This window comes from Achromobacter sp. GW823-FHT04E03 (assembly GCF_058796095.1).
On the sequence record NZ_JBXAIJ010000001.1, the window covers coordinates 673,752 to 728,851 of the forward strand.

General features: G+C 67.7%; 54 protein-coding genes (1 of these 54 only partly in view). 23 read left to right on the forward strand and 31 right to left on the reverse strand.

Annotated features, from left to right (window positions below; genetic code table 11):
* Positions 1–104: 104 nt before the first annotated feature.
* The 4 genes from AC1RHV_RS03120 to AC1RHV_RS03135 form a co-directional block, all read right to left on the reverse strand.
* On the reverse strand, positions 105–392 hold the full coding sequence (locus AC1RHV_RS03120; protein ID WP_492299705.1) for a hypothetical protein: 288 nt from the start codon (positions 390–392) through the stop codon (positions 105–107).
* Complete coding sequence (locus tag AC1RHV_RS03125) at positions 389–1,465, reverse strand: BamA/TamA family outer membrane protein (RefSeq protein ID WP_492300783.1); 1,077 nt, start codon at positions 1,463–1,465, stop codon at positions 389–391. Before AC1RHV_RS03125 ends, AC1RHV_RS03120 begins: the two co-directional genes overlap by 4 nt.
* A gap of 286 nt (positions 1,466–1,751) precedes the next feature.
* Positions 1,752–3,074, reverse strand: a complete 1,323-nt coding sequence (locus tag AC1RHV_RS03130) for an MFS transporter (RefSeq protein ID WP_054454400.1) — start codon at positions 3,072–3,074, stop codon at positions 1,752–1,754.
* 175 nt (positions 3,075–3,249) lie between these two features.
* Complete coding sequence (locus AC1RHV_RS03135; protein WP_054454398.1) at positions 3,250–3,909, reverse strand: GntR family transcriptional regulator; 660 nt, start codon at positions 3,907–3,909, stop codon at positions 3,250–3,252.
* A 119-nt stretch (positions 3,910–4,028) separates the two neighbouring features.
* Here AC1RHV_RS03135 and AC1RHV_RS03140 point away from each other — a divergent pair, with 119 nt between their 5' ends.
* The 6 genes from AC1RHV_RS03140 to AC1RHV_RS03165 are packed head-to-tail and all read left to right on the forward strand — an operon-like array spanning position 4,029 to position 9,835.
* Entirely contained in the window at positions 4,029–4,199 is a 171-nt protein-coding gene (locus tag AC1RHV_RS03140; protein ID WP_156337376.1) for a hypothetical protein, read from the forward strand.
* Entirely contained in the window at positions 4,192–5,547 is a 1,356-nt protein-coding gene (locus tag AC1RHV_RS03145; RefSeq protein ID WP_492299706.1) for an amidase, read from the forward strand. The genes AC1RHV_RS03140 and AC1RHV_RS03145 overlap by 8 nt, the downstream gene beginning before the upstream one ends.
* Before the next feature lie 14 nt (positions 5,548–5,561).
* Positions 5,562–6,758, forward strand: a complete 1,197-nt coding sequence (locus AC1RHV_RS03150; protein ID WP_492299707.1) for a CaiB/BaiF CoA transferase family protein — start codon at positions 5,562–5,564, stop codon at positions 6,756–6,758.
* Positions 6,755–7,540: an enoyl-CoA hydratase gene (locus AC1RHV_RS03155; RefSeq protein ID WP_313389224.1), complete on the forward strand. Its 786-nt coding sequence runs from the start codon at positions 6,755–6,757 to the stop codon at positions 7,538–7,540. Before AC1RHV_RS03150 ends, AC1RHV_RS03155 begins: the two co-directional genes overlap by 4 nt.
* 28 nt (positions 7,541–7,568) lie before the next feature.
* Entirely contained in the window at positions 7,569–8,471 is a 903-nt protein-coding gene (locus AC1RHV_RS03160) for a polysaccharide deacetylase family protein (RefSeq protein WP_119452027.1), read from the forward strand.
* Positions 8,468–9,835, forward strand: a complete 1,368-nt coding sequence (locus tag AC1RHV_RS03165) for an MmgE/PrpD family protein (RefSeq protein ID WP_192352127.1) — start codon at positions 8,468–8,470, stop codon at positions 9,833–9,835. The genes AC1RHV_RS03160 and AC1RHV_RS03165 overlap by 4 nt, the downstream gene beginning before the upstream one ends.
* Positions 9,836–9,864: 29 nt before the next feature.
* On the opposite strand, the gene AC1RHV_RS03170 is transcribed toward AC1RHV_RS03165, so the two are convergent.
* Together AC1RHV_RS03170 and AC1RHV_RS03175 are read right to left on the reverse strand one after the other, a co-directional pair.
* Complete coding sequence (locus AC1RHV_RS03170; protein ID WP_119452029.1) at positions 9,865–11,928, reverse strand: TonB-dependent copper receptor; 2,064 nt, start codon at positions 11,926–11,928, stop codon at positions 9,865–9,867.
* Positions 11,929–12,171: 243 nt separating this feature from the next.
* Positions 12,172–12,576, reverse strand: a complete 405-nt coding sequence (locus AC1RHV_RS03175; protein WP_054454382.1) for a DUF2946 family protein — start codon at positions 12,574–12,576, stop codon at positions 12,172–12,174.
* Between the two features lie 228 nt (positions 12,577–12,804).
* On the opposite strand from AC1RHV_RS03175, the gene AC1RHV_RS03180 reads away from it, so the two are divergent.
* A complete protein-coding gene (locus AC1RHV_RS03180) occupies positions 12,805–13,431 on the forward strand; it encodes a glutathione S-transferase family protein (RefSeq protein WP_054454865.1) in 627 nt (208 codons plus the stop codon).
* A 226-nt stretch (positions 13,432–13,657) separates the two neighbouring features.
* Positions 13,658–14,248: a YceI family protein gene (locus AC1RHV_RS03185; RefSeq protein WP_175213395.1), complete on the forward strand. Its 591-nt coding sequence runs from the start codon at positions 13,658–13,660 to the stop codon at positions 14,246–14,248.
* Positions 14,249–14,291: 43 nt separating this feature from the next.
* Here AC1RHV_RS03185 and AC1RHV_RS03190 read toward each other — a convergent pair whose 3' ends face one another.
* Together AC1RHV_RS03190 and AC1RHV_RS03195 are read right to left on the reverse strand one after the other, a co-directional pair.
* Entirely contained in the window at positions 14,292–14,780 is a 489-nt protein-coding gene (locus AC1RHV_RS03190; protein ID WP_492299708.1) for a DUF6644 family protein, read from the reverse strand.
* A gap of 11 nt (positions 14,781–14,791) precedes the next feature.
* On the reverse strand, positions 14,792–15,178 hold the full coding sequence (locus AC1RHV_RS03195; RefSeq protein WP_492299709.1) for a DUF6152 family protein: 387 nt from the start codon (positions 15,176–15,178) through the stop codon (positions 14,792–14,794).
* A 450-nt stretch (positions 15,179–15,628) separates the two neighbouring features.
* Between AC1RHV_RS03195 and AC1RHV_RS03200 the strand changes: the two genes are divergently transcribed.
* Positions 15,629–16,927: an APC family permease gene (locus AC1RHV_RS03200; protein WP_054454863.1), complete on the forward strand. Its 1,299-nt coding sequence runs from the start codon at positions 15,629–15,631 to the stop codon at positions 16,925–16,927.
* 60 nt (positions 16,928–16,987) lie between these two features.
* Positions 16,988–17,851: an SAM-dependent methyltransferase gene (locus AC1RHV_RS03205; protein ID WP_225588732.1), complete on the forward strand. Its 864-nt coding sequence runs from the start codon at positions 16,988–16,990 to the stop codon at positions 17,849–17,851.
* An 18-nt stretch (positions 17,852–17,869) separates the two neighbouring features.
* On the opposite strand, the gene AC1RHV_RS03210 is transcribed toward AC1RHV_RS03205, so the two are convergent.
* From AC1RHV_RS03210 to AC1RHV_RS03240, 7 genes are all read right to left on the reverse strand, one after another.
* Positions 17,870–19,174, reverse strand: coding sequence for a type II toxin-antitoxin system HipA family toxin (locus tag AC1RHV_RS03210; protein ID WP_492299710.1), 1,305 nt, complete (start codon positions 19,172–19,174; stop codon positions 17,870–17,872).
* A 13-nt stretch (positions 19,175–19,187) separates the two neighbouring features.
* The gene (locus AC1RHV_RS03215) at positions 19,188–19,532 is read right to left on the reverse strand and encodes a helix-turn-helix transcriptional regulator (RefSeq protein WP_175180953.1); all 345 of its coding nucleotides are present in this window, start codon (positions 19,530–19,532) and stop codon (positions 19,188–19,190) included.
* Between the two features lie 120 nt (positions 19,533–19,652).
* Entirely contained in the window at positions 19,653–20,594 is a 942-nt protein-coding gene (locus tag AC1RHV_RS03220) for a S66 peptidase family protein (RefSeq protein ID WP_175181075.1), read from the reverse strand.
* A gap of 212 nt (positions 20,595–20,806) precedes the next feature.
* Positions 20,807–21,532 carry an RNA pseudouridine synthase gene (locus AC1RHV_RS03225; RefSeq protein WP_054454369.1) on the reverse strand — a complete coding sequence of 242 codons (726 nt, stop codon included), beginning with the start codon at positions 21,530–21,532 and terminating at the stop codon, positions 20,807–20,809.
* Positions 21,533–21,799: 267 nt separating this feature from the next.
* Positions 21,800–22,930: an AI-2E family transporter YdiK gene (gene ydiK / locus AC1RHV_RS03230; RefSeq protein ID WP_054454367.1), complete on the reverse strand. Its 1,131-nt coding sequence runs from the start codon at positions 22,928–22,930 to the stop codon at positions 21,800–21,802.
* A 156-nt stretch (positions 22,931–23,086) separates the two neighbouring features.
* A complete protein-coding gene (locus AC1RHV_RS03235; protein ID WP_119452036.1) occupies positions 23,087–24,535 on the reverse strand; it encodes an MltF family protein in 1,449 nt (482 codons plus the stop codon).
* Positions 24,536–24,695: 160 nt separating this feature from the next.
* The gene (locus AC1RHV_RS03240; protein ID WP_125470972.1) at positions 24,696–25,730 is read right to left on the reverse strand and encodes a DNA-binding protein; all 1,035 of its coding nucleotides are present in this window, start codon (positions 25,728–25,730) and stop codon (positions 24,696–24,698) included.
* A gap of 147 nt (positions 25,731–25,877) precedes the next feature.
* On the opposite strand from AC1RHV_RS03240, the gene AC1RHV_RS03245 reads away from it, so the two are divergent.
* Together AC1RHV_RS03245 and AC1RHV_RS03250 are read left to right on the forward strand one after the other, a co-directional pair.
* Entirely contained in the window at positions 25,878–26,960 is a 1,083-nt protein-coding gene (locus tag AC1RHV_RS03245) for a site-specific integrase (RefSeq protein WP_054454358.1), read from the forward strand.
* Positions 26,961–27,007: 47 nt separating this feature from the next.
* Positions 27,008–28,558 (forward strand): sensor domain-containing diguanylate cyclase, encoded by a 1,551-nt coding sequence (locus AC1RHV_RS03250; RefSeq protein WP_054454355.1) that lies wholly within the window; start codon positions 27,008–27,010, stop codon positions 28,556–28,558.
* Between the two features lie 47 nt (positions 28,559–28,605).
* Here the strand turns inward: AC1RHV_RS03250 and AC1RHV_RS03255 are convergent, their stop codons facing one another.
* Positions 28,606–28,743 (reverse strand): hypothetical protein, encoded by a 138-nt coding sequence (locus AC1RHV_RS03255; RefSeq protein ID WP_166738303.1) that lies wholly within the window; start codon positions 28,741–28,743, stop codon positions 28,606–28,608.
* On the opposite strand from AC1RHV_RS03255, the gene AC1RHV_RS03260 reads away from it, so the two are divergent.
* The 4 genes from AC1RHV_RS03260 to AC1RHV_RS03275 all read left to right on the forward strand — a co-directional run bounded on the left by AC1RHV_RS03260 (position 28,742) and on the right by AC1RHV_RS03275 (position 31,911).
* Positions 28,742–28,963, forward strand: coding sequence for a hypothetical protein (locus AC1RHV_RS03260; RefSeq protein WP_192491876.1), 222 nt, complete (start codon positions 28,742–28,744; stop codon positions 28,961–28,963). The two genes, AC1RHV_RS03255 and AC1RHV_RS03260, sit on opposite strands and share 2 nt — an antisense overlap.
* 184 nt (positions 28,964–29,147) lie before the next feature.
* Positions 29,148–29,660 carry a GFA family protein gene (locus tag AC1RHV_RS03265; protein ID WP_054454352.1) on the forward strand — a complete coding sequence of 171 codons (513 nt, stop codon included), beginning with the start codon at positions 29,148–29,150 and terminating at the stop codon, positions 29,658–29,660.
* A gap of 250 nt (positions 29,661–29,910) precedes the next feature.
* Positions 29,911–30,381: a tripartite tricarboxylate transporter TctB family protein gene (locus tag AC1RHV_RS03270; RefSeq protein ID WP_054454349.1), complete on the forward strand. Its 471-nt coding sequence runs from the start codon at positions 29,911–29,913 to the stop codon at positions 30,379–30,381.
* A gap of 3 nt (positions 30,382–30,384) precedes the next feature.
* The gene (locus AC1RHV_RS03275; RefSeq protein WP_054454346.1) at positions 30,385–31,911 is read left to right on the forward strand and encodes a tripartite tricarboxylate transporter permease; all 1,527 of its coding nucleotides are present in this window, start codon (positions 30,385–30,387) and stop codon (positions 31,909–31,911) included.
* Positions 31,912–31,966: 55 nt separating this feature from the next.
* Here AC1RHV_RS03275 and AC1RHV_RS03280 read toward each other — a convergent pair whose 3' ends face one another.
* Entirely contained in the window at positions 31,967–32,287 is a 321-nt protein-coding gene (locus AC1RHV_RS03280; protein ID WP_054454343.1) for an Rdx family protein, read from the reverse strand.
* Positions 32,288–32,360: 73 nt separating this feature from the next.
* Between AC1RHV_RS03280 and AC1RHV_RS03285 the strand changes: the two genes are divergently transcribed.
* Together AC1RHV_RS03285 and AC1RHV_RS03290 are read left to right on the forward strand one after the other, a co-directional pair.
* Positions 32,361–33,560 carry a multidrug effflux MFS transporter gene (locus AC1RHV_RS03285; protein ID WP_054454857.1) on the forward strand — a complete coding sequence of 400 codons (1,200 nt, stop codon included), beginning with the start codon at positions 32,361–32,363 and terminating at the stop codon, positions 33,558–33,560.
* A 53-nt stretch (positions 33,561–33,613) separates the two neighbouring features.
* Entirely contained in the window at positions 33,614–34,408 is a 795-nt protein-coding gene (locus AC1RHV_RS03290) for an enoyl-CoA hydratase (protein ID WP_492299711.1), read from the forward strand.
* 35 nt (positions 34,409–34,443) lie between these two features.
* Here AC1RHV_RS03290 and chrA read toward each other — a convergent pair whose 3' ends face one another.
* Complete coding sequence (chrA, locus tag AC1RHV_RS03295; protein ID WP_054454855.1) at positions 34,444–35,694, reverse strand: chromate efflux transporter; 1,251 nt, start codon at positions 35,692–35,694, stop codon at positions 34,444–34,446.
* A gap of 226 nt (positions 35,695–35,920) precedes the next feature.
* On the opposite strand from chrA, the gene AC1RHV_RS03300 reads away from it, so the two are divergent.
* Positions 35,921–37,216: an ATP-binding protein gene (locus AC1RHV_RS03300; protein WP_119449221.1), complete on the forward strand. Its 1,296-nt coding sequence runs from the start codon at positions 35,921–35,923 to the stop codon at positions 37,214–37,216.
* A gap of 109 nt (positions 37,217–37,325) precedes the next feature.
* Complete coding sequence (locus tag AC1RHV_RS03305; RefSeq protein WP_492299712.1) at positions 37,326–37,805, forward strand: carboxymuconolactone decarboxylase family protein; 480 nt, start codon at positions 37,326–37,328, stop codon at positions 37,803–37,805.
* Here the strand turns inward: AC1RHV_RS03305 and pdxR are convergent.
* Positions 37,802–39,232 carry a MocR-like pyridoxine biosynthesis transcription factor PdxR gene (pdxR, locus tag AC1RHV_RS03310; protein WP_492299713.1) on the reverse strand — a complete coding sequence of 477 codons (1,431 nt, stop codon included), beginning with the start codon at positions 39,230–39,232 and terminating at the stop codon, positions 37,802–37,804. The two genes, AC1RHV_RS03305 and pdxR, sit on opposite strands and share 4 nt — an antisense overlap.
* A 93-nt stretch (positions 39,233–39,325) precedes the next feature.
* On the opposite strand from pdxR, the gene AC1RHV_RS03315 reads away from it, so the two are divergent.
* The 3 genes from AC1RHV_RS03315 (at position 39,326) to AC1RHV_RS03325 (ending at position 41,061) form a co-directional block, all read left to right on the forward strand.
* The gene (locus tag AC1RHV_RS03315; protein ID WP_192354311.1) at positions 39,326–39,772 is read left to right on the forward strand and encodes a GNAT family N-acetyltransferase; all 447 of its coding nucleotides are present in this window, start codon (positions 39,326–39,328) and stop codon (positions 39,770–39,772) included.
* Complete coding sequence (locus AC1RHV_RS03320) at positions 39,769–40,407, forward strand: FMN-dependent NADH-azoreductase (RefSeq protein WP_492299714.1); 639 nt, start codon at positions 39,769–39,771, stop codon at positions 40,405–40,407. Before AC1RHV_RS03315 ends, AC1RHV_RS03320 begins: the two co-directional genes overlap by 4 nt.
* 219 nt (positions 40,408–40,626) lie before the next feature.
* A complete protein-coding gene (locus AC1RHV_RS03325) occupies positions 40,627–41,061 on the forward strand; it encodes a hypothetical protein (RefSeq protein ID WP_119449217.1) in 435 nt (144 codons plus the stop codon).
* A 2-nt stretch (positions 41,062–41,063) separates the two neighbouring features.
* On the opposite strand, the gene AC1RHV_RS03330 is transcribed toward AC1RHV_RS03325, so the two are convergent.
* From AC1RHV_RS03330 to AC1RHV_RS03385, 12 genes are all read right to left on the reverse strand, one after another.
* Complete coding sequence (locus AC1RHV_RS03330) at positions 41,064–43,619, reverse strand: fused MFS/spermidine synthase (protein WP_492300785.1); 2,556 nt, start codon at positions 43,617–43,619, stop codon at positions 41,064–41,066.
* A 75-nt stretch (positions 43,620–43,694) separates the two neighbouring features.
* On the reverse strand, positions 43,695–45,332 hold the full coding sequence (locus AC1RHV_RS03335; protein ID WP_492299715.1) for an arylsulfatase: 1,638 nt from the start codon (positions 45,330–45,332) through the stop codon (positions 43,695–43,697).
* Positions 45,333–45,378: 46 nt separating this feature from the next.
* Entirely contained in the window at positions 45,379–46,377 is a 999-nt protein-coding gene (locus AC1RHV_RS03340; protein ID WP_492299716.1) for an HAD family hydrolase, read from the reverse strand.
* Entirely contained in the window at positions 46,374–47,795 is a 1,422-nt protein-coding gene (locus tag AC1RHV_RS03345; protein ID WP_492299717.1) for a BatD family protein, read from the reverse strand. The genes AC1RHV_RS03340 and AC1RHV_RS03345 overlap by 4 nt, the downstream gene beginning before the upstream one ends.
* Positions 47,792–49,387, reverse strand: a complete 1,596-nt coding sequence (locus AC1RHV_RS03350; protein ID WP_492299718.1) for a vWA domain-containing protein — start codon at positions 49,385–49,387, stop codon at positions 47,792–47,794. The genes AC1RHV_RS03345 and AC1RHV_RS03350 overlap by 4 nt, the downstream gene beginning before the upstream one ends.
* Positions 49,372–50,394, reverse strand: a complete 1,023-nt coding sequence (locus AC1RHV_RS03355; RefSeq protein WP_054454314.1) for a VWA domain-containing protein — start codon at positions 50,392–50,394, stop codon at positions 49,372–49,374. The genes AC1RHV_RS03350 and AC1RHV_RS03355 overlap by 16 nt, the downstream gene beginning before the upstream one ends.
* A complete protein-coding gene (locus AC1RHV_RS03360) occupies positions 50,381–50,881 on the reverse strand; it encodes a DUF4381 domain-containing protein (RefSeq protein ID WP_054454312.1) in 501 nt (166 codons plus the stop codon). The genes AC1RHV_RS03355 and AC1RHV_RS03360 overlap by 14 nt, the downstream gene beginning before the upstream one ends.
* Positions 50,878–51,837, reverse strand: coding sequence for a DUF58 domain-containing protein (locus AC1RHV_RS03365; protein ID WP_054454310.1), 960 nt, complete (start codon positions 51,835–51,837; stop codon positions 50,878–50,880). Before AC1RHV_RS03365 ends, AC1RHV_RS03360 begins: the two co-directional genes overlap by 4 nt.
* A 7-nt stretch (positions 51,838–51,844) precedes the next feature.
* A complete protein-coding gene (locus tag AC1RHV_RS03370) occupies positions 51,845–52,816 on the reverse strand; it encodes an AAA family ATPase (RefSeq protein WP_054454308.1) in 972 nt (323 codons plus the stop codon).
* A gap of 28 nt (positions 52,817–52,844) precedes the next feature.
* Complete coding sequence (locus AC1RHV_RS03375) at positions 52,845–54,008, reverse strand: formylglycine-generating enzyme family protein (protein ID WP_054454307.1); 1,164 nt, start codon at positions 54,006–54,008, stop codon at positions 52,845–52,847.
* Between the two features lie 80 nt (positions 54,009–54,088).
* Positions 54,089–55,054 (reverse strand): SphA family protein, encoded by a 966-nt coding sequence (locus tag AC1RHV_RS03380; RefSeq protein WP_492299719.1) that lies wholly within the window; start codon positions 55,052–55,054, stop codon positions 54,089–54,091.
* A gap of 37 nt (positions 55,055–55,091) precedes the next feature.
* Positions 55,092–55,100, reverse strand: the 3' end of a protein-coding gene (locus AC1RHV_RS03385) for a hypothetical protein (RefSeq protein ID WP_225591366.1). Its footprint extends 819 nt past the window's final position; only the last 9 of its 828 coding nucleotides appear in the window; its start codon lies off the right edge, out of view; it ends in the stop codon at positions 55,092–55,094.

Consider the following 55,100-nt stretch of genomic DNA (forward strand, 5'->3'; position numbering starts at 1 on the left):
CTTTTTTTCGACGAAATCCGCAAAGAAAACCACACTGTTACCGCTTGCGCGGCCACAAATGTAAGTAAAGATTGAATGCGGCGTAGAGCCGCCGGCCGGCCGTGTCAGGGGCGCGCTCGCGTCCGCCTGGCGCCGTCCGAAGATGCCAGCAGCATCTGCCCTTTGGGTGTCAGGACAACCACCGGTTCGACATCCGCGCGGCGGGGAACGTCCACCAGCCCGTTGGCGGTCGCGTCTTCCCAGGCGGACAGGCGCGGACACGAACTGCGCCAGGCGTCCATGGTCTGCGCATAGGTGCGCGGCCGTTCGGCGATCCAGGCCAGGAATTGCAGCAGGTTGCCGAGCTGGGACGTGCCGGCCTGCAACATGGAACTATCGTCATCTGTCTTCATCGCCATGCACTCCCAACCTGGATGTAAAAGGCGTTCTGGTCCTTGCTGTGGGCGATGTCTATCCCCACCGCCAATCCCAGCTTGGCGGCTATCAGATACCGGAAGCCTGTGCCGATGCTGACGACATTGGTGGAATCGGCAAAGGATTTCCAGTTTCCGTAGGCCTTGCCCACGCCGCTGAACCCCAGTATGGACCAGCGCGGGGTGGCGTCCCAGCGCAATTCTGTTTCGAAGGTCAGCGCGTCGCGGTCCTGGTAGCGGCCCCGCGCCACGCCGCGCAGGTCGACGTAAGGCTGGGCGTAGAACGGCACCGTGCCGCGCGTGAACTGGCCGTCGCCCCGCAGGCCCAGGGTCCAGCGCGGGGCCAGCGGCAGCCAGGTGTAGCCGCGCGTGCGGTAGCTTTCGAAGGCCTGGTCGCTGCCCAGCCAGCTGCGCGAAAACTGGGCCTCCAACTCGGCATAGCTGCCCCTGTTGGGATAGAACATATTGTCGCGCGTGTCATAGTCCACCACCACGCCGGCCTTGCCGATGCGGCCCGCCAATTCGGCCTTGGACAGTTCGCCAGCCTGGCTGCCGGTGAACCGGGTGTTCGAGCGGAAATAGGTATAGCGCGGACCGACGTACCAGGGCGTGTCGCCCACCCGGGCCAGGACCTGCTGCATCAGGAAGGTGCCCTTCACCTTGTAGCTGCGTCCGTGGCTGGAGGCGCCGTAGTACTCCAGGTTTGCGCGTCCCTGGGCCAGCGCGCCCAGGTAGCGGTAGCGGTCGGCGTCCCAGCTGCGGAAATGGAACAGCGCGCCGCCGCGCGTGCCGTTTTCGGTGGCCATGGCGCCAATGCCGGTGACATTGGGCGGCGCCTTGCTTTTGCCTTCCGGCTGGCCCTGGGAGGCGGCCTCACCCGCCGGTTCGGAGAAGTACAGCAGCATCACGCCGCCGCCATAGCCCACTGCGGGCTCGGTGATGATCACGGGTACCGGCAGCGCGCCGTTCTGGCGCAACAGGAAGTCGCCCATGTCCAGGCCGCCGCCGTCCGCGTCCACGTCGGCGTCCGCTTGCGCCAACGCCGCGCCCATGAAAGCCGGGCCCGTGCACAGCAGGATCAGGATCTGCCTGGCCAGTCGCGGCCAGGTGACCGGATGGCCCCGGGGTGCCGCGCCGCCCTTGGCGGGCAAGGCCCCGCTGGAGGCGCTGTCTCGGGCGTGTCTGCATTCCTGGCGCACGGAGTCCTTCCCCGTTGTAGTGCCGCAGTCCGGCGATGTCGGGCGGCTCGCAAGAATGAGACTGGAGCCGCGCGTTCAGTCGTGCACCGCCGATGATGACACGGCGCCGGATCTTGCGCACTACTTCCGCCACCGCTGCCTAGACCGCGAGCCTGCGCATCGTCAGCGCGACGACCGCCGTGGCGACTAGCTGCATGCCGGCCACGACGTACAGGCCGGCGGCCACGCCGCCCGTCCATTCCTTGAGCCAGCCCATCATGAACGGCGTGGCGAAGCCGGCCAGGTTGCCGACCGAATTGATGAAGGCGATGCCGCCCGCCGCGGCGGTGCCGGTCAGGAATGCCGCCGGGATGGCCCAGAAGACGGGGAACGCCCCCAGCACGCCGATGGCGGCGATGCTCAAGGCGCCCATCGCCAGCACGGGGCTGCCGATGTAGGCGCCGGTCAAGGACAGGCCGACCGCGCCGACCAGGGTGGCGCCGGCGCAATGCAAGCGGCGTTCGCGGGTGGAGTCGGAATGGGCGCCGTTGATCACCATCGCGGCCGTGCCCAGGATGAACGGGATGGCCGACAACAGGCCTATGTTCAGCGCGCCTTGCACGCCCAGCTCGCGCACGATGGAAGGCATCCAGAACGCCAGCGTCGCATTGCCGCCGACGATGCAGAAGTACGCCGCGGTGCACAGCCACAAGGCAGGCAGGCGCAGGGCCTGGGCGAAGCTGGCGTGTTTGCCGGGGTCCAGGCGTTCACTGTCCAGCTCGGCCGTCAGCGCGGCCTTTTCCGCCGCGCTGAGCCAGCGCGCCTGCTGGGGGCGGTCCGGCAGATAGGCCAGCACCACCAGTCCGGCGATCACCGAAGGAATGCCTTCCAGCACGAACAGCCATTGCCAGTTGCGCAGCGGCGCCACCCCGTCCATGCCGCTCATGATGAGTCCGGCTATCGGCCCGCCGACGATGCCGGCGATGCCGAACGATGTCATGAACCAGCCATTGATGCGCCCTCGCCTGCCTGCCGGTATCCAGTACGTCAAATAAAGCATGACGCCGGGGAAGAAGCCCGCTTCGAAGGCGCCCAGCAGAAAGCGCAGGACATAGAAGGAGGTGGGCGTGGTCACGAACGCCATCGCCATCGAGGTCAGGCCCCACAGGATCGTGATGCGGGCCAGCGTCTTGCGCGCGCCGATGCGTTGCAGCAGCAGGTTGCTGGGCACTTCGAAGATGAAGTAGCCGATGAAGAAGATGCCCGCCCCCAGGCCGTACACCGCTTCGCTGAAGCGCAGGTCCTGCAGCATCTGCAGCTTGGCGAAGCCCACGTTGACGCGGTCGATCCACGCCAGCAGGAACAGGAAGATCAGGAAGGGAATGAGGCGCCAGGCGACCTTGCGGTGCATCTGGCCAGGATCGGCGGCCGGCGCGGCGCCGTGTGCGGGCGCGGACAGGGGTTGCGGTGAAACAGCATCCATAGCGGGTTCCTCGGTGGAGCGGATCAGGGGAGCGCCCTAGCCCGCCGATACCGGGGCAAGGTTACGCGAGCAGATGTTTTTGTCTGCTATAAATATATTTTGCCATTATGAAAAAATACAATAATCAGGATTAACCCGCGGTGGCCGCCGCGGGGCGAGGTCCGCCGCCGCGTCTTCAGGCCAACAGGTTCTTGGGCAGCGCGGCGATGAAGGACGCGAAGCTGGTGGCGCCCTGCCCGGGGCTCATGTGCTGCGTCATGACCGCGGCCGCGCGCGCCGGGTCCTGCGCCTGGATGGCTTCGAGCAGTTGGCCATGCTGTTCCCATGACGAGGCCAGGCGGCCGAAAGCGGAAAAGGCGTGCAGCCGGTAGGCGCCGGTGCGCGACCGCATGCGCAGGATCTCCTGGCGCAGATAGGGATTGCGGGCGCCCAGGTACAGGGCATCGTGGAAGCGCCGGTTGTGTTCCTGCCAGGCGTCGGTGTCCTCGCGCCGCACCACGGCCGCGGCGCGTTCATGGATGGCTGCCAGCTCGTCGCGTTCGGCGGGCGTCATGCGTTCGCAGGCCAGGCGCGCGCCTATGCCTTCCAGCTCCGCCAACAGCTCCCACATCGCCAGCAACTGGGCCACGTCCATCTTCGCCACCACCATGCCGCCACGCGGCAGGCTGGCCACCAGCCCTTGCGCCTGCAACTGCAGCAGCGCCTCGCGCACCGGCGTGCGGGAGACGTCGTAGGTCTGCATCAGCATCTGTTCATCGACCGGATCTCCCGGCAGCAGGCTGCCATCGCGGATGGACTCTTCGACTGACAGGCGGATGCGCTCAGCGGCTTTCATGGCGGACTCCGGTGTAGGGGGTAAGAAAATTCACGCTAGGCATAGTATTTTCTTGACTTCTATAAATATATTTATGAGACTAGACTTTTATTTTAACGAGCAAAACGCGGCAGGAGGTAATGAGCATGGAAGACTCGCCCAAGCAGGAATGGCAGGCCTGGGTCGCCCTGGCCTGCAAGACGCATGGCCTGGCGGTACCAGTGGAGACGCAAGCGGCGGTCGCACGCACGCTTTTGCGCCTTGCCGCCGTGCAGGCCGAGATCGACGGCTGCGGGGACGACGATGCCTGATTCTCTGCTGCATCTTTCCGTGGCCGACATGCGTCGAAACTACGCCCAGGCCGCGCCCGGCGCACGCGTGGCATTGGTCTCGACCCAGGCTGCGGCGTTCCAGCGCCGGGCGGCCGACCTGCACTGCGTCACGCGCACCTATCAACCCTCTGCGCTGACCGTGCGTCCGGGCGGCCTGCTTGAAGGCGTGGCCTTGGCGCACAAGGATGCCTTCCAGACCGGCATGCACGCCCCGGGGCGCGGGCGGCCGTTGCGCGACGAAGCCCCAGGGCCGATGGCCACGGCGCTGCGCCGCTTGCAGGAACACGGCGCGCTGAACCTGGGCGCGCTGGCGATGGCCGAGCATGCCTGCGGCGCGACGGCCGAGAACCCCCACGGCGCGCCGCTGGCCAATCCGCTGGACGCCGCCGCCGCGGTGGGCGGATCGTCCAGCGGTTGTGCGGTCGCGGTGGCGGCAGGCCTGGTCCCCGCGACGCTGGGCACAGATACGGCCGGCTCTGTGCGCATGCCGGCCGCGACCTGCGGCCTGGTGGGACTCAAGCCGACTCCGGGGGCGATCCCGGCCGACGGCGTGGCGGCCTTGGCGCCTACCTTGGACACGGTGGGCGTGATGGGCCGCAGCGCGCTGGATGCGGCCTGCGTCTACGCCGCGTTGCTGCCAACGCCGCCAACCGCGTCCGCGTTGCCCGCGGACATGGCGCTGATCGAACGGGAACTATCCAGGCCGCGGCGTTGGAGGCTGGCCTCGACGCTGGCGACTGCCGGAGCGCGCGCCGACGTGGCAGAGACGATGGCGCGATTCGAACGCGGCCTGCCCGATCCGCAACGCATCGGCTTGCGCCCCGCGCCCGACCTGGACCGCTTGAACCGTCTGGCGCAGATCGTGCTCCATGCCGAAGCCGCCGCCACGCTCGCGGGCAGCGTGCGCCGTGAATTGGCCTCGCTGGCGCCGGCCACCCAGGCCATCGCGCTGCCGGGCTGGGCCATGCCAGCGGTCTGGTATCGCCATGCCTTGTCGCAGATCACGCCATTGCGCGCCGCTTTCCTCGCCACCTATCTGGCCGACGCGGACCTGCTGCTTACCCCCTGCCTGCCGCAAGGCGTGCCGGACCGTGCGGCGGTCACCACCAGCAGCCCCGATTTCGATCCGCGCGCCCTCGGCGCGCTGCACCGCCATCACGCCTACCTCAACTACCTGGGCCTGCCGGCGCTGGTCCTGCCCGTCGGCATCGATGCGCAAGGCCGCCCCGTCTGCGTGCAAGCGGTCGGCGCCCCCGGCAGCGAAGCCCTGCTGCTGGCCTTTGCGCATCAGTTCGCCCTGCCCTTTTCCGACATCCTGCAACGCTAATCCACGGACTCATCATGGCCAGAATCAATGCCTCCCCCACTCTTGCGCGCTTTCGCGTGCTGGACCTTTCTCGCGTGCGCGCCGGCCCGACCTGCGTGCGCATCCTGGCCGACTTCGGCGCGGACGTGATCCGCATCGAACCGCCGGCAGGGATCGATCCCAATGAAGCCATGTTCGCCGCCGACCGTACCGGCGGCGACTTCCAGAACCTGAACCGCAACAAGCGGTCGATGACGCTGAACCTGAAGAAGCCCGAAGGCCTGGCCGTATTCAAGCAGCTGGTGGCCACGGCCGACGTGGTGGTGGAAAACTGGCGGCCCGACGTCAAGGCGCGCCTTGGGGTGGACTACGACACCCTGCGCGCCATCAATCCCCGCATCATCCTGGCCAGCATTTCCGGCTTTGGCCAGGACGGTCCCTATGCGGACCGGCCAGGCTTTGACCAGATCATCCAGGGCATGGGCGGGCTCATGTCGGTCACGGGTTTTGCCGGCGGCGGTCCGCTGCGCGCGGGGCTCGCGGTCGCAGATTGCGGCACCGGCATCTATGCCGCGGTCGGCGTCCTGCTGGCCCTGCTGGAGCGCGAACACTCCGGCGTGGGCCAATGGGTCCACAGTTCCCTGCTGCACACGCAGATCGCGCTGATGGACTTCCAGGCTGCGCGCTATCTGAACGACGGCGACACGCCGGTGCAGGCAGGCAATGACCATCCGACCAGCAGCCCGATGGGGCTGTTCGAGGCCAGCGACGGCGCGTTCAACCTGGGCGCGTCCGGCGAAGGCAACTGGCGCCGCCTGTGCGAGTGCCTGGATGCGCCGCAATGGCTGGAAGACCCGCGCTACGCGACCGAGAAGTTGCGCGTGGCGAACCGGGGTGCGCTCAATGAATCCCTGGCGCAGCGCTTTAGCCAACAGAGCGTCGCGCACTGGGTTGGCCTGCTGAACCGCGCCGGGGTGCCTGCAGGCCCGGTCTACAGCATTCCGCAGGTATTCGAGGACGAACAGGTGCGCCACCTGGGCGTGGCGCAGCCGGTTGCCGACGATGCCGGACACCAGTACCGGCTGATCTCGCAGCCCGTGGCCTTGACGCGCACGCCCGCCCAGATCAAGCGGCCCGCGCCAGGCTGGGGCGAGCACACCCGCGAAATGCTCGCGGAGATGGGCTATGCCGCGGACGACATCGAGCGCCTGTATGAAGAGGGCGTGGTATGAGCGGCGGCCAGATCCAGGTGGATTTCCAGGACGGCATTGCAACCCTGACGGTCTGCCATCCCGAACGGCGCAACGCGATGACGCTGGACATGTGGCTGCAGTTGGCTGCAGCGCTGAGTGAACTCGACGGCGCCGAGGTCCGGGTGCTGGCGCTGACCGGCGCCGGTACCCGGGCCTTCGTGTCCGGGGCCGACATCAGCGAGTTCGACCAGGCCCGCGACGGCGCGGCCGCGGTCGCCCGGTACAACCAGGCGGTGGCGGATGCGCAGCAATTGCTGGCGGACTTCGCCGCGCCTACCGTTGCGCTGATACAAGGCGCCTGCATGGGCGGCGGCATCGGCCTGGCGCTGGCCTGCGACCTGCGCTATGCCAGCGCCAGCGCCCGCTTCCGCATGCCGGCCGCAAGATTGGGGCTGGGCTACTCCTATGCCGACATGCGCAGGCTGGCGGGCGTGGTGGGCGCGGCGTCCGCCTTCGACCTGTTCTATACCGCCCGCATCCTTGACGCCGAGCAGGCCGAACGCCGCGGCCTGGTCCACGAACGGTACGCCGACGACGATTTCGTCCGCCAGTCGCAGGCCCGGGTGCGCGCCATCGCCGCCAATGCGCCCCTCTCCCTGCGCGCGGCAAAGGCAGCCATACTGGCGACCATGAATCCGCCCGCGCCCGCGCAGCTCGATGCGATCGACGCCCTGGTGGCCCGGTGCTTCGCCAGCGAGGACTACGCCGAAGGCCGGCGGGCGTTCGCCGAAAAACGCGACCCGGTCTTCCTTGGCCGCTGAGCCGTCTTTGAACCATGAGCAAGATGCCATGAACAATCCACGCATTCCTTTCATGCTTTCCAGCCAGCGCCCGCCCCTGGCGGCGCTGGACGGCCGGGCCATCCTGGTGCACCTGGTCGTCAATGTGGAGCACTGGCCGTTCGACCAGCCCATGCCCCGCACCCTGCTGACCGCGCCGCACGGGCGCGAGACGGTGCCGGACGTGCCCAACTACAGCTGGGCCGAATATGGCCTGCGCTGCGGGCTGCCGCGGATCATCGACGCCATCCGCGGCCGCGGCCTGCCTGCCTCGGCCAGCCTGAACGCCTCCGTCATCGATGCCTACCCCGAGGCGGCCCAGGCGCTGCTGGAGGCCGGCTGGGAATTCATCGGCCACGGCATCCACCAGCGCGCTTTGTCGCAAGAGGACGGCGACGGCCAGGCCCGCACCATCGCCGCGGCGCTGGACCGGATCGAGCGCTTCAGCGGCCGCCGGCCGCGCGGCTGGCTCTCGCCGGGCCTGCGCGAAACGCTGGACACGCCGGATCTCCTCGCCCAGGCCGGCATCGACTACCTGTTCGACTGGTGCCTGGACGATCTGCCCAACTGGATGCGGACCGCCGGCAGGCCCTTGCTGGCCTTGCCGTACGCGCTGGAATTGAACGACTCGGTCATCCACGCCGTGGAAAAGCATGCCACCGGGGAATTCAGCCGGCGCCTGGAGCGGACGCTGGACCTGTATGCCGACGAGGCTCGGACCGCGGGCCGTCCGCGCGTCCTCACGCTGGGACTGCATCCCCATCTGATGGGCGTGCCGCACCGCTACGCCGACCTGCTCACCATGCTGGACCTGCTGCAAAAGCACCCGATGACTACCTTCGTCACCGGCGCCGCGATGTATGACTGGTACGCCGCCCAGGTTCCCGTCCAGCCCGACGGAGCCGCCGCATGAACGCCATCGATACCCTGGTCGCGCATTTGCTGCGCACCCAATACGAGCACCTGCCCGCAGCGGCGGTGGAAGCGGCCAAGACCTTCATCCTGGATGCGGTTGGCGTCGGGCTATCCGGCTCGCGCCATCCCCGCATGCCCTCGCTGCGCCAGGCGGCCCAGGCCCTGGGCCAGGGTGCGGAAGCGACCGTCTGGGGCAGCGGCGAGCGGCTGCCGCTGGCCAGCGCGGTCATGCTGAACGCATATCAAGTGTTCAACCAGGAGTTCGACGCGATCCACGACCGGGCCGTGGTGCACGCGTTTGCCTGCATCGTGCCGGCGGCGCTGGGCTATGCCGAACGCGAAGGCGGCGTCGATGGTCCCCGATTGATCACCGCGGTCGCCGCCGGATTGGACTTCGCCATCTATGTCGCGCTGGCCCAGCGCGCGCCCATGCGTTTTTTCCGGCCGGCCATGTGCGGCGGCCTGGGCGCCACGGCCACGCTGTGCAAGCTTGGCGGGTTGGATGAGAGCGCCACGCGCGATGCGCTGGGGCTGGCGTACAGTCATCTCTCCGGCACCATGCAGGCGCATATCGAAGGCTCGCCCGCGGTCGGCCTGCAGGTCGGCCTGAACGCCAGGGCGGCGGTTACGGCCTTCGAGCTGGCGCGCGCGGGCTTTCCCGGTCCGCGCGACATCCTGGAAGGCCCTTATGGCTACTTCGCGCTGTATGACGCCGGCCAGGCCGACTGGGACGCGGTTCGCGCGGACGTGGGCCGGGTGTTCCAGATCACCCGCATGAGCCACAAGCCCTACCCGACCGGCCGGGCCACCCATAGCGGCATCGGCGCCGTGCTGGACCTCATGCGGGCCCATTCGTTGCAGCCCGGGGACGTGGACCGGATCACGGTCCGCGCGTCGTCGCTGATCGTGCGCCTGGTGGGACGGCCGGCCCATCCGGGCATGGATTCCGCCACGGCCCGGCTTTGCATGGGCTATGCCATCGCTACTGCCCTGCTGCGCGGCCGGGTCGGCATACCCGACTTCGATCCCGACGCGCTGGCCGAGGCCAGGACTTTCGAACTGGCCGCCCGTGTCCAGGTGCTGGATGACGGCAATCCGGACCCCAACGCCATGAGCCCGCAGCGCGTGGAATTGCGGCTGAAGGACGGCCGCGAGTTCGCGGTCGACATGCCGGCCTTTCCCGGCAGTCCGGAACGCCCCTTGGGCGTGGCGGAACAGGACGCCAAGTTCGAAGCCTGCTGCGCGTCCGCGCAGCCGCCGCTGCCCGCCGGCCAGACACGGGAGCTGGCGCGACGGCTGCGCGGACTGGAGGCCGAACAGGACCTGCGCGGCATCATTCGTCTGCTGACAACCGGGCGTTAGTCCTGACCGAGTGTTCCGGACTGGGCGCGTCAGTACTTGAAGCTCACGCGCGCCCAGACCGTGCGGCCCGGCTCATTGACTGCGGTGTTGGCGGCATAGCCGAAACCCGCATTCCCCGCCAGGTTCAAGTGTTCGCTGTAGGTCTTGTTGAACAGATTGTCCACGCCCAGCGACAGGCGGACCTGCTTGTTGACCGCATAGCCGCCGTTGACGGAGAAAACGCCGAAGCCCGCGCTCGGGCCGAAGTCCTTGCCGACTACGTTGCCCTCATTCAAGGCGTAGCGTTTTTGCGCGGCCACGATGCGCCACAGCGCCCCGGCCGACCAGGTGCCGTCATCGTAGGCAGCGCTGAGCCTGGCCTCCAGCGGCGGCATTTGTGGCAGCGCCCTGCCGTCGCTGCGGTTCTCGCCCCAGGCATACGCGAGCGTCGCGCCCAGTTTCCACGCGGACGCGGGCTTGTATGAGACGCCGAGTTCGCCGCCCGCAATGCGTGCGTCGACATTGCTGGCCTGCGACGCCGGACCCATCATGCCGCCCGAGGTGTAGCTGAACAGGATGAAGTCATTGACGTAACCGGCGTAGCCTGAGAACCAGGCGTCCAGCGCTTCGGTTTTGTACTGGGCGCCGAAATCCAGCTGGGTGGTTTTCTCGGGCTTCACGCCCTGGAAGGCGTTGACGGACCCGGCAGGCCCCTGGTCCGGAGAGAACAGCTCCCAGTAATCGGGGAAGCGCTCGACGTGGCCCAGGCCCACATAGACCGTGGCCGGCAGCGAGGCCAGATCCTGCTCATAGCGCAGGAAGCCGCTGGGCAGCGTGTCCTTGCGGCGCTCATCCGCGGTGGGATTGGGCATGGGCATCATCATCGAGCCCGTGTCCTGGCGGAAGTCCTTGGCCGAAGCCCAGTCGACCCGTGCGCCGCCGATGACGCGGCTGTCCGGCGCGACGCGCCAGGTCAGTTCGCCGAACAGTCCGGTGTTGGAAAAGTCGGCGTCCTTGACCCAGCTCTGGCTGCTGTACGGCACGGTATCGGTGCCGCTGCGGGAGCGATGGCGGCTCTGCTGGAAATCCAGGCCGGTGACCAGACTGATATCCGGCGTCAGTTCCCAGGTGCCGGCGTAGCGGCCGCCCCAGGTCGCGCGGTCCACGTCGGCCGCCATGGCCATGGGCATGGCGCTCATGGGGTCCGGCGCGCGCAGCGTGTAGTTATCCATCACGTGGTCGGCGTAGTTGTAGTACAGCTGCGCCTCGACCTTGCTCAGCACGGGCCCCAGGTTGCGCTTCTCGAAGCGCAGGCCGAAGCTCTCGCGCTTGAACTGGGAGCCGTCCATGCCGCGGCCGGCATAGCGCGCTTCGCCATCGCCCGTGCCCGCGGTCAGTTCGTACAGCGTGTCGGCGTCGGGCGTGAAACCCAGGGTCAGGTCGGCGTTCCACTTGTCCCAGCGCGAAGGCACGGTGTTGCCGTCGCCGTCCTTGTAGTCCTGGGAGTGGGAATGGTTGGCGGTGATGCGCGTGTAGACCTTGTCGTTGCCCACGGTCAGGTCGGCGGCCTGATCGTTGCGGCCGAACGAGCCGCCCGTCAGGCTGCCGTCGAATCGCACGCCGGCTGCCGTGAAACGGGGCGTGTCGCGGTCGAACTTGACCGTCCCGGCCGACGCGCCGGGCCCCCACAGCACGGTCTGCGGTCCCTTGATGACCGTGAGCTGGTCGAAGTTCTCGGGCGAGATATAGGAACTGGGCGCGTCCATGCGTGCCGGGCAGGCGCCCGGCATGGAGGTGCCGTTGGTCAGCAGATTCAGGCGCGAGCCGAACATGCCGCGCAGCACGGGATCGCCGTTGGTGCCGCCGTTGCGGATGGCCGAGAAGCCGGGAATCGTCTTCAGATAGTCGGTCCCGTCGCTGGCCGGCAGCGGCTGGCGCGGGATCTTGGGATCCGTGGTGAAGGTCAAGGGCGCGCTGGGTTCCACGCCCGTGATGACCACGGGATCGGTGGTGTAGACGTCGGGCGTGTCGGCGGCTTGGGGCCAGGCGGGAAATGAGGCGGCCACTGCGGCGGCCAGGCAACTCGCGCGCAGGAATTCTTGGTTTGTGGTCATGTCTGGTGTCTGTCGATCGGGAACGTGCGGTGGCAGGCGCGGACGGGCGGCGCGGCCGCCTGCCTTTAAGAAAGGCGTGGCAGGAGCGCGCTGTCTGCGCATGGGCGTGACGAAGTGGGGGGCCTCCCCGCGCGGCGCAAAAGGACCTTGGCCCGCTGCGTGCGGACGACGCTGGCGCAACCGCTCAGGCCCGCGGGTTGGCGGGCTGCGCGGATGGCATGTCGTGGAAGTCTGGGGAGAGGGTCAGGCGGATGGCGGCGGCGCGCGCGACCGTTGCGGCAGCCGGGTCAAGGCGCTTGCAACGTGGGGTTCGGCGGCGGGGGGATGGACTGCGGGGGCTGCGGCTGGCAGGAGCCAGGCCAGCAGCACGATTTCGGGCGGCAGCGCGTCGCTCAGCATGGCGCAGCCTGCGCTGCAGCAGTGCGGCAAGGCGCCGCTGTGCTGCTGCGCGCCCTGCTTTTGCCCATCGGCATCCAGCGTCACCACGCGTGGGCCGCTGGCCGTGCAGACGATGGTGGTGACACCGGGCTTGCCCGTTCCGATGCCCGAGGCCGCCAGCGCCGAAGACGCGATCAGCGCCTGGAAGACGAACAGGGCCATCGCGACCAGCGCGACCCAACGTCTACGGGCATAGGCAGATGCATGCATTCGGCGGTTCCTTATCGGCGCAGATGCTATCACGCAGGGCGGAGCAGATCCCGCGCATGGATGGCAACGCGCAGCCAATTCGGATTGCCGTCTGATGTAGATCAGACAATGCCGCCGCTTCGTGCGCGTCGCCGCCAAGCTTGGCGCAGGCAGGTGATCGGGCTACCCTGTAGCCGGCAGCCCGTAGTGGCGACTTGGCTTTTCAACCATAGAAAGTAGAGGATGCGGATGTCCCGTTGGACTTTTTACACAGCCCCTGGCACCTGTGCGCTGGCGACGCATATCGCGCTCCATGAAGCGGGCGCCGACTTCGACCTGGTCAAGCTGGACATGGGCGCTGCGCAGCAACAGAGCCCCGAGTACCTGCGCGTCAACCCCAAGGGCCGCGTGCCGGCGCTGGCGACCGAGCACGGCGTGCTGACCGAGACGCCCGCCCTGCTCGCCTTCGTGGCGCAAAGCTTTCCGGCCGCGCAGCTGGCGCCGGTCGACGATCCTTTCGCCTTCGCGCGCATGCAGGAGCTGGCCAGCTATCTGGCGTCCACCGCGCACGTGGCGCACGCGCACAAGCGCCGCGGCGCGCGCTGGGCCGACGATCCGGCCGCGCATGCCGCCATGCAGGCCAAGGTACCGCAGACCATGACCGCCTGCGCCGCCTACCTGGAATCGCAGATCGCCGGCCCCTGGGCGGCGGGCGAGCGCTACAGCGTGGTCGACGGTTATCTCTACACCATCGGCAGCTGGTTGGAGGGCGACGGCGTCGACCTCGCGCAGTTCCCCAAGCTTGCGGCCTATCTGGCCCGGGTTGCGGCAAGACCTGCCGTGCAGCGCGCACTGGCCGAAGCGCAGGCTTCCTGACGGCGGCGGGCTGGCCGGCGCGCGGCGCCCGGCCAGCAATGCCGCCGATCGTATCGGTTTGATTGGCATCAAAACTGGAACGCTGCAGTCAGTTCCGGCGGACTAGCGCGGTATTGCATCCTTTCCTATCCTTCTTCCGTGCCGTTGCTGTCAGCGCGTTTTAAGCTGACGGGCTGACGGAATGCGCGTCCCGGCTCCTCCGGACGCCGAACATACCGAGAATCGAATGAAGCACACCTACGCAGCATTTCTGGCCGCCTCGCTGCTGGCCTTGGGCAGCCTGCCGGCGCACGCCGCGCCCGTGGATTACCAGATCGACCCGGAACACACGGAAGTCGTGGTGACCTGGGACCACCTGGGTTTCTCCAAGCCCACCGCGCATGCCGGGGCCGTGACGGGCGTGATCCGCTACGACGCCGCGCAGCCTGCAAAGTCGGCCGTCGACCTGCGCGTGCCGGTGGCGCGCCTGACGTCGCACGTACCCAAGCTGGACGACATGCTGCAAGGCGCCGAGTTCTTCCAGGCGGCCAAGTACCCGGACATCCAGTTCAAGAGCACCTCGGTCACCGACCACGGCAACGGCAATCTCAGCATCAGTGGCGTCCTGCGCATCAAGAACATCGAAAAACCGGTGGTGCTGCAGGCGCGCCAGAACAAGCAAGGCATCCATCCCATGGCGCAGCGTCCGGCCATCGGCTTTGACGCCATGACGGTGGTCAAGCGCAGCGATTTCGGCGTGGACGCGTTTGCGCCCGGCGTGAGCGACGAAGTGCAACTTCGCATCACGGTCGAGGCCGTGGCTGACGCCGCACGTTGATTTTCCGGGCGCTGCGATCGCCGCACGCGCAAGGCCCTGGCTCCTAAGACAGGAACCCGATCCAGCGCCCCGCCACCAGGCAAGCCAGCCATAAAAACAGCGAAGCGCCTGCGCGCACGCGCATGGCGCCCGTCGCACTGCCCTGATCCCGCACCGTCTGCCAGGCCAGGCTGCGCCGTGCAAGCACGGCATTGATCGCACCCGCGGCCAGCAGGCCCATCTTGATCCCGAACGCGGGATTCGCCAGGTACTCCAGCGGCTGGACGCTGAAAAGCATGGCGCCCGTCAACACCGCCAGCGCCAGGCCCGCTGCCGCAGTCCGCGCCAACGCCGGCGCCAGCACAGCCAGCGGTCCGGGCTTGAGCCACCCCAGGAGGCGCAGGTCCAGCGGAACGATGGAGCCTATGAGCAGGCCGATGGCGCCGATATGGGCGGCGTTCACCAGCAGATACAGCGTGCTCCACCGCCGCAGCCAGATCGACGGCGGCAGGGTCTGAAGCTGTTCCAGCGCAAGACGCAGCAGCTCAGGCATGGCCCGGCCGGTCAGGGCTTCTTGATGCGGCTGGGATAGATGTCGTAGGTCTTGCCGCCTACCTTGATCTGGACGGCTTTCATGCGCTTGGCGTCCGACTCGCGGTCGCGGTTGCCGACAGCGACGATGGCATCGCCCGGTTTGGCCGAACCTTCGACGAATCCGGCGTCCTTGGTCTGGGTGGGATTGCCCAGCTCCACGCGCCAGACGCCGTCGTCGGCGCGTACGTCCAGCCAGGGATGCGGGGGCGCGATCTGCACTTGCTGGACCGTGCCTTGCAACGTCATCTGTTCGGATTCGGCCCACGACCAGCCGTGGTGGGCCATCGCGGCGGGCGCCAGGCCGATCAGTCCGGAAAGCGCCAGCGCTGCCGTGGCCACGCGTATGGATAGCTTCATGTCGCTGCTCCTGAATTGCGGTTTGGCTCCCCTTCCTTTGCGGCGGCCGCTCGTGTGGCGCGCGTCCGGCGCAATCAGCATAGCGCGGGAGGCGTTGCATATCGAGCTTGATTCAATGATGAGAAATTACTTTAAATAAAGAACCTTAAGTATGAAATTAAAGTCATATTAATCAATTAATTAAAAGATTATTCTAAGAATTTGGATGATGCTGAACCTATGCTGAATTCGAGAAATCATCGATTCTCACGGGAAAACCCGGAGAAACTTTCCCGCACGGAATACGGTCGCAAATTGTTCAGGTGATTGTCAGGCACCGTCCCCCAATGGCGCCGTCTGCACGCGCCCGCCGCGCCCAACCGAGAGCATCCGATGACACAGCCCACCCTGCGTTCGCCCGCGAATCCGGCCCTGTTGCTCCAGCCGCGCGCGCCGGCCGGCTTGTCGGTGATGGATGCCACCATGGTGCTGGTGGGCGTGGTGATCGGGATCGGCATTTTCGGCTTTCCGCCGCTGGTGGCGCAGCACGCGAGTTCCGAGGCGATGTACATCGCCTTGTGGTGCGCGGGCGGCCTGGTGATGCTGGTCGGCGCGCTTTGCTACGGCGAGCTGGGCTCGGCCTATCCCGGCGCGGGCGGCGAATACCTGTACCTGACGCGGGCCTGGGGCCGGCAGGTGGGACTGATGTTCGCCTGGGCGCGTTGCTCTGTCATCCAGACGGGCGCCATCGCCGTGGTCGCCTATATCTATGGCGATTACGCGCAACGGCTCGCGCCCCTTGGTCCGTACGGCCCCGCCCTGCACGCGGCGATATCGGTGGTGGCGCTGACCGCCTTGAACGTGGCGGGCACGCGCTATTCCAAGCGGTTGCAATGGGTGTTCACCGCGCTGACGGTGGCGGCCTTGGCGGCGGTGCTGATCGCCAGCCTGGCCGCCGCGGGAGACAGCCCGCTGCGCAGCGCTGCCGAACCGGGGCCTTTGACCGGCAATACCGCGGGCCTGCTGGGCATGGGCATGGTGTTCGTGCTGCTGACTTATGGCGGCTGGAACGAAGCCGCCTATCTCAGCGGCGAGCTGCGCGACCCGGGCCGCAACATGAGCCGGGTGCTGCTGATCGGCACGCTGCTGGTGACGGGCGCGTACGTGCTGACCAACCTGGCGCTGCTGGAGATCTTCGGCCTGCAGGGGCTGCGCGATACGCCGGCGCTGGGGGCGGACGTGATGCAGCTGGCGGCCGGCCCCTACGCTGCAGCCCTGCTCAGCCTGACGATCTGCGCCACGGCGCTCAGCACCATCAACGGCACCATCATCACCGGCGCGCGGGTGTATTGCGCCCTGGGCCGCGACGTGCCGCGGCTGCGCGCGCTGGCGGCGTGGAACGCGCAAGGCGAGACGCCCGCATCCGCACTGCTGGTCCAGGGCGCGATCACGCTTGCGCTGATCGCGCTGGGCGCCTTCAGCCAGAACAGCGTGCAGACCCTGGTGGCCTATACCGCACCGGTGTTCTGGATCTTCATGCTGCTGGTTGCGGCCTCGGTGTGGCGCCTGCGGCGCATCGATCCGGATCGGCCGCGCCCGTTCCGCGTGCCGCTCTATCCCTTGCCCCCGCTGCTGCTGGCGCTGACCTGCGCCGGCCTGGTGGTTTCCAGCGCCATGTACGCCGGCGCCGGCGCGCTGATCGGGCTGGCGGTGCTGGCGGCGGGCCTGCCGCTGCTGCGCCTGCTGGGGCCCGCGCCGCCGCGAGCCTGACCAAGGTTTCCCCGGGGCGGCGATCCCGTCCGCATGCCTTACCTGCAAGGAGTCCACATCATGCACATCGCGATTCAGTCCTTCAGATCCGTCGCCCGTAGCGCCATGCCGCCCCTGCGCGGCGCCGTGCTCGCGTCGGCGGCCGCGCTGGCCCTGGCATGCGTCCCGCTGCCGTCGCTGGCCGCCGCCGCGCAGCCCTCGGAACAGAAAGAGTACGTGCCGGACGTAGGCCAGGACGGCAAGGACGTCATCTGGGTGCCTACGCCGCAGGCCCTGGTCGATACCATGCTGGACATGGCCAAGGTCACGCCCAAGGACAAATTGATGGACCTGGGCTCGGGCGACGGGCGCACCGTCATCACCGCGGCCCAGCGCGGCCTGACGGCCCAGGGCATCGAGTACAACCCGGACCTGGTCGAACTGTCGCGCCGCAACGCGCAGCGCGCCGGCGTTGCCGACCGCGCCACCTTCGTGACGGCGGACCTGTTCGCCACCGATCTGTCGCAGGCGGACGTGATCACCATGTTCCTGCTGTCTACCATCAACGAAAAACTGCGGCCCAAGCTGCTGGAATTGGCGCCCGGCACCCGCATCGTGTCGAACTCCTTCCGCATGGGCGATTGGGAGCCGGACGCCGAGGAAACCATCCGGCAGGACTGCAACACCTACTGCACGGCGCTCTTGTGGATCGTGCCCGCCAAGGTGGCGGGCAACTGGGAGGTGGACGGCCAGCCCCTGCAGCTGGAGCAGCGCTACCAGCGCCTGTCGGGCAAGCTGGGCGGCGCGCCGATTTCGGAGGCGCGGCTGAATGGCGCCGAGATCTCCTTTGTCGCCAATGGCGTGCGCTATACCGGGACGGTGAATGGCAAGCAGATGAGCGGCAGCGCCGCCGGCCGGGGGAACTGGTCGGCCAAGCGGGTGTAGGGCCGCGACGCGGACGGGTTATGCCGCGTGGCGCCAGGCCGTCAAGGATGCTTCCACATGCCCGATTTCCTGCGCCGTCATCCCGGCCATGGCGTAGTAGCGCTGGCGTTGCTCCACCACCTCGCGCACGTGCTCAAGGATGCCGCGAGCGACGGCTTCAGACCGCAGGCCGAAGCGCCGGTATTCGCTCAGGCAGTTCTGGAATGAGCTTTCCCGGCCGGCTGCGCCGATGTGCAGGTAGTGCCTGGCGGAGCCTTCCTGCGTAACCACGTCGAACAGGGGCGACAGCCGGTAGGTCTGCGCGCCCTCGTCCTTCAGGAAGCCGACGTTCTTCAAGTGGTCGTCGGTGTTGTGGACGGCGACGTTCAGGATCATGCGCGCGTACAGTTCCTTCGAGTCCCGCACCGGGTTGGACGAAATCCGGCGCGTGACGTCCGCCAGCCGCGCGTAGGAATACGTGGCCTTGCCGCGCGCCTCGTCGAGTTCGCGTTTGCCGATCTGCGCCGAGGGGCTGATCAGGGAGGCGCCGCTGAGGAAATGGCGGCGCGCGACGATGGGAGTCGCGCCCTGCCCGGCCGGCAGCAACTCGCGGTCGAAGCGGTGCGTCAGCAGCACCGCGCCCAGATGCGTTTCAGCCAGGCGGATCTCGGGCACCGTCAGGCCGATGGCGCGCGCCATCTGCAGATTGGCGTATTCGACGCGCTGGCGGTCGTAGGAATCCCCCTTGCGCGGAAACTTGGCGATCCACATTTCGCCGCGCTCGTCGCGCACGATGGTCTTGGGGCGCGCGCCGCCGATGTCCCAGGAGCTGCCCAGGATGTCGCGGTACAGGCCCTTGGGCTTGACGCCCTGATCGATATCGGTGAGCAGGTCCGCAAGCGATTCCACCTGGCTGAGTTCCGGCAGGCGATAGGTCTTGCGCATGTTCGGCGTAAGCCGGCGGGCGCTGAAGAACAACGCCCCCACGCCCATCCCGCGTCCCTTGAGCAGGACTTCGTCCTCGGTCACGCGGGCGCCGGCGTTGTCCACGCGCATGACGTTGCGGCCCCATGCGTCGGGGGCGGCGTCAAAGATCGCGCCCAGCGTTTCGTAGCGGCTTTCGGTGCGGAAGGTGGTGCGCGCGTCCACCAGCGGCAGGTTCAGCGGATCCAGCGCAAAGGCGCGCTGATCGTTCACATAGGACTGCACATAGGTGTACTCGGCGTAGAAGCGGCTTTCATCCGAATCGTCCAGCGTCAGCAGGCCGGCGAGCACGGCCTCGCCGCGGATGTCGACGTAGACATACAGCTCGCTTTCCACCGATTTGTGCTTTCTTGCTTTCACGATTTGCGTGGCGCTACAGCTGGGTAGGATCGGCGCGGTGCGTGTTGGGCGTCTTGCCGCTGCCCCGGCTGGGCCGGCGCACCGCGTCCAGGCGTTTGCCTACGCCGTCCAGGTCGGGATCGCCCAGGGCGTAGACCTGGTCCGCATAGCCGTACTGCAGCAAGGCTTCAATGGCCAGCGCCAGGGACACGCCGCCGTCGCCGCGTTCCAGGCGCGTGATGGTGGCGCGCGACACGCCCATGCGGGCGGCCAGCGTGGATTCGGTTTCGGCGCGGCGCAGCCGGGCGGTGCGGATGTTGGCGCCAAGGCGCGCAAGCGCACTGGCGGCATCGAAGCTGGGTTCGATCTTCTTTTTCATGAGTCAATAATAGTGCTTTGTTTGTTGGTTTGCACTATTAATGAGGCATATTGGGAATTAAGAATGTTCTATTAATGAGGCATTAGTTTAATTTATGACTCATTAAATCAGCAAAACAGGTCAAACTACAATCGCCTGTTCCAGCCGCAATCCGCCACGCGCCGTGTCCAGCGTGACCTGTGCGCCCAGCGGCAAGGTCAGGTTCGGATCGCCATGGCCGCTGGGCCATCCGGCCAGCACCGGAATGCCGCGCGGGCGGAACTGGTCGAGTACCAGCGGATACAGCAGCCCCTGCGCCTGGGCATCGTCGCCCGGCACGCCGAGGATGCGGGTGAAGTTGCCAACCAGCACGCCTTTGAGGTCGTCGAACTTGCCAGCGGCGGCCAGTTGGCTCAACAAGCGGTCAATGCGGGGCAAGGCTTCGTTGACGTCCTCGATGAAAAGAATTCCGCCGCTGGTGTCGATTTCGCTATCGGACCCGATCAGTGCGCCGATCAGCGCCAGATTGCCGCCGATCAGCCGCCCGGTCGCCGTGCCCGGTATCAGTTCCGTGGCGGTGGCATAGGGCGGCGGCGTGATCCACGCCCCCTGCCCCACCTGGCCGCTGACCATGGACAGCAAATGCGATTCGGTGGGTTCACGCTTGCCGGCCAGCAGGTCCTGCGCCAGCATCGGCCCGTGGAACGTGACGAAGCCGGCGCGGCGCTGCATGGCCAGGTGCAGCGCCGTGATGTCGCTGTAGCCGATGAACGGCTTGGGGTGGCGGCGCAGCAGATCGAAGTCCAGCTGATCCAGCAGGCGCCACGAACCGAAGCCGCCCTGCAGGCACCAGACGGCGCCGATATCCGGCGCGGCGAAGGCCGCATGCAGGTCGGCCAAGCGGTCGGCGTCCGAACCCGCCAGATAGTCATAGGGGGCGTCCAGCCGCGAACGCGAGGCCGGCATGACCTGCGGCACGTAGCCACGCGCCAGCAACCATTCGGCCGCGTCATCCGCGGCATCCAGCGCGGCGGACGCGGGCGCCACGATGGCGACGCGCGCACCGGGCTTGAGCGCGGGCACTGGCGTTGCTGCGCCGCTGGCAACCGGGGGCGCCGCGGAACCGGGCTTGGCCGATTGCGGCGCGCGGCGCGGCGGCGGCTTGGGCGCCGCGCAGCCGGCCAAGGCCGCGGACAGGCACAGGGCCCCGGTGTTGATCAGAAAACTCCTGCGTCCGGTATTTCGCTGCGGTCGCTGGCCTTGCGGCGCTTGTTCCATGGTCATCCCTGCTGCCGTCAGAAACGTTCGTAATCCAGGCGGTAGCGCCACTGGCCGAGGGCCAGGCCCGCCATCGGCAGGCGGCCGATGCGGATGCGGCGCAGCGCCTGCAGGCGCAATCCCGCCGCGTCGCACACGTATTCGATGAAGCCGGGCGCAGGCGTCTTCAGGGCGAAGCGCAGATGGGTTTCGTTCTGCCAACTGACCTTCATGGGCGTGGCGGCGCGGCCGTCATAAGCCATGCCGCGCTGCAGGCGCGCCAGGTCGGCGGCGCTGAGCTGGCCGGACACCTGGGCCACGTACTCCTGCTCCACGTAGCGCCCTTCTTCCACCAGCTTGCGCGCGATCGGGTATTCCTGCGTGTAGACGACCAGGCCGCTGGCTGCGCGTTCCAGCGGCGTGACCAGCTTCAGGCCGTTGAGCATGCGCTTCAGGTAGCGCTGCCCGGAACGGTCGCCGGGCATCAGGTTTTCGGGCAGGATCAGGTCGCGCGCAGAGCCGGGCTCGTCATTGGCGTAGAGGCCGGCGGGCTTGTGCAGCAGGATGGTCACGGGACGCGCGTCTTCCAGGCGCGCGCCTGGCAGCAGGCCCACGGACTGGCCGGGCGCCACCCGATAGCCCGGCTCCTCGACCTGCTTGCCATCCACGGCGACCCAGCCGCCTTCTATGTAGCGTTCTGCGTCGCCGCGCGAGCAGGACAGTTCGGTGGCCAAGCGCTTGGCCAGGCGTACGCTTTCGCTCATCGCACCACCGCCTTGTGCGGGGAAGCCGCGGGGCCGGGCGTGGAGTCAGGCCATGAATCGAGCCGCAGTTCGGGCCGTGATTCGGATCGCCGTTCGGACCGGAAAGAATAGCCGCCTTGCAGCGGCGCCAGTGGGTGCATCGTCATGAGGTATTGCCGGGGTGTTGCCAGAAAAGCGGGCCTTGCGCCCGCGACGTGAGGCAGATGTTACGCCCTTCCCCGGCAGGCTGCCGGCCGCGGCCTGGCTGGCAGCCAATGCGGGGGGCGTTCAGACCGGCGGGAATTCGGCGTGTCCCGCGGGCGTTGCCGCCGGTTGCGTTTCCGCGTCCAGCGCGGCGGGCGGCGGCACTTCGTCGATCCAGGCCTTGAGCAGCGTATGGGTCACCGCCAGGATCACCGGGCCGATGAACAGGCCCACGATGCCGAAGGCAAACAAGCCGCCCAGCACGCCCACCAGGATCAGCAGCAAGGACAGGTTGACCCCGCGCTTGATGAGCAGCGGCCGCAGCAGGTTGTCCAGCATCGCCACCAGCACCGACCAGACCAGCAGCACCGCGGCCGCCAGCTTCATGTCGTTCTGGAACAGCCAGACCACGCCGGCCAGCATGGGCAGGAAAGGCCCCAGTTGCGCCAGGCACAGCATCACCATCAGCGCGGTAAGGATGCCGGCAGCCGGCACGCCCGCGATCCACAAGCCGATCCCGCCCAGCCCGGACTGCACCACGGCGGTCACGACGATGCCCAGGGCCACGGCGCGTATCGCCTGCCCGGCAAGCTTGACGGCCGCCAGGCCGCGCTGGCCCGCCAGCCGGTTGAAGAAGCGCCGCACGAAATCGACCGCCACTTCGCCCTTGGTGTAGAGGATGCCGGCCACGACCACCGTGATCAGCATGTGCATCATGAAGGCGCCGACGATGGCGGCATGCCCGAGCAGCCAGGCCGCGGCGCTGGTCAGGTACGGTTCCAGTTTGGCCAGCAGGCCGCCGGCGCCGGCGTCCGACAGGGTCTGCCATTCCTGCGCAATCTTGGGGCCGACCAGCGGAATGCCGTGGACCCAGGCGGGCGGCGCCAGCAGCGCGTAGTCGGGCAGGCTCTTGACCGCCGCCATGATCGAGCTGCTGTGCAAGGCCAGCGTCGAGATCACCTCGTAAAGCGGCAGCACGATGACGAACAGCAGGATGACCAGCATCGTCAGGGTGCCCATCCAGCGCCGCCCGCCGCAATAGCGCTGGATCGCCAGCATGACCGGCCACGTCGCCACGACGATCGTGGTTGCCCAGACCAGGCCGGGCAGGAACGGGCGCAGGATGTAGAGGCTGCCTGCCATCAGGCCGGCCAGGATCACGATGACGAGGATGATGCGGGCGAGATCGACCGTCTGGCGTGGAAGAGGATTCAACCGCTGCTCCTGACAGGGCCGGCAGCCCTGGTTTGTGGCGCATCGATGCCGGTTGGGCATATGCCCGGTTGGTACACCTGAATGCGTCTTTGGCGAATTTATCCGAAAATCCGGCGCGTATATATACCGGCCGCCCGCAAGCGGCGCCGCCTGCGGCTAACGCGGGGCGCCCGCGCCGTCGCCCGCGCCCTGCGCGCGGATCAGCGTGTAGGCGATGTAGTACTTGTAGATGTTGCTCACGTACTGCACCGTTTCACGCCCGATGCGCTCGGCTGCCACCCGTTCCACATTGTCGAACCAGACGTTCGGGTCCAGTCCGCGGGCGGCGGCGTCCTTGCGCAATTGGTTGATCCGGCCGGGGCCGGCGTTGTAGGCCGCGAAGGCGAACAGCCCCTTGTTCAGGTCCGTCATGGGCTCTTTCGCGTAGTACTGGTCGATCATGAAACGGATGTATTTGACGCCGCCATGGATGTTGTATTCCTCGCGCCGGATGTCACCTACTTTCAGTTCCTTGCCGGTGGCAGGCATGATCTGCATGACGCCTATCGCCCCGACCGAGCTTTTGGCGCCCTGGTCCAGCCGGGACTCCTGGTAGCCCTGCGCCATCATCAGCAGCCAGTCTATGTTGTATTGGTCCCCATATTTGCGGAAGAAGTCAGCGAGGCGGTGGAATTTTTCGATTTCCTCCGGATCGGTGGCGGCCTTTACCCACTTCACGGATTTCAGGTACTTGGTCAGCTGCTGGTTGCCGAAAGAGGTGCCGACGCGGTTCTTCTCCATGAAGGGGTTGAGCGCCGCCGCGAGCTTGGGCGAGTTCTTGCGGAAGGCGAAGGCAATATCGCTGCCGCTGTCGACCTCCAGATTTTCGTAGACCCGGATCTGCGGGAAGATCTGTTTCCAGAAATTCGCCAGGTAGCGGTCGGCGACCGTGTACTTGACCAGGTCCGCGCTGGCCATCTCCAGGATGTCGTCGGTCTCGAAAGTGCCCGGCGCGTCACGGATGATGGCGGGCTTCAGGCCCCTGGCCGCCAGATCCGCGTTCAGCTTCTTGATGCTGCCGTAGTAGCTGCTGACGGGGCTGATGAAGAGCTCCTGCCCGGAAAGGTCGTCCAGCGACTTGAGCTCGGGCGCGCCTGGCGCGGCCACGACCAGCTCCCGCACGCCCGACGCCAGCGGCGTGGAAAAGTCCACCAGCTTCTGGCGTTCTTCAGTGACCGTCAGATTGGCGGCGATGATGTCGCCCTTGCCCGCCAGCAGATCGGGAATCAGGCGTTCGCGCGAGGTCGGCAGGAACACCACGTACACGCGGATGTTCTTGGTCTTGAGCTGCCGGTTCAGGTCGTTCTCGAACTCGGTCATCATGTCCGCGATGATGCCGCGCTGCGTGCCGCCTTTGTCCAGGAAGTACAGGGTCTTGTTGTAGGGCACCAGCACCCGGACTTGCCGGCGCTTGACCATGCCGTCGAAGTCCCCGGTCCAGGGCTTCATGTTGTAGGCCAGCGCCAGCGGGTCGCCTTTGGCCTTCGCCGTCTGGGCGTACCCAGGCGATGGAGGCAACCACAGCAACAGCGCGCAAAGCATCGAGGCAATCACGCGAAATGACATAGTTCCTCCGGCAGGCCCGGTTACTGCGGCAAGTCAGGTATGCCGCGCGGCAAGGCGCGTTGCGCGCCGGGCCGTGGCTACAACAATATCGGGCGGCCGGGGTTCATGCAACGGATTCTTTCCGCTGCGGCGTGCAATGCGGACGGCATCCAACGGGCCTCTAGGGCTGCGCGGGTTTCGGCGGCGCATGACCGGCGTCCTGCCGCTGGGCCTGCGCCATCAGATGCCGAGTCAGCTCGCCCAGTTGTTCGTCCTTCCCTTTCAACTGCGCGAGGCAGTCGGATGAGCGTTGCTCGGCGGCCGCCAGCCGGGATTCCAGCGTCCTTTCGCGATCGCGCGCCGCCGTCAAGGCCGTATCGGCCGCGGCCTGATCGGCTTGCTGGCGCACTTGCATAGCCTGGACTTCGGTGCGCAGGGCTTGCGCCTCTTGTTCCGCCTGGCGGCGCTGATGCTGTTCCTGTTCCAGCCCCTTGCGCGCCTGCGCCGCCTGCTGTTGGCTGGCTGCCTGCGCGTCGTCCAGCCGCGCCTGCAAGCGCTTGACCGTGCCGCGTTCGCTGTCCAGCTCATTGAGCCAGCGGCGTTCGTGGGCGGTATGACGGGTTTCCAGCGCATCGAGCGCTTGCGCATGCTGGGCGCGGATCTTCTCGTTCTCCGCCAGCGCCGCCTGCGTGGCGCTGCGGGCGTCTTCCAGCTGCAGCTGGTTGCGCCTGAGCAGTTCGTCGCGTTGGCGCAGCTGCTGTTCGGCCGACTGCAGCCGGTCTTCGGCGGCCGCCAATTGGGACGTCGCCACCCTGAGGGCTTCCTGCAAGTCCTGTTCGCGGTGCGCTAGCTGGGCTTCGCGTTGCTGCAGCTGTTCGGCGTCCGAGGCCAATTGCTCCCCTTCCCGCGCCAGTTCTTCCCAGCGCCCGCGATAGGCCTGTTCCTGTTGGGCGCGGGCCTCGGACAAGGCGGCTTCCCAGAAGTGCGAGGCGGCCTGCGCCACGGGATCCGGGACGGCAGCCGGCGCTGCAAACGCGCCCGGGTCCTTGATGCGCGCGCCCAAGGCCCGGAACCAGGTTTCCAGATAGGGGCTGACGGTATTCGGCGAGCCCCGGCCGATCTTCTGTCGCACCCGTTCGATGGTGGGCCGCGCGCCCTCCAGCAGCAAGGCGTCGGCGGCGGTCCAGACGTCAGTTTCGGTAATTCCGGTGGCCATGCGCTTGCTCCGTGCCGAATTCGGCATTTTCGGGATAATTACCCACGATAATGGAACCTTATCGAGAGTAATTTAATATTTATGTTAGATATCATACAGCATACATAATAATATGTATGAAATGCGATTTTCCCACCCTCTTCAACCATGACACAGCTGAAAACGCAGGCGCCGCTGCCCGTTCTGGACCCGCTCACCCTGGACGCCCAGGCCGATGCCGCCGCCAGCGCGCTGTTGCGCGAAGGCAGTTCGGCCAATACGGTCGCCAGCTACCGCGCCGCCATCCGCTACTGGAGCGCCTGGTTCGAGCTGCGCTATGCGCGCCCCTTTGCCCTGCCCTTGCCGGAAGCCGCCGTGATCCAGTTCGTGGTCGACCATGCCCAGCGCTCCACCGAGCAAGGCCTGAAATGGGAATTGCCGCTGGCGTTGGATCAGGAACTGGTCCGGCTCAAAGCCAAAGGCAGGCTGGGCGCGCCCAGCCTCAACACGCTGCTGCAGCGCATTTCCGTGCTGTCCAAGGCGCACGAACTTCAAGGCCACCCCAACCCCTGCCGCGCGGCCGCGGTGCGCGAGCTGCTTGCCAGGACGCGGCGCGCCTATGCCCGGCGCGGCGTGGCGCCGGCCAAGAAGGTGGCGCTCACGCGCGAACCGCTGGAGGCCATGCTGGCCACCTGTGACGATTCCCTGCGTGGCATGCGTGACCGCGCCCTGCTGCTGTTCGCCTGGGCCAGCGGCGGGCGCAGGCGCTCCGAAGTCGTTCATGCCACGATGGAAAACACGCGGCGCACGGCCGAGGGGTTTCTGTACGCGCTGGCGTATTCCAAGACCAACCAGGCGGGCGCCGTCCGCGCCAATGACCAGAAGCCCATCGTCGGCGTGGCTGCCCAGGCGCTTGACGCCTGGCTGCGCGCCAGCGGCATCACGCAAGGTCCGCTGTTCCGGCGCGTGCGGCGCGGCGACGTGCTGGGCGAGCCGCTGGCCGCGGCCGCGGTACGGGACATCGTGCAGGAACGCTGCAAGCTGGCCGGCCTGGAAGGCGAGTTTTCGGCGCACAGCCTGCGCTCGGGATTCGTGACCGAGGCGGGACGGCGCAACGTGCCGCTGGGCGACACCATGGCCATGACCGGACATGCCAGCGTGGCCACCGTCATGGGCTACTTCCGCGCCGGGGCGGCGGCCGAATCGCCCGCGGCCCGGCTGCTGGACGAGCCGGACGCCCCGCGCGGGTAAAATCCCGCGCACTCGCCGCAACCCGAATCCTGCCCGACACGATCTTCATGCGAATCAACCTACGCGGGCTGGTGCTTGCGCTTACCGTATGCAGCGCCCTCGCCGCTACCGCCAACGCCCTGTACGCCAGTTACCGGGTGCAGCGTGAACAGCTCATCGCCAATACGCTGGAATCCAACCGGGTGTACGCCGCCAAGCTGGCGGAGAGCGCGGGCACCTTCCTGGACTCGGCCCTGCAGCAACTGGAGTACAGCGCCCGCCATGTCGCCTGGCGCTTCGATGCGCCGGAAGTCTTGAACGCGGAAGTCGCGCGCCTGCGGGAGCAGACGGACAGCTTCAACACGGTCGCCATCATCCGCGCCGACGGCGTCATGGTGGCGGCCAGCCAGGCCATCCGCAGCTTCCAGGGAACGCGGGTCGACAACGCCGCCAGCCGCATGGCGCTGCAGACGCGCAAGCCCCTGATCAGCAAGCCCTATGTGTCCGTTGCCGGCAACCTGCTGATCAACGTTTCGTATCCCATTCATTCCGAGGGCGGCATCTACCTGGGCTACGTGTCGGGCACGATCTACCTGCGCAACGAAGGCGCGCTGCACAACCTGCTGGGCAAGCATCCCTATCAGGACGGGTCTTATCTGTACGTGGTGGATAACGAGGGGCGGCTGATCTATCACGCCGAGAACGACCGCGTCGGCGAGGACGTCACCAGCAATCCCGCCGTGGCGGCGGTGATGCGCGGGGAGGATGGCGCGCAGCGCCTGATCAACACGCGCGGGGTGGACATGCTGGCCGGCTATGCCCACGTCTCGCGCAGCGGCTGGGGAGTAATCGCGCAGCGCCCGGCGTTGGCCACGCTGGAGCCCTTGCACGATCTCATCTGGGCGCTGATCCGCTACGCGGCGCCCTTCGCCCTGCTGTTCCTGTTGGCGATCTGGTGGTGTGCGCGCAAGATTTCGCAGCCGCTGTCGCAACTGGCCACCAATGTCGAGCACCACGACATGGCGGTGGCCATGCAGCGGGTGCGCTCGGTGAAAGCCTGGTACTTCGAGGCGCAGCGCCTCAAGCGCGCGGTGATCCGCAGCTACTCGAGCCTGCAGGACAAGATCGGCAAGCTCAACCAGGCCAGCATTACCGATCCGCTGACCGGGCTGCGCAACCGTCGCGGCACGCGTCAGGCGGTGGATGCGCTGCAGGCGGCCGACACCCCCTTTGCGGTGATCGCGCTGGACATCGACCATTTCAAGCGAGTCAATGACACCTACGGCCACACGGTGGGCGACGAGGCGATACAGGGAATGGCGCAGTTGATGCGCGACTGTTCGCGCCCGACAGACATACTCTGCCGCAACGGCGGCGAGGAATTCCTGATCCTGCTGCCCGGCGCGGGCCCCAGGGAAGCAACGGGCATGGCGGAGCGCCTGCGCAAGACCACGGAGATGCGCCGTGCGAGCGGCTCTCCGGAAATCACGGTGTCAGCCGGCGTGGCGCACTGGACGGCCGGCAGCGCGGACGTGGATCTGGTCTTCCAGGCCGCGGATGCCGCGCTGTACGCGGCCAAGCAGCAGGGGCGAAATCGCGTGGTGACGCACGCGGGCTGACGCCCCTGCCCGCCCGGCGGCTATTTCAGGGCTGTGGCAACGCCGGGTCAGGCGTCCTGGTCTTCGGCGGCATCGGCGTCCGCGGCAACGGTCTTGATGTCCGCTTCCTTATTGGTCTCGGGCGCCTTCCAGTCCAGGGGAGGAATCTCGAATTGCCACTTCTTGCCAACGAGTTGATGAGACATGAACGTTCTCCTGTTCAGGACGCATGGCTTTCCCCCGCGCAAAGCGCAATGCATGAGATTCGTGCGTGCCATGGATGCTGTTTCCAATGGATGCCATCGGAGCGCGGGGGGCATGCGCGCAGGCAACGCAAACGAAAATGGCGGCCGCGGCCGCCAGCGACTTACAAATCTTCTGGCACTTGGTTTTGTTGTGATTTTGCCGAAAGATGCTGAATTTTAGCATTAAATTGCCTGAAATAGCAAGCGATTCTGGCGTGGGCCACAAAGGCCGGCGCCCTGCCGCTGACGCGTCGACGCCGGCAATGGCCAATGACGCAAATGCCCCCGCAACATGACGCGATCGCCACTCCCGCTGCCGGACGGGCCTTCATACACTGGATGCGCCCATTGTCCGGAGACTGATCGTGACCCACGCTCCCATCGAGGGCGGCTGCGATTGCGGCGCGGTCCGCTACCGCCTCGCCAGCCCGCCCATGTTCGTGCATTGCTGCCATTGCACCGTGTGCCAACGGCACGCCGGCACCGCCTTTGCGATGAACGCGGTGATCGAATCCGACCGCGTGCACCAGTTGCGGGGCGAGCTGCGCCGCCATCCCGCAGACAAGAACGCCAATGATGGCGAGACGGTCGTGGTCGTGCGCTGCGCGGCCTGCCTGGGCCTGTTGTGGAGCCATCACCCGGGGTTCGGCGAAACGGTGGCGCTGATCTATGCGGGCACGCTGGACCGCGCCGCCGACTTCCCGCCAGGCGCGCATTGCTTCGTGCGCTCCAAGCACCCGTGGGTGGGCATACCGGACGACGTGCCGGCGGCCGAAGCGTTCTACGACATGGACGCCTGCTGGCCCCAGGCCGCCAGGCAGCGCCTTGACGCCGCGCTGGCCGGCAGCCCGCGCAAGCCCTGGACGCCCAAGGGCTGAATACCCCGCCGCAACAACGCGCGGCGCAACGCCGCAACACCCGTCTGAGCGCCGCGCATCGACCCTGCCCGCAATCCTCGCACGCTTAGGGATTTCCCCCGTTTTTGCGGAAAAAAAGCCTGTTTGGCGCATATCCCGTGTCCCTGAAAGGTGAACGGAAGTTTGAATTCCTAGACTTCCGCGTTCATTCAAAAGTCAGCTTTTGTTCAGAACGTAGTCAGGCAAAAGCACAACAACGGGAGGACTACAGATGCAATCCAAACGCAGCGCCGCGCGGCGCGAAGTCTGGGCCGCCGGCACGATGATCGTGCTGGGCCTGGGCGCCATCGCGCAGGCATCCACCTACAACATCGGCAGCCTGGCGCGCATGGGGCCAGGGATGTTCCCGGCGATCCTGGGCGTGCTGCTGGTGCTGTTGGGCCTGATCATCGCGCGCATGGCCGCGGCGCCCGCGGCAGCCGATGACGACGCCGAGGACGAGCCTCCGCCCGACTGGCGCGGTTGGGGCTGCATCATCGGCGGACTCATGGCCTTCATCCTGGTGGGCAAATACGGCGGCCTGGTGCCCGCGACCTTCGCGCTGGTCTTCATTTCCGCGATGGGCGACCGCCAGCACACGCCGCGCAGCGCGGCGCTGCTGGCCGCTGGCGTGACCGTGCTGGGCGTGGCCGTTTTCTCCTGGGCGCTGCAACTGCAGTTTCCGCTGTTCCGCTGGGGCTGATCGATGGAAATCTTCAACAACCTGATGCACGGGTTCTCCGTCGCCTTCGCGCTGGACAACCTCATGTGGGCCGTGTTCGGCGTGTTCATGGGCAACCTTATCGGCGTGCTGCCGGGCATGGGCGTGCTGGCCGCGATCTCCATCCTGCTGCCGCTGACCTACACCATGACGCCCACGGCGGCGCTGGTGATGCTGTCAGGCATCTACTACGGTTCGCAGTACGGCGGCGGCATTACCTCCATCATGCTGAACCTGCCTGGCACCGCATCACACGCGGTGGCCTGCCTGGACGGCAATCCGCTGGCGCGCAACGGCAAGGCTGGCTCGGCGCTGTTCATGCTGATGTTCTCGTCGTTCTGCGGCGCGTCGGTCGGCATCCTGGCGATGATTCTGTTCTCGCCCATGCTGGTTGACGTGGCCTTCAAGTTCGGCCCCGCCGAGTACTTCTCCATGATGATGCTGGGCCTGCTGGCCGGCGCCACCTTGGCCAAGGGGTCGGCGATCAAGGGCGTGGCGATGGTGGTGGTGGGCCTGCTGCTGGGCGTGGTGGGCACCGACGTCAACACCGGCACGATGCGTTTTCACTTCGGTATCCTGGAACTGTCCGACGGCCTGCAGATCGTGGCGCTGGCCATGGGTCTCTTCGGCGTGGCGGACTTCCTGAAGAACATCAACCGCATCGGCGGCGATGCCAAGGTGACCACCGCCAAGATCAGCATGAAGTCGATGCGGCCCGAAGCCGGCGACATCAAGCAGTCGCGCGGCGCGCTGGTGCGCGGCACGGCAATCGGCGCGGCCTTCGGCATCCTGCCCGGCACCGGCCCTACCATCGCCTCGTTCATTTCGTATGCGACGGAAAAGAAGGTGGCGCGCGAGCCGCGCCGCTTCGGCCGCGGCGCCATCGAGGGCATCGCCGGACCGGAAGCGGCCACCAGCGCCTCGACCCAGACCAGCTTCATTCCCACCATGAGCCTGGGCATCCCTGGCGATCCGGTGATGGCGTTGATGCTGGGCGCGCTGATCATCCACGGCATCCAGCCGGGACCGCAGATGATGGTGGAACACGCCGACATGTTCTGGGGGCTGATCGCCAGCTTCTGGGTCGGCAACGTGCTGTTGCTGCTGTTGAACCTGCCGCTGATCGGCATGTGGGTGCGGCTGCTGACGGTGCCGTTCCGCTACCTGTTCCCGGCGGCGCTGTTCTTTGTTTGCGTGGGCGTCTACAGCACCAACAACAATCTGTTCGACGTCGCCATGGTGACCTTGTTCGGCGCGGCGGGCTACGCGCTGATCCGCATGCGCTTCGAACCCGCGCCGCTGTTGCTGGGCTTCGTGCTTGGCCCCATGGTGGAAGAGAACTTCCGCCGCGCCCTGCTGCTGTCGCGCGGCGACCTGACGATCTTCGTCTCGCGGCCCATCAGCCTGGGCTTCGTGGTGGCGTGCGTGGGGTTGATTGCGCTGCTGGTGGTGTCGGCCATGCGCCAACGCAAGCAGCGTGTGGGCCTGGCGCAAGCGGAGTCTTCCGCCTGACGACTGCCGCTGCGTGGCGACGGACCGGCTCCTGCGGGGCCGGTCCGTATGCGCTTCAGGCGTCGGGCGCGGCCAGCGGGCCGGCGGTGTGGCCGTCGATATGGCCGAGCGTGCGCCCGGGATCCAGACGATCGCGCACGCGCTGCTTCAGTTCCTTGGCCGAGGGGAAGCCGCCATCGCTCTTGCGGTCCCAGATCAGGTCGCCGTTGTAGGTGACCTGGAAGATCCCGCCGGTGCCGGGCTGCAGCACGACCTCGCCCAGATCGATGGAAAAGGTGGACAAGAGTTCCTGGGCCATCCAGCCGGCGCGCAGCAGCCACTGGCACTGCGTGCAGTAATGGATGACGATGCGGGGGCGCAGGGCGGGTGTGTTCATAGCTGGAAGATTCTACGCCGGTTCATGGATAATATCGGGTTTTCCCGGGTCTGCGATGGGCCCCGAGCCTGCCATGAAGTCTGCATTATCCCCCCGCGGCCAACGCTGGCTGATCGGCCTCCTGATGGGGCTGGTCACGCTTACGCCCATGGGCATCGACATCTATCTGCCCTCCCTGCCCGTCATGGCGCAGGATTACGGCCAGCCTGTCACCGCGCTGCAAGCCAGCATCACCCTCTTCATCTTCGCCGTCGGCGTGGGCCAGATCCTGATCGGCCCGCTGGCCGACCGCTATGGCCGGCGGCCAGTTGCGCTGGGCGGCGCGCTGGCGTATCTGCTGGGCTCGGCGCTGGGCGCCGCGGCCACGTCGCTGGACGTGTTCTATGCCGCGCGCGTGATCCAGGGGCTGGGCGCGTGCTCGGCCTCGCTGGTGGCCTTTGCCGCGGTGCGCGACTGCTTCAGTCCCGCGGTGGGCGCGCGCGTCTACAGCTATTTGAACGGCGCCTTGTGCACCGTGCCCGCGCTGGCGCCCATGGTGGGCGGCGCGCTGGCCGTGCATGCGGGCTGGCGCAGCACCTTCGTCTTCATGGTGCTGTTCGCTCTGACACTGGCAGGTTTTCTGGCGATCCGCTTCGAGGAAACGCGCGCCGCGCCTCCCAGACAGCAAGGCCCGCTCTACAGCCTGCGCCGCTATGCGCCGATCGCGGCCAGCGGACGCTTTCTGTACTTCGCGGCGTTCGGCATGGCCGGCATGGCGATGATCCTGGTGTTCGTATCCGCCGCGCCCGTGGTGCTGGTGCAGCAGCTGGGCTATTCCGAACTGGGCTTCTCCGCCTGGTTCGGCGGCAACGCGGCGATCAACATCGGCGCCTTCTTCCTGGCTCCCGCCTTCATCGCGCGCTATGGCCGCCACACCATGGTGCGCGTAGGCATGGCCGCCCTGCTCGCGGCCGCCGCCATGCACCTGGCCGCTTGGCTGTGGCTGCCCTTGTCGGCCTGGATCTTCATGTTGCCGGTGGCGGTGTTGACCGTGGGCTTTTCGCTCGCGCTGGGATCCGGGCTGAGCCTGGCGCTGGAGCCCTTCGCCGAGCGCGCTGGCACCGCGGCCGCGGTGTATGGCTTGTTCCAGATGAGCGGATCGGCCGTCATCGCCACCCTTTTGCTGGACAGCGGCATGGCGCCCCAAGCGGCGATGGCGCTGATCGGCGCGGTCATCGTCGGGCCGCTGCTGTGCCTGTCGCCGGGCATGGCGCGGCGCCTGGCTGCGGGCTGACGCCGAGCCGCGTAAGCCTCTACTATCCAGGGATAGCCCACCCTGGAGACGACATGAATAACGAACAAGCGGCGCAAGAGCCGATCCTGGCGCGCCACGCCGAAGGCGGCGTGGTGACGCTGCGCCTGAACCGCCCGGGCCAGTTCAACGCGCTGTCCGAAGGCATGCTGGCCGCGCTGCAGGTGGAGATCGACGCGCTTTCGCGCGATGCCGGCGTGCGCTGCGTAGTGCTTGAGTCCAGCGGCCGGGCGTTCTGCGCCGGCCACGACCTGCGCGAAATGCGCAGCCAGCCCTCGCTGGATTACTACCGCGACCTCTTCAGGAAATGCGGCGCCGTGATGCAAGGTTTGCAGGCCTTGCCGGTGCCGGTGATTGCCAAGGTGCACGGCATCGCCACCGCGGCGGGCTGCCAACTGGTGGCCAGCTGCGACCTGGCCGTCGCGGCCGACACGGCGAAGTTCGCGGTGTCGGGCATCAACGTCGGCCTGTTCTGCTCCACGCCCGCCGTCGCCCTGAGCCGCAACGTATCGGCCAAGCGCGCCTTCGAAATGCTGGTGACGGCGCGCTTCATCGATGCCGGCCAGGCCAGGGATTGGGGCCTCATCAACGACGCCGTGCCCGAGGCGCAGCTGGACCAGCGCGTACGCGCACTGGTGGACGACATCCTGGCCAAGAGCCCCACGGCCATCCGCTACGGCAAGCGCATGTTCTACAAGCAGCGGCAGATGGCGCTGGCGGATGCCTACGACTATGCGGGCGACGTGATGGCGCGCAACATGATGGAAGCCGACGCCTGCGAAGGCATAGACGCCTTCCTGCAAAAACGTCCGCCGCGCTGGCAGTCCTGATTCGACGCTGCGGGGCCGCGCCGCCCGCGGCTCCGCTAGGCCAAGGCCCAGCCGCCGGCCGCGGCCAGCAGCACCACCCAGACGGGCGACCAGCGCGCATAGACCAGCAGGCCGAACAACAGCAAGGCCAGGCCGAAATCCACCCGATCGCGGATGGCGCTGGTCCAGACCGGGTCGTACAGGGCCGACAGCAGGATGCCCACGACGCTCGCGTTCACGCCCGCGATCAGGTTGCGCACGCCGGGCCGCCGCCGCAGGCTTTCCCAGAACGGCAGCGCCGCCGCCACCAGCAAGGCGCCCGGCAGGAAGATCGCCGCCAGCAACACCAGTCCGCCGGCCCAGCCCGACAAGGGCCCCGACGACATCGCGCCCAGGAAGGCGGCAAAGGCGAACAGCGGCCCCGGCATGGCCTGCGCCGCGCCATAGCCTGCCAGGAAATCGGCGTTGGAAACCATGCCTCCCGCCACCGAGGCGGATTCCAGCAAGGGCAGCACCACGTGGCCGCCGCCGAACACCAGCGCGCCCGCGCGGTAGAAGCCTGAGAGCTGCTGCGCCAGCGGCATGCCGCTGATCGCCGCCCAAGCCGGCAAGACCGCCAGCAGCAGCACGAACAGCGCCAGGGCCGTGTATCCCGCGCGGCGCGACACATTCAACGGCGGCACCGCCAGCGCAGGTCGCGGCGGCACCTGCAGCGCGGCCAGGCCGGCGATGGCGCCCAGCAGGATCGCGCTCAATTGCCCCAGCGTCGTCGGCATGAGGATGGTGATGAGCGCCGCCGCCACCGCCAGTCCCGCCCGTTCGCGGTCAGGACAGAGCGAGCGGCCCATGCCCCAGACCGCTTGCGCAATGATGGCCACCGCCGCGATCTTCAGTCCATGGATGGCGCCCGACGCGGACAGCCAGCCGAACTGCGCCAGCCCCAGCGCGAAGAGGATCAGCGCCACGGCCGTGGGCAACGTGAACGCCACCCAGGCCGCCAGCATGCCGGCCCATCCGGCGCGTTTCAGGCCTATCGCCATGCCGACCTGGCTGCTGGCCGGCCCCGGCAGGAACTGGCACAGCGCCACCAGGTCGGAATACGCATAGTCGTCCAGCCAGCGCCTGCGCTCCACGAATTCCGTGCGGAAATACGCCAGGTGCGCCACCGGCCCGCCGAAGGACGTCAGCCCGAGGCGCAGGAATACCAGGAAGACTTCCAGACAGGACCCCCGGCCGGGCTGCTCGCGCGTGGCAGTGGCGGGCTTGCTGGCGACGTGTTCGTCTTGGTGGGGAGGCAGCGGCGGCATGGGATTCGGCTTCATCGGCAGGCGGGGCATGAGGGTCCTGCCCCCGCCCCATGCTTATAGCCGGGCGCCGCGGCGGATTCAACCGCCTGAACGGGCCGGGCCATATGGCGGGTTTACCTCGCCCGCGTAGCCGCTACAAATAACTTTACAAATACCCTACAAATATCGGCGGACTGCCCGGCGGCATGCCCCTAGCATCGCGAGTCCTCATCCGGCCGTATCCCCCATGTTCAAGTTCGCGATCCGCATCTTCGTCGTCGCCGCCATCGGTTATGTCGCGGGGTCGCAGCTGGTGGAACGCAGCTTGATGTATCTGCTGGATTCGGTCAGCGCGGATCTGTCGTACCAGGCTGTCCGGGGACAGATGCATGTGCTGCGCACGGAACTCGACAGCATCGCGCCGGCCGCTCGCGCCGAGCGCCTGCGCGACGACATCCAGCCGCTTTACGGCCTGGGCCTGGGTCTGCTGGCCGATGCCGACGTCACGCCCAGCACAGAGGAACAGCGGCAATTGGCCACGCTGGGCATCATCATGCGCGACGATTACAACGTCTATCTCGCGCCCTTGGCGGGCCAGCCCCGGCAGTGGCTGGAAGTCCGCCTGCCGCGCGCGCCGGTGCTGGAGCGATGGGTCACCGTTGGCGTCTGGACTGCGTTGAGCCTGATCGTGGGCATCATCCTGCTGCTGCTGTGGGCCCTGCCCCTGTGGCGCGACCTGGACCGGCTGCGCAACGCCACGCTGCGCATGGGCCAGGGAGACCTGGGCGCGCGGGTGCGGCTGTCGCGCCTGGCCGGCATGCGGCACGTGGGCGAAAGCTTCAACCAGATGGCCGAGCGCATTTCGGCGCTGGTCGAAAACCAGCGCAGCCTGACCAACGCGGTCTCCCACGAATTGCGCACGCCGCTGGCGCGACTGTCCTTCGAGGTCGCCATGCTGGGCCAGGACCAGCACCTGCCCAAGCGGCACCAGATACTGCGCGACATGCAGGCCGACATCTGCGAACTGGAAACGCTGGTGGCCGAACTGCTGGTCTATGCGCGGCTGGAACGCCCCACCGACGACACCGTCCGGCTGGAAACCGTGGACACCTGCGACTGGCTGGGCGAAGCGCTGGCGCAGGTGGCGCACCAGGCCGAGGCGCGTGCGATCCAGTGCCATGTGCATCGCGACTACCCGCCGCGCGTGCGGCTGCATCCGCGCTACATGAGCCGGGCCTTGCTGAACCTGGTGCAGAACGCGGTGCGCTACGCCAGCCGCCACGTGGAGGTCAAGCTCACCCAGTGCCCGTCGGGCGGCTTCGAGCTGATCGTGGACGACGACGGCGGCGGCATCGCGCCCGCCGACCGGACACGCGTGTTCGAACCCTTCATCCGCCTGGATGAAAGCCGCGACCGCGGCACCGGCGGCGCCGGCCTGGGCCTGGCCATCGTCTGGCGAGTGGCCGCCAGCCACGGCGGCGGTATCGAAATCCACGACAGCCCCCTGGGCGGCGCACGCTTCGTGTTGCGCTGGCCGGCCTGATCATGGCCCAGGCGAAAACTCCATTTATGGCACTACCTTCCTGGTCCAAGCCGCGGCATCCTGACGGCACGAGATTCCGCTCGGCAACACGCATCGAAAAGGTAGGAACATGACCCAGCGTTTGAATTATTTCCAGGTATCCGAGGAACAGTCCAGGAAGTACCTGGAATTCAGCATGTCGCTGAAGAAGACCCCCGTCGTGCAGGAGGTCGGCGAACTGGTGGATATCCGCGCGTCGCAAATCAACGGCTGCGGCTTTTGCCTGGACATGCACGTCAAGCAGGCCCGCATCGCCGGCGAGCGCGAACTGCGCCTGCATCACATCGCCATCTGGCGCGAGTCCACGCTGTTCTCGCCGCGCGAGCGCGCCGCGCTGGCCTGGACCGAGGCGGTCACCACCCTGTCGGCGCAGGGCGTATCGGATGCGGTCTATGAGGACGTGCGCGCGCAGCTGTCCGAAAAGGAAATTTCCGACCTGACCCTGCTGGTGGTCGGGATCAACGGCTGGAACCGGCTGAACGTGGCATTGCGCACCGTGCCGGGTTCGGCCGACGCGGCCTACGGCCTGGACAAGGCCGGGCTGAACTAGGACTGCATCAGCTGCAGTATGCGCAGACCCAGTTCACGGGCCTGCGCCTGCGTGGCGATATTGGTGAAGCTGAGCAGCAGCGCCGATTGCCCCTGCGGGGCGGCGTGCCAGCGCGACAATACGCCCGCATACATGCCCTGCTCTTCCATCCGCCCGGCCAACGCCACGTCGCTCTGGCCGTCTTCCAGGCGCGCCACCAGATGCATGCCGCCGGGCTGCGGCTCGATCCGCAGGCGCTGCCCCAGCGCATCATTCAGGCCCGCCACCGTCGCGGCGCGCCGCTCCGCGTACAGCTTGCGCATGCGCTGGATGTGGCGGCCGAAATGGCCTTCGGCCATGAAGGCGCTCAATATCGCCTGGGTCAGGCCCGGCGCAGCGCCCGCCTGCAAGCGCGCGGACTGCGCGAAGCGTCCGGCCTGCGCTTGTGGCACCACCAGATAGGCCAGCCGCAGGCCGGGAAACAGCACCTTGCTGAAGGTGCCCGCATACAACACCCGCCCCTGCGTATCCAGGCTCTTCAAGGCCGGCAACGGACGGCCGACGTAGCGGTATTCGCCGTCGTAATCGTCTTCCACGATCCAGGCCCCGCAGCGTTCGGCCCAGTCCAGCAAGGCCTGCCGGCGCGGCAATGACAAGGACATGCTCAAGGGGCTTTGATGGGCAGGCGTCACCACCGCGCCGCGCGCCCGCCCCGCCCGCTCGATGCCGGCGCCGACCATGATGCCGTCCTGGTCCACCGGCACGGGCACGGGCTTCAAGCGCGCCTGCTCCAGCAGCGCGCGGGTTGGCGGATAGCCTGGATCTTCCATCCAGACCTGGTCGCCGGCTTCGAACAGCGTCTGCAGGATCAGCGCCATCGTGCTGTTGTAGCCGGCGGTGATGAACACCTGCGAGGGCTGGCAATGGATGCCGCGCGCCACCTGCAGATAGGCGGCGGTCGCGCTGCGCAGGGCTGGCAGGCCGCCGCTGGGCGGATAGGCCAGGTCCCCGGCCTGCAGGCCGCGCAGTTGCCGCGCGCCCAGGCGGGCCCAGAGCTTGCGGGGAAATTCATCCAGCGCCGGCAAGCCCATCTGGAACGGCCGCAGGCCCGAGGGTTCGCGCCAGCCCGGGCCGTCGCCGGGCGTCTCGGCAGGAATGGCCAGGGCGGGGGGCGGCGCGTGCTGGGGCTGCAGGTCGGGCGCTACCACCGTACCGGCCTGGCCGCGCGCCTGGATATAGCCTTCCGATGCCAGCAGTGAATACGCGACCTCCACCGTGCCGCGCGCCACGCCCATCTCCTTGGCCAGCGCCCGCGCCGATGGAATGCGGTCGCCTGGCTTGAGCGTGCCCTGCGCGATGGCGCCGCGAAAGCGCTCGTAGACCTGGCGGTACAGAGGCTCGGCGCCGTCCGGCGGCACGGGCGGGTCCTGGGGCTGCGGGCTGATCATGGCATAGTCCAGAATTCAATTTATGGCCCTTCTAATTATGGCATGCGGCTCCTAACATGACTGCACTTGAACCCTGACACCGCCAGTGCATCCATGACCGACGCCACTATGCAACACCTCGAAAGCCCGCAGGACCTAAGGGCCTGCCTGCCGCTCATGCGCGAGCTCAGGCCCCATCTGAAAAACGAAGCCGATTTCGTCGAACGCGTGTGCCGCATGCGCGCCGACGGCTACCGGCTGCTGGCCGCCATGGACCACGGCCAAGCCGTCGCGCTGGCCGGCTACCGCGTGCAGGAAAACCTGATCTACGGCCGCTTTCTGTACGTGGACGACCTGGTGGTGGCGGACGGCCGCCGCGGCGAACGCTGGGGCGCCCGGCTCCTGCAAGCCCTGGACGCCGCCGCGCGCGGCCACGGCTGCGCCCGCCTGGTGCTCGACACCGGCCTGGGCAACGCCCTGGCCCAACGCTTCTACTTCCGCGCCGGTCTGTTGACCAGCGCCATCCGATTCAGCAAATCCCTGGAAACCTCCGCCTCATGAATATCCTGCGCATCATCTGCAGCCCGCGCGGCCGCGCCTCCGAAAGCTATCGCCTGTCGCAAGCCATCGTCGACCAACTCACCGCCGCCGCGCCCGACGCGGCCGTGGTCGACGTCGACGCGACCGCCCTGCCCCTGGTCGACTCCGACTACGCCGCCACGCTGAGTGCGCGCCAGGACCCCACGGACGGACGCGAGAATCGGGGCGCGCTGGGCCGCTCAACCGAACTGATCCATTCCCTGCAGGCCGCGACCCACGTCGTCATCGCGACTCCGATGCACAACTTCACCGTGCCGGCATCGTTGAAAACCTGGATCGACCACGTGGTGCGGGTGCGCAGCACCTTCCAGATCACGGCGCGCGGCAAGGAAGGCAGCCTGGAGGACCGTCCGGTATACGTGGCGATCTCGTCCGGCGGCGACTTCGGCTGCGACGGGCAAAGCCAGCCGGACTTTCTCACGCCTTATCTTAGGCACGTGCTGGGCACGATGGGCCTGAAGAACGTGACGTTCTTTTCGGTGCAGGGCACGGCGCGGGGCGCGGACGCGTTGCAGGCGGCCCGCGCGCAGGCGCAATCGGAGATCGTCGCGCATCCGTTCGCGGCGGGTCTGCATCCGGAGTTCGCGGCAGCTTGATCGCGCCGGGGCTGGTGCCCGCGCATCATGGCGCGCGCACCAAGCCGCCTCATTCTTAGGAATAGCGCCGGCGCCGAGCCCGCTTAAGCAAGAAGTATTAGGCAATCGGGCTGCGTTGACACCCCCAAATAGCCGGCACTACGCTCTTGGCCAGAACCCTCTCGCCTGACCAGACTACGCCGTACTTCCTCATTCGGGCATGGGTGCAGGAGGCGTGCAATGACACTGACCAGTCCTGGTATTTTCCTGGCGGCCGCGCTTGCGCTGTGGGTCCTCGCCGCGCCGCGCGCCGAGGCGGCCTGCAGCGACAAGAAGATCGTGGCGATGGCCAACGACGGCCGCACGGTCAACGCCATTGCCAAAGCCTGCAGCATGCCGACGGCCAAGGTCCGGGGCGTGATCGAGCGCGCCGATGCGAACGACGAAGCGCCGCCGCCCGCGCCCAAGGCCAAGGCCGAACGCGCCGCTGTGCCGGAGCTGCCCAAGAAACTGCCGTCCGGCGCCGGCCTTGCCTCATGCGATTGCCAGGGCATGGTGCCCTATGGCGAACGGGCGCCGGACCTGCGCTGCCAGAGCGGCATGTCGATGGCGACGCCCTGCGCGGGCTATTGCTCGCCCCACGGGGTCGCGCCATGGCGGCGCATATGTAGTTAGCCCTACTGCCTGGCGCTGGGCATGAACCAGCGGTAGTAGGCGTTGCCGCCATCATCGCGCGCCAGCTTGTTCATTTCCCTGCCCCAGGTCTCACGATCCCCCACATAGGCCGCCAGCGACGCCCGGTAGAACGTGTCGAGCCGCGCCCGCTCCAGTTCCATGTCGGCGCGCAGCGCGTCGGACGCGCCGGTCAGCGGCGGTTCGCTGCGCAGGGCCAGCAGCGCGGGCAGGACGCGCGCCACTTCGCGCGGGCGGACCCAGGTTGCGTACTCGATGCCCGGGCGGTCGTCGGTCACGGCCGGGGTATTGCCGGCAAAGCGCGCCAGGCCTTCCCGGTCCGTGACCCAGGTGGACAACAAGGCGGCGGCGGATGGCACGCCCACAGCCTGCAACGCGGCGGCGGTATCGGGCTGGCCGTAGCGCGCCTGGATGCGGGCCGCGTCCAGCGTCAGCGGCTGCATGGAACCCAGCAGCAGCATTTCATGCAGTTCGCTGGTCCAGAGCTGGGCATGTGGAAACACCTCGATGAAGCTGGCGATGAGCGCGCGGGTGTCGTCTTCGTTCTGCGTGGGCAGCGGCAGCCATTGCGCCACGATGCCTTGCGGCGCCAGCCGGCTTGCGGCCAGTTGGTAGAAGTCGCGGGAATACAGATTCACCACGCCCGCGGCGGAAGGCGGCGGCGGCTCCAGCGTGATCAGGTCCCAGCGTTCGGCGCTGGCCTGCAGCTCGCGGCGTCCGTCGCGCAGCCGCTTGTCCAGGCCAGGATCGGTGGCGGCCTGGAACGTACCCTGGAAGTGCGGCGCGGCGCGCAGCACGGCTGGCAGTAGCTCGGCGACCGCCCGCTTTTCCAGCCCGCGGTATTGCGACAAGGCGCCCGCCGTGATGCCGGTGCCATAGCCCACGACCAGCGCGGACTTGGGTTCGCCCGCATGCACGATCAAGGGCAGCAGCGCCTGCAGCCGCATGTAGCGCAGCGAAGGCATGGCGTCGCCCGAATTCGATACGCCCTGGATATAGAGCCGGTGGAAGCGGTTGCCGTTGCCGGCGCGCTCGACCACGGCCACGGTGCCGCCATGGCTTTCCTCGTAGAACACCAGGCCCGCGCCGCTCGCCCCCGGCAGTAGCCGCGCAAACTGGTCTGCCGGCAGCGTGGCGATCAGCGCCAGCGTGGCGAGGCCCGCGATGCCGGTGGCCCACCCGGTGGCGGCGCGGCCGTCCGCACGCCCGCGCCAGGCGGCAACGGCGCCCACCGCCGCGGCGATGGCCGCCAGCACGCTCAGCGTGCGTACCAGCCCCAGGGCGGGCAACAGCAGGAATCCCGTCAACAAGGTGCCCGCGATGCCGCCCAGCGTGTTGCAGGCGAGCACGGCCCCGGCTTCCCGCCCCACCTGCCGGTCGCCCACCGCGATACGCAGCACGGCGGGAAACGCCGCGCCCAGCAGCAGCGTGGGCGCCAGCACCAGGCTGGCCGCCGCTACCGCGAAGCGCGCGCACATGCCGGCAAAGCCGCTGCCCGTCCATTGGTAGACCGCCGCTTCCGCCTGCGTCTGGGCCACGATCAGCCATTTGCCCAGCAAGGCCACCTCCAGCACCGCGATCAGGCCTGCGCCAGCGATCAGGAAGCCGAACACCGGCCAGGGATTGCGCACGCGATGGGCCCAGCGCGCATAGAGCGCCGCGCCGATGGCCAGCCCGGCCAGATAGGTGGCCAGCACGATGGCGAAGGCGAAGGCGCGTGTGCTCATGAAGGGCACGATCATCTGCGACCAGATCACTTCGTAGCCCAGCGCCACCGCGCCAGCCACCGCGTACAGCGCCACGGCCAGGCGCGCCTCGCCCGACAAGGGCGCCGCAGCGGCCTGCGGATTGTCGGCGGGCGCCGCGCTGTCGCCTGCCCTGCGGTCCAGCATCCAGGCGCCCAGCGCCGCCAGCACGTTGAGCGAGGCCGCGGCCAGCGCCGCACCTTGCACGCCGAAGCGCGGAATCAGGAAGAACGCGGGCAGCAATGCGCCCAGGATCGCGCCGCAGGTATTCGCGGCATACATCGCCCCGCCAGAGCGGCTCACGTCCGCGCCCTGCTGCCGGCTCACGGCGCGCAGCAGCACCGGCAAGGTGCCGCCCATCAAGAATGCGGGGACGGCCAGCAGCAGCCCTACCGCCAGCCAGGCCGCCAGGCTGCTATGGACCTCGACCGCGACAAAGGCGGCGGCGCTGCGCGCCAGCAGCCACGTCACCGCGATGCAGGACAGCGCCACGCCCGCTTCCAGCATGGCGTAGAAGCGTACCGGGCGCCGCAACTGGTCCGCCTTGCGGCCCAACAGCCAGCCGCCCAGCGCCAGGCCCAGGAAGAATGCGCTGACAGCGCCGGCGATGGCGCTGACCTCCACGCCCACAACCAGCGACAACTGCTTGATCCACAGCACCTGGAACACCAGGGCCGCCGTTCCGGACAGGAACAGCAACGCGGCCGGCCGGACCGCCGTCAGGGCGCGCCCTTGCGCCGCCTTGTCGTCCACATCATGTCCCTGCATCGCTGCCTCGCTTGCTCCCATGCCCATCATGCTGCTCCTGCTGCGTTGCCGGGCGGCGCGACAGGCGCCGCCCGGTACTGTCCCGGCTTGCGCCGGGCGCAGTTACTTCGCCTTCTGCTTGTCAAGCTGCTGGAAGTGTTCTTCCATGGCCTTGTTGACCTTCTCCTGCACCTGATCCACGCTGAACGTAGCGGGACGCTGGCTCGGCGGATACTTGAGGAACGTGTCCAGGAACGCGGTGGCCTTCATCGTGGCGATGGCGGTCAGATAGGCGTTCTTGGCCAGCCAATCGTTGTACTGGTCCGACGTGATGTCGGCGCGCTCGTACGGGTCCATGCGCAGGTTGAAGATCTTCGGCAAGCGCAGGCAGACGAACGGGTCCTGCCAGATGTTGAGATTGCCGGGAGCCCGCTGCTCGCAGAACACCGCCTTCCAGTCGCCAAACCGCGCTCCGACCAGCACGCCGTCGTCGTTGAAGTAGAAGAACTCGTCGCGGGCGCTCTTGTCCTGCTTGCCGGTCAGGTAGCCCAACTGGTCGTAGCCGTCCAGGTGCACCTTGAACTTGGTGCCGCCAGCTTGCGGCGCCCAGCCATCCAGCAGCCGTTCCTTGATGGTGGTGTCACCCGTGGCCGCCATCAGCGTCGGGAACCAGTCCATGCCGGACACGATGCCGCGCTTGATTTCCCCGGCAGGGATCTTGCCCGGCCAGCGCACCATGGCCGGCACGCGGAACGCGCCTTCCCAGTTGGAGTCCTTTTCGCTGCGGAATGGCGTGGTGGCGGCATCCGGCCAGGTGAAGGCGTTGGGCCCGTTGTCGGTGGTGTAGACGACGATGGTGTTGTCGGCGATGCCCATGTCGTCCAGCTTCTTCAAGAGCTTGCCCACGTCCTGGTCATGCTCCCACATGCCATCGGCGTAGTCATTGCCGGGCATGCCGCTCTTGCCCTTGTGCTCCGGCCGGATGTGCGTATAGATATGCATGCGCGTGGTGTTCATCCACACGAAGAACGGCTTGTCGTCCTTGCCGTGCTTGTCGATGTAGTCGATCGCCGCGCCCACGGTTTCGTCGTCGATGGTCTCCATGCGCTTGGTGGTCAGGGCGCCGGTGTCCTGCACCTTGCCATCGGCCGTGGCCTTGATCACGCCGCGCGGCGAAAAGTTCTTGACGTAGGGATCGTTGGGATCCTTGGGCCAGTACGGGCGTTCGGGTTCCTCTTCGGCATTCAGGTGGTAGAGATTGCCGAAGAACTCGTCGAAGCCGTGGCGGGTGGGCAGGTACTCGTCCCGGTCGCCCAGGTGATTCTTGCCGAATTGGGCCGTGGTGTAGCCCTGCGCCTTCAAGGCCTCGGCGAGGGTGATGTCGCCCTTTTGCAGCCCCACGGTTGCACCGGGCATGCCGACTTTGGACAAGCCCGTGCGCAGCGGCGACTGCCCCGTGATGAAGGACGAGCGGCCCGCCGTGCAGCTGTTCTCGGCGTAGTAGTCCGTGAACAGGATGCCCTCCTTGGCGATCCGGTCGATGTTCGGCGTGGTGTATCCGACCACGCCGTGCGCATAGGCGCTGATATTCGCCTGCCCGATGTCGTCGCCGAAGATCACCAGGATGTTCGGCTTCTTGCCCGATGCCGCCGCCTGGCCCTGATTGGCCGCAGGCGCCTGGGTCTGCGCCTGCGCGCTTGCCAGTGCCATGAGGCCTGTTGCGGCGAAGAGCGCCGCGCTCAACAGTTTTCTTGCGTTCATCGCTTTCTCCTGACCCTCGCGGGCGGTTCCCAGTCACGTAAACGAATCACTGTGTTTCAAATGCGTATACCCTTCTCCACTCCTTTGCCATGTCTACGATTACCCAACCCTTTTGCTGCGCTTCATCCAGCGCGCGGTCCAGCCTGCCGATCTTGGAATCCCGGTCATAGGCCCATTCGCGCCGGGCGTCGGTGTGATGCACCAGGCCCGCGAAGCGCTTGCCGCTGCCGGCCGCCGTCCACTGCAGCATCTGCAGGTCGCCGTCCGAATTGCCGAAGGCGAATATGGGCTGGCGGCCGATGAACTTGTTGATGGCCACGGGCTTGCCCGGGCCGTCGTCGTTGAAGTCGAGCTTGGGCGTGCGCATCAGCACGGGCTTGCCGTCCCGCATCTGGAACTCGGTGACGAAGGTGGTGCCTATCACCTGTTCGGGCGGAATGCCGTAGACGTCCTGCGCCCAGGCCCGCATGAATTCCACTTCGCCGCCCGACACGATGTAAGTCTTGAAGCCGTTGCCGCGCAGATAGTCCAGCAGCTCCAGCATCGGCGCATAGATCATGCTGGTGTACGGCTGCTTGAAGCGCGGATGGCGGGCGGTCTTGATCCATTGCCGGACCTCCGCGCCGAAGGCTTGCGTCGTCATGTTGGTATGGGTGGCGCCCACGATCTTCAGCAGTCCTTCGGTGCCCGAGGCGGCAAGCGCCTGGCGGTCGCCTTCGATCGCGGCCTTGTAGGGTTGCTCGGTCGACCATTCGGGATGCTGCGGCGCCATGGCCTTGACCTGGTCCAGCGCGAAGATCAGCTGGAAGTACAGAGGTTGCTCGCTCCATAGCGTGCCGTCGTTGTCGAACACCGCGATGCGGTCGGCCGGCGCCACATAGTCCGGGCTGCCCTCCGTCGTGACGGCTTGCACGAATCCAAGAATGGCCTGGCGCGAAGGTCCTTCGTTCCAGGAAGGCAGCGGCGTCTGCGCGCGCGCCAGCCCGGCCAGGAGCACCAGGAGCAGCAGCGCGAACCAGCGGCGGGCAAGCAAAGGCGTCGTCATGGGAGATCTCCTGGAATTTCGGCGGGCGGCATGCCCGCAAGTCCGCGCGATGTTGCGGCCGGACGGGGATTCAGCGTAGGCAGGTCTTGCGCGCCGCCCTCTCGTACCGGTGCGCGCAAGGCTCGGCGCCAACGCGGGAACATCCCGCGCAATCCGCGCCAGCCGCGCGCCGCGTCCGGCTCCCGGCCATAGCAGGCTCGCAGCGCATCGTCTGCGGATTGGCGCAGCGCCGGGTCCAGGCCGGCCGTCCCCTGCGCGATCGTGGCTGCGCCGCAAGCTCGGCGCAGCCATGCGTATAGCGCGTCCATGCGCGGCTGGGGCTGCGCCAACAAGCGTCGCAAGGTCATTGCCGCATAGGGTTCGGAGGCGTGCCATTGTTCGCGCCGCGCCCGCAGTCCGGCCCGCAGGCGGGCCAATGTCCGCCGCAACCAGGGCGCACCCAGCCACCAGGCCAACGCCGCCAGCGCCGCGCCCGCGGCCAGCGCCAGCCATCCTCCCGGAACGCGCACCTGCACTTGCCGGCCCATGTCGCGCAGGTCCTGTTCGACCGAGAATGGCGCCTGGTAGGCGGCGCCCGCCCTCGCCTCGAAGCGTTGCGCGGGCAGGGTTACGCGCTCTTCCTTGTTGGCCGCGACGTTCCACCAGCGGATTTCCACCGCCGGCAGTTCATGGGCGCCGCCGCTTTCGATCACATAGTCCAGGCGGTCGATGCGCTGTCCGCCGAGGAAACCGCCGCGGCTGTCGGACATCTGTGTCAATTCGGGTTCGGACGGGTACAGCTTGAGGCCCTGCACGGCGGCCGCGGCAGGCGGCGGGATCAGCATGGCCTGGGCGCCCTGGGCCTGCACGGTGATGACGCGGCTGACGTGGTCGCCGACGGCGGGAGGCTCGGCCGAATAGCGGATCTGCTGGGTCGCCTGGACCGAGTTTGCCGCCAGGACATGACCGGCTGCCCCGCCTGGCGGTCCGGCGGCGCGCGCCTCGAACGGGCGCGTCTGCGCAACCAGGGGCGCAGTCGCCTGTCCCACCTGCGCGCTGACCCGGATGGCCGGCACGCGCAGGTCGCCCGCCGCCTCGGGACTGACCAGATAGGCGTAGCGCAATCCGCTGTAGGCCACGCCTCCGATGGTGGCGCGGATGATGGTGGCCTGCCCTGACGGCCCCGACACCAGCGCGCCAGGGATGTCCAGGGCCGGCATCTGCGGGGGCTGGGTGAACCAGGTCGACGTCAACACGTCCACCTGCAGGATGGCGGTGGCGCCAGCCATCAGGTCGCCCGATGCCGCCATGCGCGCCTCGGCGTGCAGCTGCGGCCCGCCATCCGCCTGCTGGGCTCGCGCCACGCCGGCGCACAGGCCCAGTTGCAGCAACAGCAGCAGGCCCAGGCAACGCAGCAGCGCGGCATGGCGGTGCATCATGGCTGCCTCCCCTGCGCCGGCGCGGCCTTGCGTGCGTCTTCGATCGCGAATTTCTGCTTCAGGAAGCCGGCCGGCGACAGGCTCAGGTTGCGCAGCCAGACCTCGTCGGACGCGGCTTGCGGCGCCTGCGTGCGGATCATCTTGCCCGCGCCCTTGTCGCTGTCCACGCGGGTCTCGTCCGGTTTCTCCGAGTCGTCGTCCTGTTGCTCGCTTTCCGCGGCGGCGATCAATCTGGCGACCAGTTCGCGGTTTTCGCGCGCCTCGGGAAAATCCGGCCGCAGGCGCAGCGCCTGGTCGTACGCCGCCAGCGCGGCGTCGTAGCTGCGCAGACGGACCTGGGTATTGCCCAGATAGAAGTCGCCCTCGGGCGTGTCCAGTTTGGCGAATGCGGCCAGCGCCGCCTGATAGTCGCCGGCGTCATAGGCGGCGCGACCCTTCCAGTAAGGATCGGCATACAAGGCGGCAGCCTCGGCATAGCGCTTGTGTTCATAGGCCCAGCGGCCCTGCTGGTCGGGCGTGAAAAAGGCGTCGGCCAGCGCGCCTGCTTCCGCGCGCGGGGTATGCAGCGTAGCCGTGGCGGCGAGCAGCAGGCAGGCCGTCCAGTTGATGTTCCAGCCGCGCCGCAGCGCCAGCAATGCCAGCAGCGCCAGCGGCCAGCACAGCCAATAGCCGGCGTCCTTCCAGTGCAGCGGCTTGTCCGCGTCCTGTACCTCCTGGAAGTGCCGTTCGGCATGCAGCGTCACCCAGTCCAGGTCGTCGTCGTTCAGGGTCAGGCTGCCCAGCGGCGCGCGGGCGGCTTGCGCCAGCTGTTTCAGCGCATCCTCGTCGAAACTGCCCAGCAAGGGCCGGCCCTGCGCGTCGAGGCGCGGCTGGCCGCGGGCGTCGCGCACCACGCCGCCATCGCGCGTGCCCGCCGCCCACACCAGGATCTGGAAGGAATTGGCCCGCGCCAGGCGCTCGACTTCGGCCAGCTGGCCGGTGTCCGCGCCGTCCGTCACCAGCAGCAGGGTGCCGCCCGCCTCGCCCGATTGCAGCAGGCTCGCGGCCAGCGAGATCGCGCCCGCTGCATCCTTGCCGGGCGCGGCGATGAGACCGGTGGACAGGGCCTGCACGAACATGTCGGGCAAAGCCGGATCGTCGGTCGGCGGCAACACCAGATGCGCCGAGCCGGCATAGGCGATCAGGCCCGTCTTGGCGCCTGCGCGCCGTTTCAGCAGATCGCGCAGCTTGCGTTTGGCGGCTTCCAACCGGCTGGGCGGAAGATCCGCCGCATCCATCGAGGGCGACAGGTCGACCGCCGCGATCAGGGGCGCCAGATTGTCCAGGAAGGCCGGGCGGTCCTGCTGCCACGTCGGCCCGGCAGCGGCGATGCCGCCCAGCGCCAGCAAGGCGGCCAGCAGTTGCGCGGGCCGCGGCCCGCGGCTGCCCTGCGTGCGCACCGTCAGGTATGGCAGCAGCGCCGGCGCGATGTTGCTGCGCCAGCCGAGCCGGCCGTCCTCGTCGCGCCGCCGCCAAAGCACAAAGGCCGCGGCCGCGACCGCCAGCAGCCACCAGGGGCGCAGGAAATGGAAGGCGCTCAGGTCGATTTCCATCCGCCCTCCTCCACGCGCGCATCCCCTTGCGGCCGGGCGTCGCGCCGCCGGCCGCGCAGCGCCGCGGCCAAGTGCCAGCCAGCCAGCAGCAACAGCGCAAGGCCCAGCGGCACCCAGAAGAAATCCTGCTTGGGCTGGTGGCGCAATTCGCGCACTTCGTGCGGCGTGATGCGATCCAGTTCGGCATAGACCTGCCGCAAGGACGCCTGGTCCTGCGCCGGGAAAAAGCGGCCCCCGGTCTTGGCTGCGATCGCGCGCAAGGCGTCGAAATCGACCTTCTCCTCGCCCTGCGCCTGCGGATCGCCTATGCCCACGGTATGCACGACGATATGGCGCGCGGCCGCCATGGCCGCGGCGCGGTCCGGCGGCACGGCGCTGCCGGTATCGTTGCCGTCCGTCAGCAGGATCAGGACCTGGTCGTGTTCGCCGGCATGCTCGAACTGCTTGATCGCCACGCCGATGGCATCGCCGATGGCGGTATTGGGCCCGGCCATGCGCGTGCTTACCTGGCCGAGCAGCAGCTTGAGCGTGGCATGGTCCTGGGTCAGCGGCGCCTGGGGATAGGCGGCGGTGCCGAACACGATCAGTCCAAGCCGGTCGTCCTTGCGGCGGTCGATGAAATCGGCCACCACGGCCTTGACGCCGCTCAAGCGGTCCTCGCGGCGGCCGTCCGGCGCCACGAAGTCCTCGGTCTCCATGGATTGCGAGATATCGATGGCCAGCAGCAGGTCGCGCACCGGCTGGCGATGCTCCAGCGGCGGCTCGACCCGTTCGGGCCGCGCCAGCGCCAGGACCAGCAGCAGCCACACCAGCGCGTTCAAGGCCAGTTGCCAGCGGTCGCCGCGCACGCCGGGGCGCTGCGGCGTCTGGCCGGTGCTGCGCGCCACCGATTCGAAGAATGGAATGCGTACGGCGCTGCGCCGCTGCACATACGGCGGCAGATAGCGGTACGCCAGCCAGCCCAGCGGCAGCAGCGCCAGCAGCCAGGGATATTCAAGCCGCCACATGGTGACGCTCCATCCATTGCCGGCTGGCGGCGAACAAGGTCCGCACGCGCGCGGGGTCGATGGCCCGCAAGGTCTCGGGCGGCGCATACGCCAGCGCGCGCAGCAGCACGGCCGCGTCGGGCGGAAACACGGCCACGCCGGCATCCATGAAGGCGACCCACTCCGCGCCTTGCAGCGCGCCGACCCGGTCGCGGTCCGCTGCCGCCACCGACGACAGGCCGACGCGCTTGAGCAGATCCGGCAAGGCGCGTGCGGCCAGGGGATCCGCCTGTGTTTCGCGCCGCAGCGCTTCCAGCATGCGCAGCCCTGCGCGGCGGTAGCCATTGCGTCGGTGGCGGCGCGCCATCCGCCACGCGGCCCATGTGGCCAGCGCCAGCACCACGGCCAGCACGACCAGCCAGCCCCAGGTCTGCGGCCAGTAGCTGACCGGCTCGGGCAGCGGCAACTGACGCAGCTGTTCGATGGACGGAGCGGCGTCGGCGTTCATGCCCGGCCCCTGGCTTGCGCACGACTGGCCTGGCGGCCGAGCTCGCGGCGCAACTGCGCCACGGTGTCGTCCGCCGTATCGATGGACAAGAGCGGCACGCGGCTGCGGCGCAGCAGCTCGGCCACGTCGTGCAGGCGTCCTGAAAAGAAGTCCGACAGCGGCTCGCGTACCTGCTTGCGATCCGCGGCGACTTCGACCTGCAGCTCGCCCTGCGTCACCACCAGCCGGCCGCTCAGGGGAATGCGCAACGCCAGCGGGTCATACACCAGCGTTGCGACCACATCGTTATGCGCGGCCAGCGTGCGCAAGAGGCGCAAGGTAGCGTCATCGGCGCCGGCAAAATCGCTGATCAGGCAGACCAGGCAATCGTGCGGCGCGTGCGCCAGCGCCCCTTGCAGCGCTTCGTTCAGCCGTCCGGACGCGTCCACATCGGGTTGGTCCGCGCCCATGGACTGGCTGCGCCGCGCAATGGCGGCGAACAGGGCCTGGATGCGTTCGCGGCTGCGCAGCGGACGCACGTTGTCGATGCCCGCATCGCTGAACACCAGGCCGCCCACGCGGTCCCCCGCCAGATAGGCCATCCAGGCCGACAGCGCCGCGATGCGCGCGGCCACGACAGACTTGAAGCTGCGCACCGAACCGAAATACATGCCCATGCGCTGATCCACCACCACCAGCGCCGGACGGTCGCGCTCCTCGCTGTAGGTGCGCACATAGGGCTTGCCCAACCGCTGCGAGGCGCGCCAGTCCAGCTGGCGCAGATCGTCTCCGGGCAGATAGCGGCGCAGCTCCTCGAAGTCCAGGCCGCGCCCGCGCAGGCGCGAGCCATGCTGGCCGGCCAGAATGCTGCGCACCGGCTGGCGGCTGAAGAACCCCAGGCCGCGCGCGGCAGGTTCCAGCGCCATCAGGTCCTTGATGTGGACCTGGACTTCCGGGGAAGGAGCGGCGGAAGGCATGGCGGGCTCAGACCGGCACGGCGACCGTGTCCAGCAGCTTGTCTATCACCTGGTCCGCCGAGACGCCGTCGGCGACCGCGTCATACGACAGGTGCAGGCGATGCCGCAGCACCGGCCGGGCCACGCTGCGCACATCATCGGGCGAGACATAGTCCTGCCCCGCCAGCCAGGCGTGGGCGCGCGCCACCTTGTCCAACGCGATCGCGCCGCGCGGGCTGGCGCCGACCTGGATCCAGCGCGCCAGGTCGGCGTCATGCCCGCCCGGGTGGCGGGTGGCGTTGACCAGGTCCACCAGGTACTGGTCCAGCGCTTCGGACACGTGCACCCGGTCGACCTCGGCGCGGCAGGCGAACAGGTCCTCCTGGCTCAGCGGCGCGCCGGCGGGTTCCGCGTCCTGGCGCGACTCGCCGCGCAGCATGGCCAGCATCTGCCTTTCGCTGGCGGGGTCGGGGTAGTCCAGCACGATCTTCATGATGAAGCGGTCCATCTGCGCTTCGGGCAAGGGATAGGTGCCCTCCTGCTCTATCGGGTTCTGGGTGGCCAGCACCATGAACAGCTGCGGCATGCGGTGGGTCGTGCCAGCCACGGTGATCTGGCGTTCCTCCATGGCTTCCAGCAGCGCGGCCTGCACCTTGGCGGGCGCGCGGTTGATCTCGTCGGCCAGGATCAGGTTGCCGAACAGCGGCCCCTGCTGGAACTGGATGCGGCTGGCGCCCTGCGCGTCCTGCTGCAGCACCTCTGCGCCCGTGATGTCCGAAGGCAGCAGGTCGGGCGTGAACTGGATGCGGCTCATTGCCGCGGCCAGATGCTGCGCCAGCGTCTTGACGGTGCGCGTCTTGGCCAGCCCCGGCAGGCTTTCCAGCAGCAGGTGGCCGTCGGCCAACAGGCCCAGCAGCACCTCGCGGATGACGGCGGCCTGCCCCAGCACCGCGCGCGCCATGGCGCGCTCCAGTTCCAGAATGCTGTCGCGCTTGCTCATCGGCATTTCCTCTCCTGCGTGATGCCGGCTAGCGGCTGGCGATGCCGTTCCTGGCGGTCTGGGCCAGTTTCCATTGCGCGGGCGTCATGACGGTGCGGAATCCCAGGTGCGACATGCCGTTCATCGGATCCGTGCCGCGCCGGGCGCTGGTGCGGTAGCTGATGCAATAGGTGTCGCTGCACAGGAACGAGCCGCCGCGCGTCACGCGCTTGGGCGCGGCCGGCGGCACGATGCCGTCGTCGGGGTCGTAGCTGTCGGCCGGCCCCGCCGGATCCGCGGGCGGCTGGCGGTACTGCGCCTGGATCTTGAAGGCGTCGGCGCGGTACCAGTCGGCGGTCCATTGCCAGACGTTGCCGGCCATGTCGTACAGCCCATAGCCATTGGGCGAGAAGCTGCCCACCGGCATGGTGCCGACCTGTACCTTTTCATCCTTCACCACCGGAAACGGCTGCTGTTGCTGCGTGTCCCAGATATTGGCCATGGCCTTGCCCTGCGGCAGCAGCTCCTCGCCCCAGGCATAGGTGGCCTGCTCCAGCCCGCCGCGCGCGGCCATTTCCCATTCGGATTCCGTCGGCAGGCGCTTGCCCGCCCATTTGGCATAGGCCATGGCGTCCTGGTACGACACCTGCACCACCGGGTGGTCGTCCTTGCCGGCGATGGAGCTGCCCGGTCCTTGCGGATGGCGCCAGTTCGCGCCGGGCACATAGCGCCACCAGCGCGAATAGTCGCGCAGCGAGACCTCGCTCTCGGTGCCGACGAACACCATGGCGCCGGGCACCAGCAGGCTGTCGTCCGGGCGCGGCGTGCCAGGCGGCAACTGCACCTTCAAGTCTTCCCACCGCGGCTTCTGCTCGGCCGTCGTGACGTAGCCGGTGGCCTCGACGAAGCGGCGGAACTGCGCGTTGGTCACGTCGTTCACGTCCATCCAGAAGCCGCTGACGGATACCTTGTGCGCCGGCATTTCATTGGGCTGGGCCAGTTTGTGGCTGCTGCCCATCAGGAACTCGCGCCCGGGTACCCAGGCCATGCCCGCCGGGCCGCTCTTGCCGTCGCCCAGCACCACCTTCACCGCTTCGGGCGGCCCGTCCTTGCCCATGACCACATAGGCGGTGCTGGCGCCCGCGCCCAGCACCACGCCGGCCAGCAGCAATGCGCTGGCGTAGCGTGTCTTTCCTGTTGTCTGCTTTGCCATTTCAATCACCCGAAAGCTGATGGTTCAGGCGTGGCGGTGCCGCGCCCGGGGCTGGCAGCCCCTTGAAATCGTGCTGACGTTCAGAACACCAGCGTCGCGGTCGCCATGACCGTATCGTTGCTGTCCAGACGCTTCGTGCTGCTGATCGTGGGTACCCAGCGCAGGCTGAGGGACAAGGAGCGCTTGTCCGCCAGCTTCGTGTCATAGGTCAGGATCGGGCCCAGCGCCCAGTCGCGCCCCTTGAAGCCGTTGAGCCGGTCGGCCGTCGGTCCCGAATCGCTGCCCAGTTGCTGGATGGTGCCCAGGATCAAGCCCGCGCTCACCCCGTTGCTGAAGATCTTGCGGCCCATCACGTCCATGCTGAACAGCGGCGCGTTGCGATAGTCCGTGGCGTTGTTGCGGGTGTAGAACTGGACGCCGGCCACGGTGTCCAGTTGTAAACCGGATTCCGGAAATATCTTGGTGTAGGCCACCTGAGGAATGAAGGTCCAGTTGTTCAGGCTGGGGTTGGCCATGTCGTCGGCGTTGTACTTGCCGGTGGGCGCCCAGATGTTCAGGCTGAGCGCCATGTGCGACGTTTCGGAAAAGTGATAGCCCGCGATGATGGGCGAGAAGTACAGGTCGAACAGGTTCGAGGCGGTATCGCTTTGGTCTATGCTGCGCCCGCCTGGTCCCGTCACGGTGGAATTCACCTTGGTCCAGACGTAGGGCAAGGTGAAGCTGGACGCGAAGTTCCAGCGCCCCGGCCCGGTGTCCCAGGTCTTGAGGACCGTGGCCAGGGTGAACGCGACTTTCGCGTCCAGGCCCAGCGAGGTACGGCCTCCTACCGGCACTTCGCGGCTGCCGCCCACGGTGCCGTCCAGGTAGATCTGCGACAGGTTGACGGCCCAGATAGGCTCGGGAGACACGATGCCGGCGTTGGGCTGCACGTTGGTGCCGGTGATCTGGCGGCCCAGCGCCCCTTCAGTGGCCCAGGCGGCAGACGGCAGGACCAATCCGGCCAGAACCGCCAACAACCCTGCAACTGCCGCAATCGCGCTCCGCATCCCTACACTCCGAAAGACCAGAAAAACGCTGACGGGATCAATTCCC

Excerpts from the sequence above, each read along its gene's own strand:
- AC1RHV_RS03120 (WP_492299705.1), bottom strand. The coding sequence starts at position 392 with ATGAAGACAGATGACGATAGTTCCATGTTGCAGGCCGGCACGTCCCAG.
- AC1RHV_RS03125 (WP_492300783.1), bottom strand. The coding sequence starts at position 1,465 with ATGGGCGCGGCGTTGGCGCAAGCGGACGCCGACGTGGACGCGGACGGC.
- AC1RHV_RS03130 (WP_054454400.1), bottom strand. The coding sequence starts at position 3,074 with ATGGATGCTGTTTCACCGCAACCCCTGTCCGCGCCCGCACACGGCGCC.
- AC1RHV_RS03135 (WP_054454398.1), bottom strand. The coding sequence starts at position 3,909 with ATGAAAGCCGCTGAGCGCATCCGCCTGTCAGTCGAAGAGTCCATCCGC.
- AC1RHV_RS03140 (WP_156337376.1), top strand. The coding sequence starts at position 4,029 with ATGAGCATGGAAGACTCGCCCAAGCAGGAATGGCAGGCCTGGGTCGCC.
- AC1RHV_RS03145 (WP_492299706.1), top strand. The coding sequence starts at position 4,192 with ATGCCTGATTCTCTGCTGCATCTTTCCGTGGCCGACATGCGTCGAAAC.
- AC1RHV_RS03150 (WP_492299707.1), top strand. The coding sequence starts at position 5,562 with ATGGCCAGAATCAATGCCTCCCCCACTCTTGCGCGCTTTCGCGTGCTG.
- AC1RHV_RS03155 (WP_313389224.1), top strand. The coding sequence starts at position 6,755 with ATGAGCGGCGGCCAGATCCAGGTGGATTTCCAGGACGGCATTGCAACC.
- AC1RHV_RS03160 (WP_119452027.1), top strand. The coding sequence starts at position 7,569 with ATGAACAATCCACGCATTCCTTTCATGCTTTCCAGCCAGCGCCCGCCC.
- AC1RHV_RS03165 (WP_192352127.1), top strand. The coding sequence starts at position 8,468 with ATGAACGCCATCGATACCCTGGTCGCGCATTTGCTGCGCACCCAATAC.
- AC1RHV_RS03170 (WP_119452029.1), bottom strand. The coding sequence starts at position 11,928 with ATGACCACAAACCAAGAATTCCTGCGCGCGAGTTGCCTGGCCGCCGCA.
- AC1RHV_RS03175 (WP_054454382.1), bottom strand. The coding sequence starts at position 12,576 with ATGCATGCATCTGCCTATGCCCGTAGACGTTGGGTCGCGCTGGTCGCG.
- AC1RHV_RS03180 (WP_054454865.1), top strand. The coding sequence starts at position 12,805 with ATGTCCCGTTGGACTTTTTACACAGCCCCTGGCACCTGTGCGCTGGCG.
- AC1RHV_RS03185 (WP_175213395.1), top strand. The coding sequence starts at position 13,658 with ATGAAGCACACCTACGCAGCATTTCTGGCCGCCTCGCTGCTGGCCTTG.
- AC1RHV_RS03190 (WP_492299708.1), bottom strand. The coding sequence starts at position 14,780 with ATGCCTGAGCTGCTGCGTCTTGCGCTGGAACAGCTTCAGACCCTGCCG.
- AC1RHV_RS03195 (WP_492299709.1), bottom strand. The coding sequence starts at position 15,178 with ATGAAGCTATCCATACGCGTGGCCACGGCAGCGCTGGCGCTTTCCGGA.
- AC1RHV_RS03200 (WP_054454863.1), top strand. The coding sequence starts at position 15,629 with ATGGATGCCACCATGGTGCTGGTGGGCGTGGTGATCGGGATCGGCATT.
- AC1RHV_RS03205 (WP_225588732.1), top strand. The coding sequence starts at position 16,988 with ATGCACATCGCGATTCAGTCCTTCAGATCCGTCGCCCGTAGCGCCATG.
- AC1RHV_RS03215 (WP_175180953.1), bottom strand. The coding sequence starts at position 19,532 with ATGAAAAAGAAGATCGAACCCAGCTTCGATGCCGCCAGTGCGCTTGCG.
- AC1RHV_RS03225 (WP_054454369.1), bottom strand. The coding sequence starts at position 21,532 with ATGAGCGAAAGCGTACGCCTGGCCAAGCGCTTGGCCACCGAACTGTCC.
- AC1RHV_RS03235 (WP_119452036.1), bottom strand. The coding sequence starts at position 24,535 with ATGTCATTTCGCGTGATTGCCTCGATGCTTTGCGCGCTGTTGCTGTGG.
- AC1RHV_RS03240 (WP_125470972.1), bottom strand. The coding sequence starts at position 25,730 with ATGGCCACCGGAATTACCGAAACTGACGTCTGGACCGCCGCCGACGCC.
- AC1RHV_RS03245 (WP_054454358.1), top strand. The coding sequence starts at position 25,878 with ATGACACAGCTGAAAACGCAGGCGCCGCTGCCCGTTCTGGACCCGCTC.
- AC1RHV_RS03250 (WP_054454355.1), top strand. The coding sequence starts at position 27,008 with ATGCGAATCAACCTACGCGGGCTGGTGCTTGCGCTTACCGTATGCAGC.
- AC1RHV_RS03260 (WP_192491876.1), top strand. The coding sequence starts at position 28,742 with ATGAACGTTCTCCTGTTCAGGACGCATGGCTTTCCCCCGCGCAAAGCG.
- AC1RHV_RS03255 (WP_166738303.1), bottom strand. The coding sequence starts at position 28,743 with ATGTCTCATCAACTCGTTGGCAAGAAGTGGCAATTCGAGATTCCTCCC.
- AC1RHV_RS03270 (WP_054454349.1), top strand. The coding sequence starts at position 29,911 with ATGCAATCCAAACGCAGCGCCGCGCGGCGCGAAGTCTGGGCCGCCGGC.
- AC1RHV_RS03275 (WP_054454346.1), top strand. The coding sequence starts at position 30,385 with ATGGAAATCTTCAACAACCTGATGCACGGGTTCTCCGTCGCCTTCGCG.
- AC1RHV_RS03280 (WP_054454343.1), bottom strand. The coding sequence starts at position 32,287 with ATGAACACACCCGCCCTGCGCCCCCGCATCGTCATCCATTACTGCACG.
- AC1RHV_RS03285 (WP_054454857.1), top strand. The coding sequence starts at position 32,361 with ATGAAGTCTGCATTATCCCCCCGCGGCCAACGCTGGCTGATCGGCCTC.
- AC1RHV_RS03290 (WP_492299711.1), top strand. The coding sequence starts at position 33,614 with ATGAATAACGAACAAGCGGCGCAAGAGCCGATCCTGGCGCGCCACGCC.
- chrA (WP_054454855.1), bottom strand. The coding sequence starts at position 35,694 with ATGCCGCCGCTGCCTCCCCACCAAGACGAACACGTCGCCAGCAAGCCC.
- AC1RHV_RS03300 (WP_119449221.1), top strand. The coding sequence starts at position 35,921 with ATGTTCAAGTTCGCGATCCGCATCTTCGTCGTCGCCGCCATCGGTTAT.
- AC1RHV_RS03305 (WP_492299712.1), top strand. The coding sequence starts at position 37,326 with ATGACCCAGCGTTTGAATTATTTCCAGGTATCCGAGGAACAGTCCAGG.
- pdxR (WP_492299713.1), bottom strand. The coding sequence starts at position 39,232 with ATGATCAGCCCGCAGCCCCAGGACCCGCCCGTGCCGCCGGACGGCGCC.
- AC1RHV_RS03315 (WP_192354311.1), top strand. The coding sequence starts at position 39,326 with ATGACCGACGCCACTATGCAACACCTCGAAAGCCCGCAGGACCTAAGG.
- AC1RHV_RS03320 (WP_492299714.1), top strand. The coding sequence starts at position 39,769 with ATGAATATCCTGCGCATCATCTGCAGCCCGCGCGGCCGCGCCTCCGAA.
- AC1RHV_RS03325 (WP_119449217.1), top strand. The coding sequence starts at position 40,627 with ATGACACTGACCAGTCCTGGTATTTTCCTGGCGGCCGCGCTTGCGCTG.
- AC1RHV_RS03330 (WP_492300785.1), bottom strand. The coding sequence starts at position 43,619 with ATGGGCATGGGAGCAAGCGAGGCAGCGATGCAGGGACATGATGTGGAC.
- AC1RHV_RS03335 (WP_492299715.1), bottom strand. The coding sequence starts at position 45,332 with ATGAACGCAAGAAAACTGTTGAGCGCGGCGCTCTTCGCCGCAACAGGC.
- AC1RHV_RS03340 (WP_492299716.1), bottom strand. The coding sequence starts at position 46,377 with ATGACGACGCCTTTGCTTGCCCGCCGCTGGTTCGCGCTGCTGCTCCTG.
- AC1RHV_RS03345 (WP_492299717.1), bottom strand. The coding sequence starts at position 47,795 with ATGATGCACCGCCATGCCGCGCTGCTGCGTTGCCTGGGCCTGCTGCTG.
- AC1RHV_RS03350 (WP_492299718.1), bottom strand. The coding sequence starts at position 49,387 with ATGGAAATCGACCTGAGCGCCTTCCATTTCCTGCGCCCCTGGTGGCTG.
- AC1RHV_RS03355 (WP_054454314.1), bottom strand. The coding sequence starts at position 50,394 with ATGTGGCGGCTTGAATATCCCTGGCTGCTGGCGCTGCTGCCGCTGGGC.
- AC1RHV_RS03360 (WP_054454312.1), bottom strand. The coding sequence starts at position 50,881 with ATGAACGCCGACGCCGCTCCGTCCATCGAACAGCTGCGTCAGTTGCCG.
- AC1RHV_RS03365 (WP_054454310.1), bottom strand. The coding sequence starts at position 51,837 with ATGCCTTCCGCCGCTCCTTCCCCGGAAGTCCAGGTCCACATCAAGGAC.
- AC1RHV_RS03370 (WP_054454308.1), bottom strand. The coding sequence starts at position 52,816 with ATGAGCAAGCGCGACAGCATTCTGGAACTGGAGCGCGCCATGGCGCGC.
- AC1RHV_RS03375 (WP_054454307.1), bottom strand. The coding sequence starts at position 54,008 with ATGGCAAAGCAGACAACAGGAAAGACACGCTACGCCAGCGCATTGCTG.
- AC1RHV_RS03380 (WP_492299719.1), bottom strand. The coding sequence starts at position 55,054 with ATGCGGAGCGCGATTGCGGCAGTTGCAGGGTTGTTGGCGGTTCTGGCC.